53 protein-coding genes, 3 tRNA genes and 1 pseudogene (1 of these 57 cut by a window edge) are annotated in these 49,394 nt (G+C 67.6%); 27 read left to right on the top strand and 30 right to left on the bottom strand.

Translation table 11 applies throughout. The annotated features are described in order from the left end of the window. The first annotated feature begins 453 nt into the window (after window positions 1-453). From nadB to HHL10_RS21160, 4 genes are all read left to right on the top strand, one after another. Entirely contained in the window at window positions 454-2,061 is a 1,608-nt protein-coding gene (gene nadB, locus HHL10_RS21175) for an L-aspartate oxidase (protein WP_169162382.1), read from the top strand. A gap of 210 nt (window positions 2,062-2,271) precedes the next feature. After that, a complete protein-coding gene (locus HHL10_RS21170) occupies window positions 2,272-2,700 on the top strand; it encodes a hypothetical protein (RefSeq protein ID WP_169162381.1) in 429 nt (142 codons plus the stop codon). Between the two features lie 271 nt (window positions 2,701-2,971). Then, window positions 2,972-3,547, top strand: a complete 576-nt coding sequence (locus tag HHL10_RS21165) for an ATP-binding protein (protein WP_169162380.1) — start codon at window positions 2,972-2,974, stop codon at window positions 3,545-3,547. Between the two features lie 55 nt (window positions 3,548-3,602). Further along, window positions 3,603-3,899: a hypothetical protein gene (locus HHL10_RS21160; protein WP_169162379.1), complete on the top strand. Its 297-nt coding sequence runs from the start codon at window positions 3,603-3,605 to the stop codon at window positions 3,897-3,899. Window positions 3,900-4,036: 137 nt separating this feature from the next. Here the strand turns inward: HHL10_RS21160 and HHL10_RS21155 are convergent, their stop codons facing one another. Further along, complete coding sequence (locus HHL10_RS21155; RefSeq protein WP_169162378.1) at window positions 4,037-4,282, bottom strand: hypothetical protein; 246 nt, start codon at window positions 4,280-4,282, stop codon at window positions 4,037-4,039. Between the two features lie 106 nt (window positions 4,283-4,388). Between HHL10_RS21155 and HHL10_RS21150 the strand changes: the two genes are divergently transcribed. After that, on the top strand, window positions 4,389-5,081 hold the full coding sequence (locus tag HHL10_RS21150) for a PEP-CTERM sorting domain-containing protein (protein WP_169162377.1): 693 nt from the start codon (window positions 4,389-4,391) through the stop codon (window positions 5,079-5,081). A gap of 68 nt (window positions 5,082-5,149) precedes the next feature. On the opposite strand, the gene HHL10_RS21145 is transcribed toward HHL10_RS21150, so the two are convergent. From HHL10_RS21145 to nadA, 4 genes are all read right to left on the bottom strand, one after another. Next, entirely contained in the window at window positions 5,150-5,806 is a 657-nt protein-coding gene (locus HHL10_RS21145; protein WP_169162376.1) for a two pore domain potassium channel family protein, read from the bottom strand. A gap of 71 nt (window positions 5,807-5,877) precedes the next feature. Beyond that, window positions 5,878-6,300, bottom strand: a complete 423-nt coding sequence (locus HHL10_RS21140; RefSeq protein WP_169162375.1) for a type II toxin-antitoxin system VapC family toxin — start codon at window positions 6,298-6,300, stop codon at window positions 5,878-5,880. 5 nt (window positions 6,301-6,305) lie between these two features. After that, window positions 6,306-6,563 carry a type II toxin-antitoxin system Phd/YefM family antitoxin gene (locus tag HHL10_RS21135; RefSeq protein WP_169162374.1) on the bottom strand — a complete coding sequence of 86 codons (258 nt, stop codon included), beginning with the start codon at window positions 6,561-6,563 and terminating at the stop codon, window positions 6,306-6,308. Between the two features lie 142 nt (window positions 6,564-6,705). Beyond that, the gene (gene nadA, locus HHL10_RS21130; protein WP_169162373.1) at window positions 6,706-7,818 is read right to left on the bottom strand and encodes a quinolinate synthase NadA; all 1,113 of its coding nucleotides are present in this window, start codon (window positions 7,816-7,818) and stop codon (window positions 6,706-6,708) included. Between the two features lie 139 nt (window positions 7,819-7,957). On the opposite strand from nadA, the gene HHL10_RS21125 reads away from it, so the two are divergent. Together HHL10_RS21125 and HHL10_RS21120 are read left to right on the top strand one after the other, a co-directional pair. Continuing rightward, window positions 7,958-9,241 carry an MFS transporter gene (locus tag HHL10_RS21125; RefSeq protein WP_169162372.1) on the top strand — a complete coding sequence of 428 codons (1,284 nt, stop codon included), beginning with the start codon at window positions 7,958-7,960 and terminating at the stop codon, window positions 9,239-9,241. Further along, entirely contained in the window at window positions 9,238-10,965 is a 1,728-nt protein-coding gene (locus HHL10_RS21120; RefSeq protein ID WP_169162371.1) for a thiamine pyrophosphate-binding protein, read from the top strand. The genes HHL10_RS21125 and HHL10_RS21120 overlap by 4 nt, the downstream gene beginning before the upstream one ends. Before the next feature lie 256 nt (window positions 10,966-11,221). Here the strand turns inward: HHL10_RS21120 and HHL10_RS21115 are convergent, their stop codons facing one another. After that, window positions 11,222-11,680, bottom strand: a complete 459-nt coding sequence (locus tag HHL10_RS21115; RefSeq protein WP_169162370.1) for a hypothetical protein — start codon at window positions 11,678-11,680, stop codon at window positions 11,222-11,224. 168 nt (window positions 11,681-11,848) lie between these two features. Here HHL10_RS21115 and rraA point away from each other — a divergent pair, with 168 nt between their 5' ends. The 4 genes from rraA to soxZ all read left to right on the top strand — a co-directional run bounded on the left by rraA (window position 11,849) and on the right by soxZ (window position 13,378). After that, the gene (rraA, locus tag HHL10_RS21110) at window positions 11,849-12,355 is read left to right on the top strand and encodes a ribonuclease E activity regulator RraA (RefSeq protein WP_169162369.1); all 507 of its coding nucleotides are present in this window, start codon (window positions 11,849-11,851) and stop codon (window positions 12,353-12,355) included. A gap of 55 nt (window positions 12,356-12,410) precedes the next feature. Further along, window positions 12,411-12,487 (top strand) — tRNA-Pro (locus HHL10_RS21105). Between the two features lie 71 nt (window positions 12,488-12,558). After that, a complete protein-coding gene (locus HHL10_RS21100; protein WP_235971688.1) occupies window positions 12,559-13,053 on the top strand; it encodes a thiosulfate oxidation carrier protein SoxY in 495 nt (164 codons plus the stop codon). Between the two features lie 16 nt (window positions 13,054-13,069). Next, window positions 13,070-13,378, top strand: a complete 309-nt coding sequence (gene soxZ / locus HHL10_RS21095) for a thiosulfate oxidation carrier complex protein SoxZ (protein ID WP_169162368.1) — start codon at window positions 13,070-13,072, stop codon at window positions 13,376-13,378. A gap of 55 nt (window positions 13,379-13,433) precedes the next feature. Here soxZ and HHL10_RS21090 read toward each other — a convergent pair whose 3' ends face one another. The 3 genes from HHL10_RS21090 to HHL10_RS21080 all read right to left on the bottom strand — a co-directional run bounded on the left by HHL10_RS21090 (window position 13,434) and on the right by HHL10_RS21080 (window position 16,080). Beyond that, on the bottom strand, window positions 13,434-15,044 hold the full coding sequence (locus tag HHL10_RS21090) for an MFS transporter (protein WP_169162367.1): 1,611 nt from the start codon (window positions 15,042-15,044) through the stop codon (window positions 13,434-13,436). Window positions 15,045-15,197: 153 nt separating this feature from the next. Next, a tRNA-Arg gene (locus HHL10_RS21085) sits at window positions 15,198-15,274 on the bottom strand. A 113-nt stretch (window positions 15,275-15,387) separates the two neighbouring features. Continuing rightward, the gene (locus HHL10_RS21080; RefSeq protein WP_169162366.1) at window positions 15,388-16,080 is read right to left on the bottom strand and encodes a glutathione S-transferase N-terminal domain-containing protein; all 693 of its coding nucleotides are present in this window, start codon (window positions 16,078-16,080) and stop codon (window positions 15,388-15,390) included. A gap of 50 nt (window positions 16,081-16,130) precedes the next feature. Here HHL10_RS21080 and HHL10_RS21075 point away from each other — a divergent pair, with 50 nt between their 5' ends. Both HHL10_RS21075 and HHL10_RS21070 read left to right on the top strand, forming a co-directional pair. Further along, the gene (locus tag HHL10_RS21075) at window positions 16,131-16,859 is read left to right on the top strand and encodes a hypothetical protein (RefSeq protein WP_169162365.1); all 729 of its coding nucleotides are present in this window, start codon (window positions 16,131-16,133) and stop codon (window positions 16,857-16,859) included. Window positions 16,860-17,075: 216 nt separating this feature from the next. Then, window positions 17,076-17,981: a hypothetical protein gene (locus HHL10_RS21070; protein ID WP_169162364.1), complete on the top strand. Its 906-nt coding sequence runs from the start codon at window positions 17,076-17,078 to the stop codon at window positions 17,979-17,981. A gap of 64 nt (window positions 17,982-18,045) precedes the next feature. Here HHL10_RS21070 and HHL10_RS21065 read toward each other — a convergent pair whose 3' ends face one another. From HHL10_RS21065 to lptF, 5 genes are read right to left on the bottom strand one after another with little or no spacing between them, the layout of a single operon-like run. Next, entirely contained in the window at window positions 18,046-19,224 is a 1,179-nt protein-coding gene (locus HHL10_RS21065) for a pyridoxal phosphate-dependent aminotransferase (RefSeq protein WP_169162363.1), read from the bottom strand. A 32-nt stretch (window positions 19,225-19,256) separates the two neighbouring features. Continuing rightward, window positions 19,257-20,201, bottom strand: coding sequence for a CysB family HTH-type transcriptional regulator (locus HHL10_RS21060; RefSeq protein WP_169162362.1), 945 nt, complete (start codon window positions 20,199-20,201; stop codon window positions 19,257-19,259). Continuing rightward, window positions 20,198-20,599 (bottom strand): sirohydrochlorin chelatase, encoded by a 402-nt coding sequence (locus HHL10_RS21055; RefSeq protein WP_169162361.1) that lies wholly within the window; start codon window positions 20,597-20,599, stop codon window positions 20,198-20,200. The genes HHL10_RS21060 and HHL10_RS21055 overlap by 4 nt, the downstream gene beginning before the upstream one ends. Continuing rightward, window positions 20,596-21,711, bottom strand: coding sequence for an LPS export ABC transporter permease LptG (lptG, locus tag HHL10_RS21050; protein WP_169162360.1), 1,116 nt, complete (start codon window positions 21,709-21,711; stop codon window positions 20,596-20,598). The genes HHL10_RS21055 and lptG overlap by 4 nt, the downstream gene beginning before the upstream one ends. Next, entirely contained in the window at window positions 21,708-22,805 is a 1,098-nt protein-coding gene (gene lptF, locus HHL10_RS21045; protein ID WP_169162359.1) for an LPS export ABC transporter permease LptF, read from the bottom strand. The genes lptG and lptF overlap by 4 nt, the downstream gene beginning before the upstream one ends. Before the next feature lie 27 nt (window positions 22,806-22,832). On the opposite strand from lptF, the gene HHL10_RS21040 reads away from it, so the two are divergent. The 4 genes from HHL10_RS21040 to HHL10_RS21025 all read left to right on the top strand — a co-directional run bounded on the left by HHL10_RS21040 (window position 22,833) and on the right by HHL10_RS21025 (window position 26,550). Further along, entirely contained in the window at window positions 22,833-24,308 is a 1,476-nt protein-coding gene (locus tag HHL10_RS21040) for a leucyl aminopeptidase (protein WP_169162358.1), read from the top strand. 74 nt (window positions 24,309-24,382) lie between these two features. After that, a complete protein-coding gene (locus tag HHL10_RS21035) occupies window positions 24,383-24,823 on the top strand; it encodes a DNA polymerase III subunit chi (protein WP_235971687.1) in 441 nt (146 codons plus the stop codon). Between the two features lie 131 nt (window positions 24,824-24,954). After that, a complete protein-coding gene (locus HHL10_RS21030; RefSeq protein WP_169162357.1) occupies window positions 24,955-26,097 on the top strand; it encodes a branched-chain amino acid ABC transporter substrate-binding protein in 1,143 nt (380 codons plus the stop codon). Between the two features lie 138 nt (window positions 26,098-26,235). After that, on the top strand, window positions 26,236-26,550 hold the full coding sequence (locus HHL10_RS21025) for a hypothetical protein (RefSeq protein ID WP_169162356.1): 315 nt from the start codon (window positions 26,236-26,238) through the stop codon (window positions 26,548-26,550). A 724-nt stretch (window positions 26,551-27,274) separates the two neighbouring features. On the opposite strand, the gene HHL10_RS21020 is transcribed toward HHL10_RS21025, so the two are convergent. From HHL10_RS21020 to HHL10_RS21005, 4 genes are all read right to left on the bottom strand, one after another. Further along, window positions 27,275-27,445 carry a hypothetical protein gene (locus HHL10_RS21020; RefSeq protein WP_169162355.1) on the bottom strand — a complete coding sequence of 57 codons (171 nt, stop codon included), beginning with the start codon at window positions 27,443-27,445 and terminating at the stop codon, window positions 27,275-27,277. A gap of 36 nt (window positions 27,446-27,481) precedes the next feature. Beyond that, on the bottom strand, window positions 27,482-27,637 hold the full coding sequence (locus tag HHL10_RS21015; protein ID WP_169162354.1) for a hypothetical protein: 156 nt from the start codon (window positions 27,635-27,637) through the stop codon (window positions 27,482-27,484). After that, window positions 27,637-27,924 carry a hypothetical protein gene (locus HHL10_RS21010; RefSeq protein ID WP_169162353.1) on the bottom strand — a complete coding sequence of 96 codons (288 nt, stop codon included), beginning with the start codon at window positions 27,922-27,924 and terminating at the stop codon, window positions 27,637-27,639. The genes HHL10_RS21015 and HHL10_RS21010 overlap by 1 nt, the downstream gene beginning before the upstream one ends. 418 nt (window positions 27,925-28,342) lie before the next feature. Next, window positions 28,343-28,855, bottom strand: a complete 513-nt coding sequence (locus tag HHL10_RS21005) for a hypothetical protein (RefSeq protein WP_169162352.1) — start codon at window positions 28,853-28,855, stop codon at window positions 28,343-28,345. A 200-nt stretch (window positions 28,856-29,055) separates the two neighbouring features. Between HHL10_RS21005 and HHL10_RS21000 the strand changes: the two genes are divergently transcribed. Together HHL10_RS21000 and HHL10_RS20995 are read left to right on the top strand one after the other, a co-directional pair. Next, on the top strand, window positions 29,056-29,934 hold the full coding sequence (locus HHL10_RS21000) for a sensor histidine kinase (RefSeq protein WP_169162351.1): 879 nt from the start codon (window positions 29,056-29,058) through the stop codon (window positions 29,932-29,934). Window positions 29,935-30,254: 320 nt separating this feature from the next. After that, window positions 30,255-30,479: a CrpP-related protein gene (locus tag HHL10_RS20995; RefSeq protein WP_169162350.1), complete on the top strand. Its 225-nt coding sequence runs from the start codon at window positions 30,255-30,257 to the stop codon at window positions 30,477-30,479. A 29-nt stretch (window positions 30,480-30,508) separates the two neighbouring features. Here the strand turns inward: HHL10_RS20995 and HHL10_RS20990 are convergent, their stop codons facing one another. After that, the gene (locus HHL10_RS20990; protein ID WP_169162349.1) at window positions 30,509-30,745 is read right to left on the bottom strand and encodes a hypothetical protein; all 237 of its coding nucleotides are present in this window, start codon (window positions 30,743-30,745) and stop codon (window positions 30,509-30,511) included. 271 nt (window positions 30,746-31,016) lie between these two features. Here HHL10_RS20990 and HHL10_RS20985 point away from each other — a divergent pair, with 271 nt between their 5' ends. Next, window positions 31,017-32,600, top strand: a complete 1,584-nt coding sequence (locus tag HHL10_RS20985) for a hypothetical protein (protein WP_169162348.1) — start codon at window positions 31,017-31,019, stop codon at window positions 32,598-32,600. Between the two features lie 92 nt (window positions 32,601-32,692). Here the strand turns inward: HHL10_RS20985 and HHL10_RS20980 are convergent, their stop codons facing one another. Further along, on the bottom strand, window positions 32,693-33,265 hold the full coding sequence (locus HHL10_RS20980; protein ID WP_375138970.1) for a trypsin-like peptidase domain-containing protein: 573 nt from the start codon (window positions 33,263-33,265) through the stop codon (window positions 32,693-32,695). A gap of 486 nt (window positions 33,266-33,751) precedes the next feature. Here HHL10_RS20980 and HHL10_RS20975 point away from each other — a divergent pair, with 486 nt between their 5' ends. Continuing rightward, window positions 33,752-34,219 carry a hypothetical protein gene (locus HHL10_RS20975; protein ID WP_169162347.1) on the top strand — a complete coding sequence of 156 codons (468 nt, stop codon included), beginning with the start codon at window positions 33,752-33,754 and terminating at the stop codon, window positions 34,217-34,219. A gap of 140 nt (window positions 34,220-34,359) precedes the next feature. Here HHL10_RS20975 and HHL10_RS20970 read toward each other — a convergent pair whose 3' ends face one another. The 6 genes from HHL10_RS20970 to HHL10_RS20945 all read right to left on the bottom strand — a co-directional run bounded on the left by HHL10_RS20970 (window position 34,360) and on the right by HHL10_RS20945 (window position 38,564). Beyond that, on the bottom strand, window positions 34,360-34,590 hold the full coding sequence (locus tag HHL10_RS20970) for a hypothetical protein (RefSeq protein ID WP_169162346.1): 231 nt from the start codon (window positions 34,588-34,590) through the stop codon (window positions 34,360-34,362). A 76-nt stretch (window positions 34,591-34,666) separates the two neighbouring features. Beyond that, a complete protein-coding gene (locus HHL10_RS20965; protein WP_169162345.1) occupies window positions 34,667-34,876 on the bottom strand; it encodes a cold-shock protein in 210 nt (69 codons plus the stop codon). 44 nt (window positions 34,877-34,920) lie between these two features. After that, on the bottom strand, window positions 34,921-35,130 hold the full coding sequence (cspE, locus tag HHL10_RS20960) for a transcription antiterminator/RNA stability regulator CspE (RefSeq protein WP_169162390.1): 210 nt from the start codon (window positions 35,128-35,130) through the stop codon (window positions 34,921-34,923). Window positions 35,131-35,252: 122 nt separating this feature from the next. Next, entirely contained in the window at window positions 35,253-35,513 is a 261-nt protein-coding gene (gene infA, locus HHL10_RS20955; RefSeq protein WP_169162344.1) for a translation initiation factor IF-1, read from the bottom strand. 725 nt (window positions 35,514-36,238) lie between these two features. Next, window positions 36,239-37,954 (bottom strand): hybrid sensor histidine kinase/response regulator, encoded by a 1,716-nt coding sequence (locus HHL10_RS20950; protein WP_169162343.1) that lies wholly within the window; start codon window positions 37,952-37,954, stop codon window positions 36,239-36,241. Further along, window positions 37,923-38,564, bottom strand: coding sequence for an MEDS domain-containing protein (locus HHL10_RS20945; protein ID WP_169162342.1), 642 nt, complete (start codon window positions 38,562-38,564; stop codon window positions 37,923-37,925). The genes HHL10_RS20950 and HHL10_RS20945 overlap by 32 nt, the downstream gene beginning before the upstream one ends. 197 nt (window positions 38,565-38,761) lie before the next feature. Here HHL10_RS20945 and HHL10_RS20940 point away from each other — a divergent pair, with 197 nt between their 5' ends. The 3 genes and pseudogenes from HHL10_RS20940 to HHL10_RS31405 form a co-directional block, all read left to right on the top strand. Further along, complete coding sequence (locus HHL10_RS20940; protein WP_169162341.1) at window positions 38,762-39,895, top strand: PAS domain-containing sensor histidine kinase; 1,134 nt, start codon at window positions 38,762-38,764, stop codon at window positions 39,893-39,895. Between the two features lie 344 nt (window positions 39,896-40,239). Further along, window positions 40,240-42,135 (top strand): PAS domain-containing hybrid sensor histidine kinase/response regulator, encoded by a 1,896-nt coding sequence (locus HHL10_RS20935; protein ID WP_310734643.1) that lies wholly within the window; start codon window positions 40,240-40,242, stop codon window positions 42,133-42,135. A 1,339-nt stretch (window positions 42,136-43,474) separates the two neighbouring features. Further along, window positions 43,475-43,705 (top strand): annotated as a pseudogene (locus tag HHL10_RS31405) (PAS domain S-box protein); the annotation flags it as partial. A gap of 155 nt (window positions 43,706-43,860) precedes the next feature. Here HHL10_RS31405 and HHL10_RS30665 read toward each other — a convergent pair. Next, window positions 43,861-44,157 carry a glutathione S-transferase N-terminal domain-containing protein gene (locus HHL10_RS30665; RefSeq protein ID WP_235971686.1) on the bottom strand — a complete coding sequence of 99 codons (297 nt, stop codon included), beginning with the start codon at window positions 44,155-44,157 and terminating at the stop codon, window positions 43,861-43,863. A 311-nt stretch (window positions 44,158-44,468) separates the two neighbouring features. On the opposite strand from HHL10_RS30665, the gene HHL10_RS20925 reads away from it, so the two are divergent. Further along, the gene (locus HHL10_RS20925) at window positions 44,469-44,642 is read left to right on the top strand and encodes a hypothetical protein (protein WP_169162338.1); all 174 of its coding nucleotides are present in this window, start codon (window positions 44,469-44,471) and stop codon (window positions 44,640-44,642) included. 55 nt (window positions 44,643-44,697) lie between these two features. Here the strand turns inward: HHL10_RS20925 and HHL10_RS31240 are convergent, their stop codons facing one another. Both HHL10_RS31240 and HHL10_RS20915 read right to left on the bottom strand, forming a co-directional pair. After that, complete coding sequence (locus tag HHL10_RS31240) at window positions 44,698-45,045, bottom strand: phage integrase central domain-containing protein (RefSeq protein WP_310734642.1); 348 nt, start codon at window positions 45,043-45,045, stop codon at window positions 44,698-44,700. 461 nt (window positions 45,046-45,506) lie between these two features. Next, window positions 45,507-45,597, bottom strand: a tRNA-Ser gene (locus HHL10_RS20915). Between the two features lie 394 nt (window positions 45,598-45,991). On the opposite strand from HHL10_RS20915, the gene HHL10_RS20910 reads away from it, so the two are divergent. Then, window positions 45,992-48,253, top strand: coding sequence for an arginine/lysine/ornithine decarboxylase (locus HHL10_RS20910; protein WP_169162337.1), 2,262 nt, complete (start codon window positions 45,992-45,994; stop codon window positions 48,251-48,253). A 106-nt stretch (window positions 48,254-48,359) separates the two neighbouring features. Here the strand turns inward: HHL10_RS20910 and fabI are convergent, their stop codons facing one another. Next, complete coding sequence (gene fabI / locus HHL10_RS20905; protein WP_169162336.1) at window positions 48,360-49,148, bottom strand: enoyl-ACP reductase FabI; 789 nt, start codon at window positions 49,146-49,148, stop codon at window positions 48,360-48,362. Between the two features lie 234 nt (window positions 49,149-49,382). On the opposite strand from fabI, the gene rimP reads away from it, so the two are divergent. Then, window positions 49,383-49,394, top strand: partial view of a ribosome maturation factor RimP gene (gene rimP / locus HHL10_RS20900; RefSeq protein ID WP_169162388.1) — the beginning only. Its footprint extends 663 nt past the window's final position; 12 of the gene's 675 nt are visible here — the first part of the coding sequence; it begins with the start codon at window positions 49,383-49,385; the stop codon falls past the right edge of the window.

Genomic DNA, 49,394 nt, shown 5'->3' with positions numbered 1-49,394 from the left:
CGTCTCCCAGGGCCAGGGCCCGCTTGCGTCTTGCTTCACCCATCGGGTGAGTCTGCAGGATCGGCTCAAGTGCTTGTCAGCATTGGCCCGCTGGCCGTCTCACGGGGTAGTAACTGCCGGATTTAGGGTCATTCCCGCGCAGGCGGGAATCCAGGCGGCCCCCAAGCAGCCGCCAGCTGACTGAGCGGCGCCCCGAGGGAGTGGAGGCGTGGTGCCTACGCTGTCTCTCGCGTTCCGATGTGGGGCCGCCTGGGTCCCCGCCTGCGCGGGCATGACGAAGTAGAAGGCGGTGCGTGGCAGCTTCCGGGCGGCATTGGTTTCCTGTCACAAGCGATCACCGCAAGCCCCCGCCCGCCGTTGCATCTGCACGGGCCGGATGCTGCGGCTTGTGCTAACGGACGCGCGTTGACGGGGTGCGAGAATTGACCCTCTTTGCAATACCCGCTTCGCGTGATGAACACCTCTTTCGATGCCCAGTCCGCTCCTGTCGTCATCGTGGGGGCCGGGCTGGCCGGCCTGGCGGTGGCCCTGCACGTGGCCGACACGCGGCCCGTGGTCGTGCTGGCCAAGCGCGAGCTGCACGAAGCCGCGACCGCCTGGGCGCAGGGCGGCATCGTGGGCGTGCTGGGCAAGGACGACAGCATCGAGAGCCACGTGCACGACACGCAGGAGGCGGGCGCCGGGCTGGTGGACGAGCACACCGCGCGCTTCATCGCCGAGAACAGCGCCCGCGCCGTCGAATGGCTGGTGGAGCAGGGCGTGCCCTTCTCGCCCGACCCCGAAGGCCCGCTGGGCCTGCACCTCACGCGCGAGGGCGGCCACGCGGTGCGGCGCATCGCGCACGCGGCTGACGCCACCGGGCAGGCCATCCACGACGCGCTGCTGGCGAAGGTGCGCGCGCACCCGCACATCACGCTGCGCGAGCGCTGGATGGCGCTGGACCTGATCACCTCGCGCCACCTCAGGCGCGACGAGCCCACACGCTGCTACGGCATCTACGCCCTGGACATCGATAACCAGCATGTGGAGACGCTGCCGGCCTCGGCGGTGGTGCTGGCCACCGGCGGCGTGGGCAAGGTCTACCGCTACACCAGCAACCCCGAGACGGCCACCGGTGACGGCATCGCCATGGCTTGGCGCGCGGGCTGCCGGGTGGGGAACATGGAGTTCATCCAGTTCCACCCGACCTGCCTGTACCACCCCAACGACCGCACCTTCCTGATCACGGAGGCGCTGCGCGGGGAGGGCGGGCATTTGAAACTGCCCGACGGCACGCGCTTCATGACCGCGCACGACCCGCGCCTGGAGCTGGCGCCGCGCGACGTGGTGGCGCGCGCCATCGACTTCGAGATGAAGAAGCACGGCCTGGACCACGTGTGGCTGGACGCGACGCACCTGGGCGCGGACTTCCTGCGCGAGCATTTCCCGACCATCTACGCGCGGCTGCTGAAGCTGGGCATCGACATCACGACGCAGCCCATCCCCGTGGTGCCGGCGGCGCACTACACCTGCGGCGGCGTGGTGACGGACCTGGACGGCCGCACCGACATCCCCGGCCTGTTCGCCGTGGGCGAAACCACCTACACGGGCCTGCACGGCGCCAACCGGCTGGCCAGCAACTCGCTGCTGGAGTGCGTGGTGGTGGGCCGCACCTGCGCCGAGCGCATCCAGACCGAGGCGCCGGAATTCCTGCCGGCGCTGCCGGCCTGGGACGAGAGCCAGGTGGAAAACGCCGACGAGCAGGTCGTGATCAGCCACAACTGGGATGAACTGCGGCTGGTGATGTGGAATTACGTGGGCATCGTGCGCACCAACAAACGCCTGGAGCGCGCGCTGCACCGCATCCACCTGCTGCGCTCGGAAATCGACGAGTACTACGCGCATTTCCGCGTCTCGCGCGATTTGCTGGAATTGCGCAATCTCGTGGAATGTGCCGAGCTGATCGTGCGCTCGGCGCTGAAACGGCATGAGTCACGCGGGCTGCATTTCTCGCGGGATTATCCGTATTCGCTGCCGGTGAGTTTTCCTACGGTGCTGATTGGGGATCATCGGAGGAGGTGATGCTCCACCAAGGAGATTGGGTGCGAAAAGTCGCGATGAAGACATCATGGCTCAGCGGCTGTGGATGGATCGGCCCCATCTCCTAGGCATGGAACCTCTCGCGGGCAAGAGCGAACAACGGGGACTGCCAACCCTGACGAATCTCTGAGTTTGCTTTTCAAATGGGCCTGCCAATCTACCGGTTGGTATTGCCTGGGTCAGCTGTTTCACATGCGCTTCCTGTTTCTTGTTGCTATTTTCTTTGTCGCCTTCACCACCCAAGCCCGCGAACCCCTCGCCGTAGACTTCCGCTGCCTCATTGGCGGTGACAAACAAAATATTCACCTGGAATGGCGTGTCTTCTCCGAGCCAGAAACCGGCTGGACCACCGCCTACGTCAAATACCACGGAGGTAGTAAACCGATCCCGCTGGTGCAGAAGTCCGAAGAGGCTACACAGAAGCCCGAAGGCCGGCCCTGGGAAATGACCTCGATATGGCTGGAGGTGATGGAAGGCAAAATCACCGGCGAGTACCGCGTCGTCACCCAGGGCGCCAACATCTACAGGTTTCAATACAAGAACCATCGCAACGGCAAGGAAATGGTGTTCGTGCAGGACTTGGCCGCGCAGTGGAACGACGGTTGTGAATGGAAAAGGTAAGCGTGGCGCCGGTGGCGCGCGATGAGTGAATTTCGGCGCTTTCAATCCAGGGCCGCCGGCTTGCCGGGTGTTGCGACCAGACATTGATCAATTCAGCGCATCGCGTCTTGGCCGGTTCGTGAACTATTCACGCCCATCGAGGGCAAGCCCTCAATGCGCCGTGTGTTTGGCCGAAATAGGAGGATTGCCTCGTCATCCGGCTGACCGGCCGCCGGCCCCGGTTTGCGGCGAGGCCCAGCAATCCGATCACAACAACTTCAGGTTCGCACGCATGAACATCCTCATCGGTGGCGCCATGAGAAGCGGCAAGACGCAAGTGGCCGAATCCCTCGCCAAGCGCCTCGGCTTCTCGTACCTGTCCAGCGACAGCCTGGTTCTCACCCTGCGCGACTGCTTCCCCGAAATCGCCCTCGGCGGCCAGGGCAAGAGCTACGACGAGCTGTGCGACGCCTTCCTGCCGGTGCTGGAAAAGCTGTTCTTCTACCTGGGCAAGAACAGCAGCATGAATTACGTGGTGGACGGCCATTTCATCCGGCCACGCGATATCCAGAAATTCGGTCTGTCCTGCAAGGCATTCTTCCTGGGCTTTCCCGGCATCGACCCGGAAATGCGCCTCAGCCAGCTGCGCGCCTACGGCAAGACCGCCGAGTGCTACACCAACAACATGGAAGACGCCGACCTGCTGGAGCGCGTGAACCGTTGGGTCGAATACAGCAAGTCGCTGCGCAAGGAATGCCTGGAATACGAGGTGCCGTTCCTCGACGTGATCGGACAGGACGGGCGCTTTGCCGGCGTGAGCGTGGACATGGCGCTGCGCACCCTGGGTTTCACCCACACCACGGCCTGATTTCAGCCTGAGCTTTGGGCCGGCCAAGGCTTGGCCCAAGCCTTCTGGAGTATTCGTGGAAATCCTGCTGGTCCTGATCCTGGGCGGCGCGTTCTTCCTGTTCGCGCGCCCGCTCAAGGATTGGTATGTCGTGGACATCCAGGACGCTTCGGGCACGAGCCTGGAACTGCAGATATTCACCGGCCTGGAAGCCGCGCAGCAGGCTTTCGACCACGTCGTTGCCACGAAGGCGCAGCCTTCCGCAAAAACCATCCACCTCCGGCACCTGGAAGCGCGCAGCCGCAAGGCGCTGCGCCAACTCATGGCGGACCAGGGGTCGAGCGCCGCGCCCTTGCGCAGCGTCACGCTCTGATTCGGCTTCTGGCTTCTGAGTGAAGTAATCCCGTTCGTCCTGAGGTATCGAAGGATGATGGCCCCTACCGTGGTGCCGCCATCGCCGCCTGTCGGATTCGTACTTCGATACCTCAGTACGAACGGGTCATTTCACGATCAAAGTGGAATCGGAATGAGACCCGGTGGACTCGCGCAGCAACAGTCGTGCGCTCCCCGCAAGTTGATCTGCATCAGCAGTGATTCAAAAACAGCCCGGACGGCTCCAGCCGTGCCGGGCTTTTTCGTTCCGATGCCGATTGCGCGTGCGAGCGCGCCTGAAAATAATGCATCTTCAGTATTTATGATTTCATCAATTGCGGCATTTTGAGTTGATTTACAAATAAATTGCGGCTGCGTTTCCATTCCAGAATCACCGGCATCGCTGCGGTTTGAGCGAGTAGGCGGTGGCCTGAAAGGTTGCCCGGTTCATCGCACCCCATGGTCCGGTGTCTGTTTCTCTGGAGTTGTCATGCTGAAAATGTTTTCCCGCAAGATCCTGGCGTTCTGCGCCGCGCTGGTACCCCTGTTTGCGCAGGCCGCCGTCATCGCCAATTCGGAGGCCGAGTTTTCCGGTGTCCAGGGTCAGGATGGCTGGTATTATGGATATTATGAGCTGGGCCGCCCGGGCATGCAGCTGATGAGCTATTACCAGGAAAATGGCCAGGATTCTGCCTGGTTCGTGAACAACCAGTATTTCAAGGCCTTCCTGACGGCCTGGGGCGGCCATCCGCAAATGGCGTCCAAGCCCAACGTCGGTGGGCGTACCGGTTCGGAATACTGGACCACGCGCCGCTGGGTGTCAGACTATGAAGGCGAGGTGACCATCAGCACGCAAATCTACAATATGTACGATTTCGGCAGCATGGTCGGCTATATCACGGTCAATAACCAGAGCACCCTGGCAGTGCTCGATGCGCGGGCCGAGGGTGTTTCGGGGCTCTGGCTCGACTACACGCTGACGCTGGCCAAGGGCGACTTCATTGATTTCATCATCAGCCCCAACGGCTCGGACGACTGGGATTACACGACTTTCAAGGCCGTGATTTCGACCACGGGATCGGCCGTGCCGGAGCCGTCCAGCGCCTCGCTGGCCCTGCTGGGGTTGGTTGCGGTGGCGGCACCGGCCGTGCGCAGGCGCGCCAAGAACGGCCGCCGAGCCTGAGCGCGGCCATGGCGGAATGAGAATGGCCCGGGTGGCTCAGGCCGTTCCGGGCGTTTTTCATGTGACGCCTATTTCCGCGGCTGGATCGTGAACCCGATCAGCCGCGCCACCACGGTGGCCAAATACATCAGCCCCGTCATCATCTCGACGCTGGCAATGGCCCGCGCATGGGCCGATACCGCCACCACGTTGCCCATGCCGGTGCTGGACAGCAGCGCGAAACTCAGGTGGTTCAATTCGGACCAGGTCTTGGGCACCGCAGCCGGATCGGTGGAAAAGGCGCCCGGCTGCAGCGCCTGCGCCAGCACGAACAGGTGCGTGAAGGCCCAGACGAACAAAGTGAATGTGGCCGCCGCCGCATACAGCTCGTCCGTGGTGGTGCGGTAATCCTCCATCATGTAGGCGATCAGGCTGCCGGCGGCGTAGAAATAGAAAATGGCTTCCAACCCCGAGGACCAGGGCAGCAGATGCGGCATGTCCCCGGTCATCTGCAATATCGAGAGTACGATTACCGGAAAGGCGATGAGAATGCTGACTCCCGTCCAGCCCGGCGTGCGCCGCACCATGTTGGTGGTCACGATCAGCACGAAGATGCCGAATATGTTGAAAATGGCGTGGCTGTAGCGGGTATTTTCGATGAAAGGGCCGAGCAGCACACCCAATATCTGCACGATCAGCAATATGGCGGAGGGGTGGCGGCGGGTGCGGACGAGGAAACGTTTCATCAACTATCGCTCCTCATTGAAGACTGGTGGCGAGGGCTCACGACTGCGATGCCCATGCTGGTTGGGTTTTTCTACGGCGTATGGCCGGACGCGCTCTGGAACGGGTTGAGCAGCGGCACGCCGAAAACGGAGAAATCGGCGACGTTGCGAGTGACCACCGTCAGGCCGTGAACTTGCGCGGTGGCCGCGATCATGGCGTCCTCGTACAGGGTGTCGGAGCGCCGGTGCATCAGCCGGGCCCAGGCGCGGAAGGCGGCACCGTCCATGGGCAGCACGTTGTAGGCGGCGGCGACGCGATCCAGCCAGGCCTCTATGGCCGCAGCCTTGGCCGGGTCCTGGGCACGGGTGATCTCGATGCCGGCCTGTATCTCACCCAGCGTGACGGCCGAAAGGTGCAGGTCGCTGTCGGCGGTGGCGCGCAGCCATGCCAGCACCGCCCCATGCGGCTTGGGCTTGCGCAACTCGGAGACGACGTTGGTGTCGAGCAGGTACATGGCCCTCACTCGGCCGGATCGACCTGCCGCCGGCGGGCGCCGCCCCGGGTGGGCAGCTCCAGATCGGCACGCGCCTCATCCGACAGCAGCAGTTCCTTCAACGAGGGGCGCGCCGCCGCCTGCAGCCGGCGCCATTCCTCGACCGGGACCAACACCGCCGCCTCGGCACCGCGCTTGGTCACCATCTGGGGCCCTTCCTCGATGCACGCTTCCAGGAACTCGCTGAAGCGCGCCTTGGCATCCTGAACCGGCCATGAGCGCATGGTTCTCTCCACCTGACCAGTGAGCTGACCAGTTTAGTGAGACGAGAACCGCCACTCCTGGCCTGGGTCAAGGCCACGATCCCAAGGCAGAACGCCCGGACCAGCCAAGCCGGTCCGGGCGTTCGTCAGTGAGGGCAGGGCGTCAGGCCGCGCCGATGTTCTTCACGAAGCCGCGCTGCGGCTGCGCCAGCGCGCCCGGGTTCTTCGCCACGAAGTCCAGCATGCGCTCGATGCAGCCCGCCGCCTGCGTGCGCACGGGCTCGGCCACGTTGATCTCGCCGTAGCCCTGCTCCAGGCAGTTGATCACGCCCTGCAGCGCGTTCATCGCCATCCACGGGCAGTGCGCGCAGCTCTTGCAGGTGGCGCTGTTGCCGGCGGTGGGGGCCTCCAGCAGCGTCTTGGTCGGCGCCAGCTGGCGCATGCGGTGCAGGATGCCGTTGTCGGTGGCGACGATGAAGGTCTGCTCCGGCCCGTCGATCACGGCCTTGAGCAACTGCGAGGTGGAACCGACCACGTCGGCCTGCGCCACCACGCTCCTGGGCGACTCGGGGTGCACCAGCACCAGCGCGTCGGGGTGCTCCTTGCGCATCAGCTCCAGCTCGATGCCCTTGAACTCGTCGTGGACGATGCACTCGCCCTTCCACATCAGCATGTCGGCGCCGGTCTGCTCCTGGATGTAGTGGCCCAGGTGGCGGTCCGGCGCCCACAGGATCTTCTCGCCCTGGCTCTTCAGGTGCTCGACGATGGCCAGCGCGCAGGAGCTGGTGACCATCCAGTCGGCGCGCGCCTTCACCGCGGCGCTGGTGTTGGCGTAGACCACGACCTTGCGGTCCGGGTGCGCGTCGCAGAAGCGGGCGAAGTCGTCGGGCGGGCAGCCCAGGTCCAGCGAGCAGGTGGCGTCCAGGTCGGGCATCAGCACGCGCTTGTCGGGCGACAGGATCTTGGCGCTCTCGCCCATGAAGCGCACGCCGGCCACGACCAGGGTCTTGCTGTGGTGGTCGCGGCCGAAGCGCGCCATCTCCAGCGAGTCGGCGACGCAGCCGCCGGTTTCCAGCGCCAGGTCCTGCAGGTCGCCGTCCACGTAGTAATGCGCCACCAGCACGGCGTCGTGCTGCTTGAGCAGCGCCGCGGCGCGCGCCTTGCGCTCTTCGCGCTGCGCCGGGGTCAGCGGCTCGGGAACCTTGGCCCAGGCATGGGCGACGCAGCTCGCGCCGCTGGCGTCCTGGCGGGTGTAGTCGAAAAGCACCTGGCTCATGGAGGGTGGCCGAGCGGGCGGCCCGGAGGTTGGGGATTGAAAAAAGGACAAGGATGTTAGCCCACGGATTGGGCTGAAGCCGCCGGGGCCGGCGGTACCCGCGACGATGCGGCTTCTTTTGCACCGATACGATGCACGGATGAATCCCAACCGCTCCGACACCCCGGCGGCCGGCGCGCCGCCGGCGGCGCGCCACAGTGACGCCCGCACCATCACGCTGGTCGGCCTGGCCCATGGCAGCTCCCACTTCTGCCACCTGCTGCTGCCGCCGCTGTTTCCCATCTTCATCCGCGACTTCGGCGTGACCTACGCCGAGCTGGGCCTGGCGGTGACGCTGTTCTTCGCGATCTCGGGCATCGGCCAGGCGCTGTCGGGCTTCATCGTGGACCGCATCGGCGCGCGGCCCATCCTGTTCGGTGCGCTGGGCTGTTTCATTGCCGCGGCGCTGACGGCGGCCATGGCGCACGGCTACGCCGGGCTGCTGCTCGCGTCGGCGCTGGCCGGGCTGGGCAACGCGCCGTTCCACCCGGTGGACTTCACCATCCTCAACAAGCGCGTGTCGTCGCCGCGGCTGGGCCATGCCTTCTCGGTGCACGGCATCAGCGGCAACCTGGGCTGGGCCGCGGCGCCGGTGTTCCTGCTGGGCCTGACCGAGCTCACCGGCTCCTGGCGCTGGGCCCAGCTGGGCGCGGCCGGCGTGGTCGGCGCGGTGCTGCTGCTGCTGTGGTGGCAGCGCGAGGCCATCGACGATCGCCTGGGCGCTTGGAGCCACGAGAAGGCTGCCAATAAACCGGGCGCGGCGCCCGTCAAGGAGGAGCACCCGCTGGCCTTCCTGAAGCTGTCCTCGGTGTGGCTGTGCTTCTCGTTCTTCTTCTTCTCGACCTGCGCGCTCAGCGCCATCCAGAGCTTCGCCAGCCCCGCGCTGCAGCAGATGACCGGGCTGCCGGTGGCCACGACCTCGCTGGTGGTGACGGGTTTCATGCTCTGCAGCGCGGCGGGCATGGTGGCGGGCGGCTTCCTGGTGGCGCGCGCGCAGCGGCTGGAAAAGACCATCGCCGTCTGCCTGGTGATCGCCGCGGCGCTGCTGCTGCTGGTGAGCTCGGGCGTGGTCGGCGGCATGGCGGCCCTGGTGCTGGTGTCGGCCGCGGGCGTGGGCGTGGGCGTGGCCGGCCCCTCGCGCGACATGCTGATCAAGCGCGCCTCGCCCCCGGGCGCCACCGGCCGCGTTTACGGCACGGTCTACTCCGGGCTGGACCTGGGCTTTGCCCTGGCCGCGCCGGCCTTCGGCTGGCTGATGGACCACGGCCATGACGCCGGCATCTTCCAGGGCTCGGCGCTGGCGCTGCTGGCGGGCGTGGTCTCGGCGGCGGCGGTGGGGCTGCGCGTCACGCCGCGGCGCACGGCCACCGGAGCGGCGGCATGAGCGCGTCGGACGCGGCAGCGGCCCGGCCCGGCGGCCACCTGCTGGTCGAGGCGCTGATCGCGCAGGGCGTAGACACGGTCTTCGGCGTGCCGGGCGAGAGTTTCCTGGCCGCGCTGGACGGCTTTCACCAGCACCGGGATGCGATCCGCTTCATCGCCTGCCGGCACGAGGGCGGGGCGAGCTTCATGGCGGAGGCGCAGGGCAAGCTCACCGGGCGGCCGGGCGTGTGCTTCGTGACGCGCGGCCCCGGCGCCACCAATGCCGCCATCGGCGTGCACACCGCCTTCCAGGACAGCACGCCGCTGCTGCTGCTGGTGGGCCAGGTGGCGCGCGAGCAGCGGGACCGCGAGGCCTTCCAGGAGCTGGACTACCGCCAGGTGTTCGGCCCCGGCACGCTGGGCCTGGCCAAGTGGGTGGCCGAGGTGGACGACGCCGAGCGGCTGCCCGAGTACCTGGCGCGCGCCTTTCATGTCGCGATGCAGGGGAGGCCCGGGCCGGTGGTGCTGGCGCTGCCGGAGGACGTGCTGAGCGGCCCGGCGTCCGCGCCGGTGCTGCCGCGGGTGGAGCCGGTGCAGGCCTGGCCGGCGCCGGGCGCGCTGCGCGAGCTGCGCACGTTGCTGCTGCAAGCCCAGCGTCCCTTCGTCATCGCCGGCGGCAGCGGCTGGACGGCCGAATCGGCGCAGGCGCTGCAGCGCTTCGCCGAGAACTGGAACCTGCCGGTGGGCTGCGGCTTCCGCTTCCAGGATTGCTTCGACAACCGGCATCCGAACTACGCCGGCGACGTGGGCATCGCCCTCAACCCGCGCCTGGCGCAGCGCGTGCGCGAGGCGGATCTGCTGATTGCCGTGGGCGTGCGCCTGGGCGAGATGACCACCGGCGGCTACACGCTCATCGAAGCGCCGCGGCCGCGGCAAAAACTCGTGCACCTGCACGCGGGCGCGGAGGAACTGGGCCGCGTCTATGCCGCCGACCTGCTGCTGCAGTGCTCGCTGGCCGCGGCCGGCAAGGCGCTGGAGACGCTCAGCGCGCCGCCCGAAGTCGCCTGGGGCGAGTGGACGGCCGCGGCGCGCGCCGACTACGAGGCCAACCGTGTGCCGCCGCCGGTGGCGCCGCTGGACATGGCGCAGGTGGTGCTGAGCATCGAGCGGCTGGCGCCGGCGGACAGCCTCTACACCAACGGCGCGGGCAACTACAGCGGCTGGCTGCACCGCTACCTGCGCTACCGCGGCCTGCAGCACCACGGCCGCACCCAGCTCGCGCCCACGGCCGGCGCCATGGGCTACGGCCTGCCGGCGGCAGTGGCGGCAAGCCTGCTCTATCCGGAGCGCAGCGCCATCAACCTGGCCGGCGACGGCGACTTCCTGATGACAGGCCAGGAGCTGGCCACCGCCATGGCCTACGGCGCCAACCGCGGCGCGGGGCGGCTCGTCAGCATCGTGGTGGACAACGGCACTTACGGGACGATCCGCATGCACCAGGAGCGGCATTACCCGGGGCGCGTCAGCGGCAGCGACCTGTTCAACCCCGACTTCGCCGCCCTGGCGCGCAGCTACGGCTGGCGCGCGGCGCGGGTGGAGCGCACCGAGGACTTCGAGCCGGCCTTCGTCGAGGCGCTGTCGGAGGGGGCGCCGATGCTGCTGCACCTCAAGCTCGACACCGAGGTCAGCACCAGCCGCAGCACGCTGACGCAGATCCGCGAGGCGGCATTGAAGGGGAAGGGCTGAGCGGAAGTGCCGGCCGGTCCAAGGAGGATTGTCCAGGTGCGCTGAACAGTCTCCCCAGTCAGTGGGAGCTTTGTTGGGCGGCGTTGGACAATTGGGGCCGGGCGCGGAAGGTGTCGCGTCTTGGGTTGACGTCTGAAGGCCTTGGCCTGCCGCATCCCGACGCAGGGAAGCACGACACCGCAGCAAGCAAAACGGCCGCCGCAGCGGCCGTTCCTGTTTCCGCGGGCGCCGACGCGGGCCGGCGCCCGGCGGAGCTTCACTCCTCGCGGCGTTGCTGTTGCTGGGAGCGGTCCTGTTGCGAGCCGGACTGCTGCCCGCGCTGGCTGGACTGATCCTGCTGACCTTGGCGCTGGCTGGACTGGTCCTGCTGGCCGCTGCGTTGGCCACCCTGGGTCTGGTCCTGCTGCCCGCCCTGGGTGGACTGGTCCATCTGGCCCTTGCCGCTTTGCTGCTGGCTGCCCTGGCCTTGCTGGCCCATGCCGCCGCTCTGGCTCTGCTGGCCGATGCCGCTCTGCGACGACTGGCCCTGCTGGCCCATGCCGCCGCCGCTCTGGCTCTGCTGCCCCATGCCGCTGCGCTGGGACTGGTCCTGCTGGCCCTGGCGCTGGCTGTCCTGGGTTTGCTGACCTTGACGCTGCTGGCCCTGCTGCCCTTGCTGGCCCTGCTGGCCACTTTGCTGGTTCTGCTGGCTCTGGTTGCGGTCTTGGTTCGTCATGGCGATTCCTCTGAAGTCATCGGCCGGCGGGATTGCCGACATGGCTCAAGCGGCAAGGGCAATGCCCGGGGTGCCCAGGGTAAATGCGTATGGCGCGGGCCGAAATGGGGGCGTCAGAGCCCCGTGCTAGGCTGCCGCGCGCCGAAATAACCTCCTGGAGGAAGACCCGTGAACAGCCCCGAAAAGACCTTCAACACCTGCGATTTGTGCGACGAGCGCAAGGGCCAGGCCGGCGACGCGCTGCGCGTGCTGCCGCCGGTGTTCCGCGACTTCGGCGCCCGCACGGCGTTCAGCGGAGAGGCCGTCACCGTGAAGTGCTTCGAGGACAACTCGCTGGTGAAGGCGGCCGTGGACAGCCCGGGGCAGGGCCGGGTGCTGGTGGTGGACGGCGGCGGCTCGCTGCGCCGCGCGCTGCTGGGCGGCAACCTTGGCCGCGCGGCCGAGAGGAACGGCTGGGCCGGCGTGGTGATCGACGGCTGCGTGCGCGACGTGGCCGAGCTGGCGACCTACGCCATCGGCATCCGCGCGCTGGCCTCCATGCCGCTGCCCACTGAAAAGCGCAACGAGGGCCAGCGCGACGTGCCGGTGACGATCCAGGGCGTGCCGGTGCGCCCGGGCGACTGGATCGTCGCCGACGCCGACGGCACGCTGGTGCTGTCGCAGCCGCCGCAGTGAACCCGGGTCTGCCGCAGGCGAAGAGGGCGCGCAAGGCGGCTACAATATCCCTCTTCGGGGTGTAGCGCAGCCTGGTAGCGCAACTGCTTTGGGAGCAGTGGGTCGGATGTTCGAATCATCTCACCCCGACCATTTTCACTTTGCACATCAATGCCTTGGCAAACTTTCAAAGAGTTTCCAAGGCAATTTTTTTGGGCTGCCGCATGGATCTGGCTTCCCCCAAAGGTGTGATGGCCCCGTCGCGGCGCCGCGCGCTGCGCGCCGGCGCGCGCACGCTGGGCCTGTTCGTGCTGGCTGGCGTGCTGCCTGAAGCCCAGGCGCAGGCCCAGCTCGACGCGTGGGCCGCGGCATTCGACAGCCGCGATTTCGCCAGCGCCTGGCGCGCACTGGATGGCGAGGGCGCGGCGGCGGACCCGCGGCTGCGGCTGGACGGCCCGGACGTGGCGGAGAACGGCGCCCTGGTGCCCTTCACCGTCAGCAGCACGCTGCCCGGGGTGTCGCAGGTGGCGCTGCTGGTGGAGCACAACCCCATCCCGCTCACGGCCGTGTTCGCGCTGGCGCCGGGCACCGAACCTTTCGTCGCCACGCGGCTGAAGATGGCCGAAAGCTCCACCGTGCACGCGCTGGTGCGCGCGCAGGACGGGCTGTTCCTGGCGCGGCGCGAGGTGCGCGTCATCCAGGGCGGCTGCGTGGCCTGAAGCGGAGAACGAACCGATGGGACAGCCCAGCCGCATGCGCGCGGTGGCAAAGGACGGCGTGGTCGAGCTGCGGCTGCTGATGAGCCATCCCATGGAGAACGGCCTGCGCCACGACGCCTCGGGCGCATTGATCCCGCTGCATCACATCGAGCGCGTGGACATCGAATGCGGCGGCCGCCCGGTGCTGCAGGCGCGGCTGGGGCCGGGCGTGTCGCGCGATCCCTTCCTGCAGCTGCGTTTTCGCGGCGCCCAGGGCGAGCGCGTGCTGGTGCGCTGGGTGGACAACCACGGCGACTCGCGCAGCGACGAGACCACCGTCGCCTGAGCGGATATCCCGTTCGCCCTGAGCCCTTCGACAAGCTCAGCCCGAACGGCATTTTTCAATCCGGCAGCGTCTCGCCCACGTAGCGCCGCACGCGCGGGGGCTCGCTGCCCTTGTGAAAGGCCAGGCGGCGCTGGCGCAGCTGCATGTCAGAGGCGGTGATGCGGTCGATGCGGCGCTGGTGCTCGACCCAGGACTCGTCCACGAAGTACTCCAGGTGACGGCGCGGGTCGGTGCTGTCGTGCAGCAGGCCCCAGCTCAGCGCACCCTGGCGCAGCCGCGCGCGGCGGCTGTCGCGCATCACGGCGGCGAACTCGGCGGCGTCGGCCTCGTCCACGAAGTACTCGATGGTCACCATCACCGGGCCGGCCTCGGGCGCGATCTCGAAGGCCGGCGGCGGGTCGATCTTCACCGGCTGCGGCGTGTGGTCCTCGGTGGGCACGGCCTCCAGGCGGTGCCGGCGCAGCAGCAGCACCAGCAGCACCGCCGTGGCCGCGGCGGCCAGCAAGCTGGTGCGCACGTCGGTGAGGCTGGCGATCTGGCCCCACAGGGCGGCGCCCACGGCGTTGCCCGCCATCAGCGCCATCTGGTAGATCGACATGCCGCGCGCGCGCACCCAGTTGGGCAGCGTCAGCTGCGCGGTGATGGTCAGCGAGTTGGCCACCGAGATCCACGCCGCGCCGCCCAGCACCATCAGCGGCGCGGCGGTCCAGACGTTGGGCGAGAGCGCCACGCCGGTCATGGCGGCGGCGTTGATCAGCGTGCCGTACTCGACCAGCTGGTCGCGGTCCCAGCGCGCACGCAGCTGCGGCAGCGCCAGCGCCGCGGCGATGGCCCCGGCGCCCATGCAGGCCAGCAGCAGCGTGAAGGTGCCCGCGCCGCCCCCCTGCAGCCGCTGCGCCTCGATGGGCAGCAGCGCGATCAGCGCCGTGGCCTGCAGGAAGAACACGAACACGCGCAGCAGCACGATGCGCATGCCGGGCGACTCGCGCACATGCTGCACGCCCACGCGCATGGCACCGACGAAGCGCTCGCCGGGCAGGGCGGAGTGGCGCGGCTCGTAGCGCCAGCGCCACACCAGGTAGCTCGCCATGACCGACAGCACCGCGTTGAGCGCGAAGACCCAGGCGCTGCCCAGGCTGGCGATGATGGCGCCCGCGGCGATCGGCCCGGCGATGCGCGAGGCGTTCATCGCCACGCCGTTGAGCGCCAGGGCCGCGCTGAGCTCGCGCTTGCCCACCAGCTCCGGCACGATGGCCGCGAACACCGGCCAGCGCATGGCCAGCCCGATGCCGTTGACGAACACCAGCGCCAGCAGCAGCGGCGCCGTCAGCAGCCCGGCCATCGACACCGCGGCCAGCACCACGCCCACGGCCGCGACCCAGAGCTGCGTGAACATGAACCAGCGCCGGCGGTTGACGATGTCGGCCAGCGCGCCGCTGGGCAATCCCAGCAGGAACACCGGCAGCGTGGAGGCGGTCTGCACCAGCGCCACCAGCGCCGGGTCGGTGCTGAGCGTGGTCATCACCCAGGCGGCCGCCACGTCGTTCATCCACAGGCACAGGTTGGCCGTGAGCCATGCGCTCCACAGCATGCGGAACACGGGAATGCGCAAGGGCGCGAGCGCGCCGGAAGGCGCGTCGGGGGCAGCGTCAGTGGCAGAGGGCATCGGCGAGGGGCAGGGGGCGATGCGGTTGGATCATCGCAACCCTGGCAGCTGAGGAGTGGACCGGAACACGCTGCGTCTCAGATCCTGGGACGGGATCATCGCGAGCGCGCGCTGCTGTGGGGCAAGGGCCGAGCCATTGATCACTGCGCCGAGTGGCCCGTCCGGCAGGACTCGAACCTGCAACCCCCGGCTTAGAAGGCCGGTGCACTATCCGGTTGTGCTACGGACGGATGGAGCGCTTCGCCGGAGATTCGACCCCTGTGCTGGAGCGGCTGCTTCAGGTTGGAAGTCGGACGAAACAGGTCAATTGTAAGCAGTGGCGAGGGCCGGCCCACCGGACCCGTCAGCGCTTGGCGTACTGCGTGGCGCCGAACAGCGTTTCGCGGGCCTTGTCGTCCATCTGCGGCTTGCGCCGGTCGGCCAGTACCTCCACGCCGCGCTGCACCGCGGGGCGGGCGGCGATCTCGTCGAACCAGCCCTTGAGGTGCGGATGGTCGTTCCAGTCGATGCCCTGGTTCTTCCAGGAGCGCAGCCAGGGAAAGATGGCGATGTCGGCGATGGTGTACTCGTCGCCGGCGATGTAGCGGTGGCGGGCGATCTGGCGGTCCATCACGCCGTACAGGCGCTTGGCCTCGTTGGTGTAGCGCTCGATGGCGTACTCGATCTTCTCGGGCGCGTAGATGCGGAAGTGGTGCGCCTGGCCCAGCATCGGGCCCACGCCGCCCATCTGGAACATCAGCCACTGCAGCGCCTCGTACTTGCCGCGCGTGTCCGCGGGCAGGAACTTGCCGGTCTTGCCGGCGAGGTAGAGCAGGATCGCGCCGGACTCGAACAGCGAGATCGGCTTCCCGTCCGGGCCGCCGGGATCGACGAGGGCGGGGATCTTGTTGTTGGGGCTGATCGCCAGGAATTCGGGGCTGAACTGCTCGCCCGCGCCGATGTCCACCGGGTGGGCGCGGTAGGGCAGCCCGCACTCTTCCAGCATGATGTGGACCTTGTGGCCGTTGGGCGTGGGCCACGAATACACTTCGATCATCTTCGCTGTCTCCTCGCGTCACACGGGCGCCTCATTGTGCGCCAGCCCTCATGCTCGACGCCTTCAAGCACTGGTTCTCTCGCCGCGCCGGCTTGCCGGGCGAGCGCGCGCTGGCCGAGTGGGCCCATGCGCAAGGCCACCACTTCAAGCGCAGCCGCGACGCCGACGGCTTCATCGTCGAGGCGCATGACGCCACCTGGCGGCTGGAATGGGGACCGTCGCAGCGGCGCTATATCCAGGGCCAGGAACTGCGGCTGCGTGCCCCGTTGCGCGGCGCCTCCGGGCTGCAATTGCTGGTGCTCAAGCGCAGCCTGCTCGACCTGCTGGAGAAGCAGGTGTTCGAGCAGTACACGCAGGGGCTGCAGACGCGCATCGACCTGGCCACGCCTGACGAGATGCGCTGGCTCGTGCTGCATCCCAAGCTGCCCGCGGCGGAGATGCAGGCGCTGCGCGGCCATTTCGGCGCGGTGGGCCAGCCGCTGCCGGCGCTGGCGGGCTGGGTGGGCGGCGCGCTGGGGACGGCGCTGGTCGAGCATGCCGCGGCCCGGAACTCGGACGACGCGCCGCTGCTGCTGATCGTGCAGCGCGAGCGGCTGACGCTGCGCATGGCCATGGCCCGGCCCGATCCGCAACCCATTGCCGAGCTGCTCAAGCTGTTCGAGGTCGCGCGCCGCGAGGCGCAGCGCGTGGCGGCGCAGTGGAGCACACCCAGCCAGGACGATCCCGCGTCGTCGTTGTGGCCGCATTCCGTGGACGGGCCCGACGCCCCTGCGCGCTGAAGGCCGACTGGCGACGCAGGCACCCCACCGGGGCCGGGGGGCGCGTGCTAGAGTGCCCCGGCTATATCGGTATGCCCGGAGGGAGGGATGTCCCGAAAATTGCTGTTCTCCAGCCTTGCCGCCGCTGCCTGTGTAGCCGCGGCGCCTTTGTCCAGCGCCGCACCCGACGCTGACATTCCCAGCGAATCCAAGCGCGTGGCCGCAATGCCGGCTCCCATGGACAAGCTCCAGCAGCAGCTGCGCGTGCTGGAGGAGAGAGTGGAACAGCTGCAGCAACAGTCGCAGCGCGATCAGGAAGCCCTGGAGCAAGGGCGCCGCCGGCAGGCCGAGCTCGAGGTCGCCTCCCATGCCATGCCCTGGCTGCTGGGCGTGCTGGTGGGACTGGCGGCCGTTGCAGTCGGCTTGGCCTGGCGTGTCCAGGCGTTGAGCCAGCGCCGGCGCGATGCCTGGTGGGACACCTCCGCGCCGCTGGACCTGGAAGCCGAAGCGCCGCGCGACGAAGCGCCCAACACCGCGGCGGTCGTCTTCAACGAGCCGGCGCCGCAGGACTCGCCAACCCACCCGCCCGCGATGGCACCGGCGTCGGCGGTGCTGCCGGTGAGCGAGCAGATCGCGCTGTCGCAGCAGGTTGCACTGCTGTGCGCGCTGGGCCAGGACGACAAGGCCGTCGAGCTGCTGCAGTCGCGGCTGGAGGCGGGGCCGCGCACGCCGTGGCTGCTGCTCAAGCTGCTGGCGCTCTACCAGCGCACCGGCCAGCGCACGCTCTTCGACAAGCTGGCGCGGCAGGTGGCGGTGCGTTTCGGCTGTACCTTGCCGGCCTGGGAGGCGCTGCCGCATGGCGGGCTCGAAGCCGAACCCGCCTTGCTGTACGCGCTGCAGCAGTCCTGGGAGGCGCCGGTGGACGCGCTGCAGGCCCTGGCCAAGCTGCTGCTGCAGCCGCAATCGCTGCCGTCGCTGGCGGCTTGCGAGGACATGCTGCTGCTGTACCGCGTGGCCCACGAGCGCCACTGCCAGGACCTCGCCGGCGAGATCGACCTGCCGCTGCCGCTGTCCCAGGACGACGTCAAGGCCGCACCGGCCTTTGCGCTGTCGCCGGGCATCGCCCTGCAGCCCGCGCCTTGAAGGTGCTGCAGCCCGCTCCAGAGTCAGGAAACGCCGCGCCCGCCGCGGCGTTGTTGTTTTTGGCCTACAGCCGTGCCAGCCGTTGCAGCGCCAGCTGCAGCGTCTCGTCCTTCTTGGCGAAGCAAAAGCGCACCACGCGCTGCTCGAAGCCCTCGGCGTAGAAAGCCGACAACGGGATGGCCGCCACGCCGATCTCCGCGGTGAGGAAGCGGCAGAACTCGGCCTCGGGCAGGTCGCTCAGGGCCGAGTAGTCCACACACTGGAAGTAGCTGCCTTCGCTGGGCAGCGGGCTCAGCCGCGTGGCCTGCAGGCCCTGTCGGAAGAGGTCGCGCTTGCGCTGGTAGAACGCGCCCAGCTCCAGGTACGGCGCCGGGTCGGCCATGTAGCGCGCCAGGCCATGCTGCATCGGCGTGTTGACCGTGAAGACATTGAACTGGTGCACCTTGCGGAACTCGGCGCTCAGCGGCGCCGGCGCGGCCACATAGCCCACCTTCCAGCCCGTGACGTGGTAGGTCTTGCCGAAGCTGGAGACGATGAAGGCGCGGGCCGCGAGCTCGGGCACGCTGGCGGCGCTCACATGCGGGCGGCCGTCGTAGACCATGTGCTCGTACACCTCGTCGCTGAGCAGCAGCACGTCGGTGGGGCGCAGCAGCTCGGCCAGCTGCTGCATCTCCTGGCGCGTCCAGACGCTGGCGCCGGGGTTGTGCGGCGTGTTGATGATCAGCAGCCGCGTGCGCGGCGTGATGGCCGCCGCGATGCGCGCCAGATCGGGCCGGAAACTGCCCGGCGTCAACGGCACGCGCACCACGGTCCCGCCGGCAAGCTCGATGTTGGGGCCGTAACTGTCGTAGCAGGGCTCCAGCACGATCACCTCGTCGCCCGGGTGCACGCAGCACAGGACGGCAGTGAGGATGGCCTGCGTGGCCCCGGCGGTCACGGTGACTTCGGTGTCCGCGTCGTAGCGGTGGCCGTACAGCGCCTCGACCTTGGCCGCGATGGCCGCGCGCAATGCCGGCACGCCGGCCATGGGCGGGTACTGGTTGAGCCCGGCACGCATGGCGTCGTTGACAGCGTCGATTAGCCGCACGTCGCCGTCGAAGTCCGGGAAGCCCTGGCCGAGGTTGACGGCGTCATGCTGCTGGGCCAGCGCCGACATCACGGTGAAAACGGTGGTGCCGACCTGCGGTAGCCGGCTGCGCAGCGCCGGCGTACGCGGCGCCACGGGAACGGTGGGTGTCTGCATGGGAAGGCTTCCGCTCGGTAGCGCCGGGGCGCTCAGAGGTCGTAATCCTCGCTACTGCCGGCCATGGCGCGCGTGATGAGGCTGCGCGTGAGCCGGTCCGACAGCAGCTCGGCGAAGGTGTAGACGAAGTTGCGCAGGTAAGCACCACGCTTGAAGGCCACGCGCGAGACGTTCATGCCGAAGAGGTAGCCCGCCGGGCGCGCCACCAGGTCACTGCCCGGCGGATCGTCACGCACCGCCATCTCCGCCAGGATGCCCACGCCCAGGCCCAGCCGCACGTAGGTCTTGATGACGTCGGAGTCGATGGCCTCCAGCACGATCTCGGGCTGCAGCCGGCGCTGGGCGAAGGCCTGGTCGATGCGCTTGCGCCCGGTGAAGGCGGGCTGGTAGGACACCAGCGGCTCGCGCGCGAGCTGCTCCAGCGTCGGGCGCTCCACACCGGCCAGCGGGTGCCCGGTGGGCACCACGATGACGTGCTGCCACTCGTAGCAGGGCAGCGTCACCAGGTCGCCGTACTCGGACAGCGACTCCGTGGCCAGTCCGATGTCGGCGCTGTCATCCAGCAGCATCTGCGCCACCTGCTCGGGCGTGCCCTGGTGCAGGCTGACGCTGACCTTGGGATGGCGCTTGCGCAGCAGCGCCACCGGCTCGGGCAACACATAGCGGGCCTGGGTGTGCGTGGTGGCGATGGACAGCCGTCCCGTGTCCTGCTTGCCGAACTCCTCGCCGATGCGTTTGAGATTGCCGACCTCGCGCAGGATGATGTCCACCGACTGCAGCACCTGGTGCCCGGGCTCCGTGATGCGCTTGAGCCGCTTGCCGTGGCGGGCAAAGATGTCCACCCCCAGCTCCTCCTCCAGCTCCAGGATGGCCTTGCTGATGCCGGGCTGCGAGGTATGCAGCGCCTTGGCGGTCTCGGTGAGGTTGAGGCCGCGACGAACGGCCTCCTGGACGAAGCGGAACTGGTGCAGGTTCACGGCTGATTCGCCTCCTTGGTCGCCAGCAGGCTCAGCGCCGCGCCGGCCATGGCCTGCACCACCGTGGGCAGCTCGCCCACGGCCGGGTGCAGCTCGAAGTGCACGCCCGGGTGCGTGGCACGCAGCCCATCGAGCAGTTGCGGCAGGTCCTTGCGCACATGGCCGCCGGCGCCGAGGAACAGCGGCAGCACCTCCACGCGCCTGCAGCCCGCGGCCACCAGGGCCGCTGTGGCCTGGGCCATGTCGGGCTGCATGAACTCCAGGTAGGCCAGCGCCACCGGCGTGCCGGGACGTTGCGCGCGCACGGATTGCGCAACGGCCTCGAAAGGCCGGGCCCAGTCGGGGTCGCGCGCGCCATGCGCGAACAGCAGCAGGCCGCGGGAGTGGGCGTCGTTCATCGGTACCGTACCAGCCAGGTGAAGGCTGCCAGCGACAGCAGCAGGTAGAAAATGCTGGGCGCCGCGGCGGTCAGCCAGGGCGTCCACTCGCGCAGCAGCCCCAGGTGGCCGGCGACGTTGTTGAGCAGCACGAAGCTGATGCCCAGCATGATGCCGCCGAAGACCTTGTAGCTCAGTCCGCCGGCGCGCGCGTGCAGATAGGCAAAGGGCAGGGCCAGCGCCACCATCACCAAGCAGGCGAAGGGATAGACCGCCTTGCGCCAGAAGCGGATGGCATGGCGCTGCGCCGCCTGCTCCTGGTTGGAGAGGTGGGCCGCGTAGCGCCACAGCTCCAACGTGCTCATGGTGTCGATGGGCAGCACCGCGGCGGCCACCACGTCGGCGCCAAGGCTGCTCTGCCAGCGCAGCTGGTCGAGTCGTTGCACCTGGACCTGCGTGGGCGCTTGCGCTGCGTCGGCCGCGGGCCAGGCGGTGCGCTGTGCGTCCTGCAGCGTCCAGACCTGCGCGTCGTCGATGCGCGCGCGGGCCGCGGCGATGCGCTCCAGCAGCCGGCCCTGCTCGTCGAACTCGAAGATGCGCACGTTTTCGAGCGTGCCGTCGGGTGCCAGGCGTTGCACGTTGAGCGACACCTGGCGCACGCCCTGCGGGGTGCTGTGCCGTTCGCGCAGCCAGGCGCCGGTGCTGCCGAGGTCGCGTCCACCGGAGGCCAATGTCTTGATGCGCACCGCCTCGCGCTCGCTGGCCGGCACCACGAAGTCGCCGACCACGAAGGTGATCACGGCGAAGACCACGCCCAGCACGGCCAGCAGCGACAGCGCCCGCCCGGGCCCCAGCCCGCCGGTGCGCAGGATGGTGTATTCGCTGGACTGCGCCATGCGCGCCATCGAGTAGATGGTGCCGATGAGCACCGCAATGGGCATGAGCTCGTAGAGATGGCCCGGCACCTCCAGCAGGCTCGACAGCAGCGCCATGGGCAGCGTGTAGCCGCGCCGTCCCACGTCTTCGAGCTCATCGACGAAATCGATGAAGAAGAACAGCGACAGGAACGCCAGCGCCACGAAGAACACCGCACTGGCGATGTCGCGGTACAGCAGCCGCCGTACCGTCTTCATGCCCGCCCCCCGAACAGTCGCAGCTGCCGTGCCGCCGCGCCTTGCTCACGCCAGCGCAGCAGCGTCAGTGCCAGCACCAGCGCCGCGCCGTGCAGGCCCAGCAGCGCGCCGGCCAGGCCCAGACGCCCGCTGCTGACCCAGGCCTGGGTGAGATTGATGAGGTTGTAGTACACAACGAAGCCCAGAAGCGCGAACAGCAGGTTCCAGTTACTGGCGCGGCGCGGGTTGGTGGCCGACAGGCCGATGCCCAGCAGCAGCAGGTTGGCCGCACCCAGCAACAGCCCGAAGCGCCAGGCCAGCTCGGCCAGCATGCGCGGGCCGGGCTCCCGCATCAGTTCCAGGGTGGGGAGGGTCTTGGGCGAGCGTTCCTGGGCGGTGCGCGCCTGGTGCTCATCCACCACCAGCCGGTAGGTCTCGAAGCGCGAGAGCGTGAGCTCGCCGGTGCTGCGGTCGGTGTCGTTGCGCTGGCCGTCCTCCAGCACCAGCACGCGGTGCTGCTCGGTGTTCTCGATGTGGCCGCCGTGCGCGGACACCACGGACTCCCGCTCCGGCTCGTTGGACAGCACGAAGACGTTGCGCGCGCGCGAGCTGTCGTTGTCGCCGTCACGTTCAACGAAGAAGACCCGGTTGCCGTCGCGCGACACCTGGAACACCCCGGGCGCGACGCGCGAAAGGTCGCTGCGCTGCTGGTAGCGCTCGCGCAGCTCCGCGCTCATGCGGTTGCCCCAGGGCCACACCAGCAGCACCAGCAGGCCGATCACCAGCAGCACCGGCCAGCTCATCTGCAGCACCGGGCGCACGAAGCGCGACAGGCCCACGCCGCTGGCGAACCAGATGGCCATCTCGCTGTCGCGGTACATGCGCCCCAGCGTGGCCACCACGGCGATGAACAGCGACAGCGCCAGCATGGTGGGCAGGTGACCCAGCGCCGTGTAGCCCAGCAGCAGCACCACGTCCTGCGGTGCCACCGAACCCCCCGCGGCTAGGCCCAGGGTGCGGATCAGCATCATCGTCAGCACGATGGTCAGGATGACGACCAGCGTGGCGCCGAAGCTGCGCGCCAGCTCTCGGCGCACGGTGGTATGGAATAACATCAGGCGATCAACGAACTTGGCGTCATTATGGACTTGCGTTCCCTCGTTCCCGGCACGACCGGGTTGGCCGGTGTAGCCGCCGATGCGCTGGTGCTGGTGGTGGCCGGCAGCGAGGCGCCGACACTGGAGTCGCCGCTGGCGGCCCTGTTGTCGGAGAGCTTGAAGGCGGGCGATTTCGAGCTGAAGCCGGCCCGCACTTTGTACCTGCACCGGCCCGTGGGCCTGAAGGCGCCGCGCCTGGTGCTGGCGGCGGCAGCCGATGCGTCGCCCAAGGCTTTCAAGGCCGCGCTGGCCGCGGCGCTGTCGGCGCTCAAGCCGCTGGGCGTGCGCCACGCGGCCGTGGCGCTGGCCGCCAAGGCGCCTCAAGAGGGTGCCGCCCTCATCGACGAGCGCCACGCCGAGGCGCTGGCCACGGTCGTTGCCGAGGCGACTTATCTCTACAGACAGACCAAGCCCAGCGCGCCCGAAGGTTCCAAGCTGCAGAAAGTGTCGCTGGTGTGCGACAAGACGGCGGGCAACGTGGTCAAGAAGGGGCTGGTGCGGGGCCAGGCCATCGCTGCGGGTGTGACCCTGGCACGCGAATGCGCCAATTTGCCGGGCAACCATTGCACGCCGACCTACCTGGGCGAGCAGGCGCAGGCGCTGGCGGCGCAGTACGGCTTCAAGGTCGAGGTGCTGGGCCGCAAGGAAGTCGAGAAGCTCGGCATGGGCGCCTTCGTGGCCGTGGCCAAGGGCTCGGAAGAGCCGCTGCGCTTCATCGTGCTGCGTTACGAGGGCGCGCCGCGAACCTCGGCGCCGCTGGTGCTGGTGGGCAAGGGCATCACCTTCGACAGCGGCGGCATCTCCATCAAGCCGGCGGCCGAGATGGACGAGATGAAGTACGACATGTCCGGCGCCGCCAGCGTGCTGGGCACCTTCCGCGCCCTGGGCGAGCTCGCGCCCAAGGTCAATGTGGTGGGCCTCATTGCCGCCTGCGAGAACCTGCCCGGCGGCCGTGCCAACAAGCCCGGCGACGTGCTGCGCTCGATGTCGGGCCAGACCATCGAGGTGCTCAATACCGATGCCGAGGGGCGGCTGGTGCTGTGCGACGCGCTCACCTACGCCGAGCGTTTCAAGCCCGCGGCGGTGGTGGACATCGCCACGCTCACCGGTGCCTGCGTGATCGCGCTGGGGGCTCAGCGCTCGGGGCTGTTCTGTCCTGATGAGGACTTGGCCGCGCGGCTGCTGCAGGCTGGCGATGCCGCGCTCGACCCCGCCTGGCGCATGCCGATGGACGAGGAGTACGACGAGGCGCTCAAGAGCAACTTCGCCGACATGGCCAACGTCGGTCCGCGCGGTGGCGGCGCCATCACGGCCGCCATGTTCCTCAAGCGCTTCACCAAGGCCTACCGCTGGGCGCATCTGGACATCGCCGGCACCGCCTGGAAGGGGGGTGCGGCTAAGGGCGCGACGGGACGTCCGGTGCCGCTGCTGACGCATTTCGTGCTGGCGCACGCACGTTGAATTCAGAAATCCTCGGCATGGCTCCCGTGCGCCGGGTCGCGGGGCGTGCCGACGCGGCAGGGCAGAGCAAAGCGATGACGTTGTCGGAAGTGGCCTTCCATACCGGCGTGGGAGACAAGATCGGCTACTGCTGCCGCTTGCTGCGCAAGGGTTACCGGCAGCAGGTGCGCATGGTCGTGGCGGGCAGCGCCGATGTGCTGGCGCGCCTGGACCAAGCTCTGTGGCTCTTTGACGTCCAGTCCTTCATCCCGCACCGGCGGCTCAAGGCGGGCGAGGCCGTGCCGCCGGCGCTGTGGCGCACGCCGATCTGGCTCATCGAGCCCGGGGCCGAGCCGCCGCAGCAGGGCGTGTTGCTGAACCTGGGGCCCGCCGTGGTGCCGGGCTTCGAGCGCTTCGAGCGCCTCATCGAAGTGGTGGGGCTGGACGAGGAGGACCGCATGGCCGCGCGCCAGCGCTGGCGTGCTTACGAGACGCAAGGTCTGCGCATCACGCACCACGCGCAAAACGGACATTGACCTACTGCAATCCGGACATTTACGCATAAGAACGGATTGCGTTTTCGTCAACCGGTATCCCGCTTATTTGCGTTATCGTTCTTTTTGCTGAAACTGTTACCAGTTTCTTCTCTTCAACCCGGAGGTACCGAATGCGATTCCAGTTCAACGCCGTTCTTGCCGCTGCCGCGGTGCTGCTGGCCGGTGGTGCCAGCGCCCAGGAGGTGGTGGTCAAGATCGGCCACGTGGCCCCGACCAGCGGTCCGATCGCCCACCTGGGCAAGGACAATGAGATGGGTGCCCGTCTGGCCGTGGACGAACTCAATGCCAAGGGCGTGACGATCGGCGGCAAGAAGGCCCGCTTCGAACTGCTCGCCGAGGACGACGCTGCCGACCCGAAGCAGGGCACGGCCGCAGCGCAGAAGCTGGTGGACAGCAAGGTCAATGGCGTGGTGGGCCACCTGAACTCGGGCACCACCATTCCGGCCTCCAAGATCTACAGCGACGCCGGCATTCCGCAGATCAGCCCCTCGGCTACCAACCCCAAGTACACGCGCCAGGGCTTCAAGACGGCCTTCCGCGTGGTGGCCAACGACGAGCACCTGGGCGGCACGCTGGGCAAGTACGCGGTGACGCAGCTCAAGGGCAAGGCCATCGCCGTCATTGACGACCGCACCGCGTACGGCCAGGGCGTGGCTGACGAGTTCGAGAAGGGCGTCAAGTCCGCTGGCGGCAAGACCGTCGGTCGTGAATTCACCAACGACAAGGCCACCGACTTCACCGCCATCCTGACCAGCATCAAGGCCAAGAAGCCGGACATCGTCTTCTTCGGCGGCATGGACGCCGTGGCGGGACCGATGCTGCGCCAGATGAAGCAGTTGGGCATCAACGCCAAGCTCATGGGCGGCGACGGCATCTGCACGGGCGAACTGCCCAAGCTGGCCGCTGGCGCGATGGCCGACGAGCAGGTGGTGTGCGCCGAGGCGGGTGGTGTCGAAGGTGAACAGAAAGCGGGCATGGAAGACTTCAAGGCCCGCTTCAAGAAGAAGTTCAACGCCGACGTCCAGATCTACGCGCCCTACGTGTACGACGCGGTGATGGTGATGGCCGATGCCATGGTCAAGGCGGGCTCGCCCGAGCCGGCCAAGTACCTGCCGGTGCTGGCCAAGACCGAGGGCTTCAAGGGCGTGACGGGCACCATCAGCTTCGACAACAAGGGCGACATCAAGAACGGCGCGCTGACCATGTACACCTACAAGGGTGGCAACCGCCAGCAGATCGCCGTGGTGCGCTGAGCCTCCTGGGCTTTTCGAGCCTGAAAGAGCGCCCGCCGTCCGCGGGCGCTTTTTTTGGCACGGGCCTTGCCGGCGGATGCTTGCAGGCCGCCGCTCACCGTGGAAGCATGGGGTGCTGCCGACGGCCAGGGGGGATCCATGGCATTGCGCACCTTGCTCTACCGCTATTTCTTCTTTGGCTGGCTGTTCCGTGATGCCAGCACCGGTACCGCGCTGGAACGCGCGGCGGCTTGGCGCCACAACCGCAGTCAGGCGCGATGGCTGCCGACCTACATGCGGCGCTGGATGTGCTGCGGCCTGCTGCTCTATCTGATGGGCGTGCTGGTGGAAAGCGTCTTCAGCGCGCCGCTGCTGTCCACGCTGTTCTATGTCACGGGATTGATGAGCGTGCCGGGCAACGCCGTCATGGCCGTGGCCTGGATCGGTTTCAAGGCGCTGTCGGGGCCGTTCTAGGGACTGCTGCAGCGTATTCAGGCCTGCGCGGCCGTGCATCGGGTTTTTTTGGGGACTTTTGTATTGGCAAGGCGGCCGGCTGCAATGACAGAGTCCCATCAGGAAACGCGGCAGCAAGCCGGCCCGACTTTCGCGATCGCCACTCCTGATCCGACGGAAGCTCGGTGGCGAATATTCAATGTCGTTCTAACCAAATGAATATGGCGTTTCCTCTAATCAGGCGGGAGTAATCTCAGGGCTGTTTCTGAAGGGGTAATCTTTTCATTCTTGATCATGCGTGAGATGGCTCGGTAGATAGGTGTCGGGCAGCCCATGGTTTTGGTATTTCTCGGGCAAGGTATTTCTATCCGAATATTTCGCTGCTCACGGTATTGATCATGGGATGCGATAGCAGTGGTGCGGGCTATTTTTCGGTGGTGAATAATCCTTTGCCATGTGATCCGCTTCTGATGGCTCCTGATCCTCGTTGTATGGCACGGCGTTGCAAGTCAGGCCACGCACACCGCCTCCCCGGAGTGTGTATCAGGCGGCGTTGGTATGCCGGAGTTCCTTCTTTGGATAACGAATCTGGCGCCGAGTTGGTTCGGTTATTTGCATCGAGCTGATTGTCATGTTGGACTGTCAGGGTTTTTGCTGCTGCGCATGAATGCGGCCGTTATCGTTTGAAACTTGTGACTCCAAGTGGTCCTGTGGTTTCAGGATCACCCCTTTCAAGGTGCGTTGATCAGTCAAGGCGTCCACGGGCCAGTACACGCGCTGTGGCGACATGGCACGCGGCTATGGCCGGCTGCAGCACCGCGAGCACGTTGTACGCCAGTACCGCCACGCCAAAGGCCAGCAGTGCCGCGCGCGGCTGCCCCAGGCTGGCGACTTCGCTATGCAGCACCGCCTCCAAGCGTTGGAACAGCTGTTCAATGGCCCAGCGCCGCCGCTACAGCCGTGCGATCGTGCACGCGTCCATGGCCTCGGGCGCCAGGTTGGTCAGCAGCCGCACCACCGTGTCGCCGTCCTCGGTGGGTACGTCCAGCGCCAGCTCTATGCGCCGCAGCGGCTGCGGCTCACCGCTGCCGCCCTTGGGCGGGGGCATCACCACGGGCTGCTCCGACACCATCCCCGTGTCGATGCGCCCACACGGGCGCAGCGGGCCGCACGGCGTGGGGTGCGGGTTGGCGCGCCGTGCTCGCGCACGATGAAGCACGCCCCTTGTGCGACCGAGCCGCCCAGGATCGCGCGGGTGCTGAAGTTGCAGTCGGCGATCCACAACTCGCCGCGCTGCGCCTGCTGCAGCAGCGGCTGCACGAGCAAGTGCTCCTGCACCTGCGCGTCCTGCGCGGGCACCATGTCGCTGAGCAAGGCCGTATCGGGGTCGAACACCACACCAGCGACTGCCCCGGCAGGGCCGCACCGCGGTAGCCGCGCAGCGGCTTGATGCGCCGCTCGCTGCCCGCCAAGTGGCTGCCGTCGAGGATGCGCACACGCCAGCCCGGGGCCAATGCCGGCTTGCCGCGCTGCAGCACCGCCATCACCGGCGCCAGGCGCCGGGCGCTGCCGGCCACGAGCGCGCGCACCAGGGCCGGCTCGGTGCCGTTGACCTTGTCGTACAGCGCCGTGATCGACACCGGCAGCGCCGCACCGGCAGCCGGCGCCGCCGCGTGCAGCGACGGGCGCAGCCCTACGGCCATCAGGCCCATGAGCTCCACCGTGGTCGAAAACAGCACCTGCGCATCGAAGCGCCCGAGCGGGTTGCGGATGCGCGCCCAGCGCAGGGGCAGCACGGCTGCCCGTCTTGGGTCTACACGGCGCAGCCCGAGGCGATGTCCACCGTGCGCACCGTCATGCCGTACCACTGCGGCGCCAGCACGCGCTGCCAGCACCTGAGCGGGTCATGCAGCACTTGCGCCAGGGCCGCCAGGCGCAGCCTCTTCTTGGCTGCACGCCCACGCTGGCCCGGCGTCATGGGCGCTGCTGCGGCGTACAGCCGCGCATCCAGCGCAGCCGCGGGATGCACGTCATGCGCGGCGCCAGCGCGCACAGCAGCCGCAGCGCCGAGAAGCTGGCGTGGGCCCACGAGGACCAACTCGCGCTCGTGCAGCCAGCGCACGATCTGGCGCAGCAGGCCGCGTGCGCGTTCGGTAAGCGACTTGTGGCAGCGCCCGCACTCGCGCTCGTAGCGCTCGGAGGGTGCCAGTGCGGTGAGCACGGGCAGCGCCCACACCCGCTGCGCCCACGGCACAGGCGCCGGCAGCATCACGCACAGCCAGCGCAGCCCACCGACCTTGACGAAGTGCCCGCGCGAGGAGCGCACGGCTGAGCACGCGATGGGAGTTCACAAAGTGCGCCTCGCTCGCCAGCCCAAGCACGCTGCGCGATCACGCCGAGCAGATCCTGCAGGCCGTTGCCGAGGATCTCAGGACGCCGCAAAGCCGCCAGGAGCAGGCGGCCAAGTCCAAGGGACAGGCCAGCGGCCTGCCTCTCCAGGGCAGGACAGCCGCGCAGACGCATGCCGTGCTGCGCGCCGCCAGCGGATTCTCGATGCAGCAGATGGTGGCCGAGTACCGCGCGCTGCGCGCGAGCGTGCTGCGCCTGTGGTTCGACGCCGTGCCACCGGGGCGGGAGGCCGTGGAGGACATCGGTCGCTTCAACGAGGCCATCGACCAAGCCGTCGCGGAGTCGGTCGATTTCTTCTCCAAGGAGGTGGACCGCTGGCGCAACGTGTTCCTGGGGGTGCTGGGCCATGACCTGCGCGGCCCGCTCAACGCCATCTTGCTGACATCGCAGCTCATCTCCAAGCTCGGCGACGGCACGCCGGTGAGCGAGCCCACCGCGCGGCTGATCCGCAGCGGCGAGCGTATGAAGGAGTTGCTCGACGACCTGCTCGACTACAGCCGCACTTCCCTGGACCTGGGGCTGCCTGTGTCGCCGGCGCCTTGTGACCTGGCCGCGGTGTGTCAGGAGGAGGTGGAGGTGCAAAGAGCCGCGCTGCCCGCCTGCCGCATCGAGTACGCGGTGGACGGCGCGACGCAGGGCACCTGGGATGCGTCGCGCATCAGGCAAGTTGTCGGCAACCTGGTCACGAACGCCGCCCGCTACGGCCATGCGGCCAGCCCGGTGGCGGTGAGGCTGCGTGGCAGCGAGACCGACGTCCACCTGTCCGTGGAGAACGAGGGCCCCACGATCCCGCGCGAAACCATCGAGCTCCTGTTCGAGCCGCTGCGCCGGGCCGCAGAGGGCAACGCCAAGGCCGAGCGCACCAGCATGGGACTGGGCCTGTTCATCGTGCGGCAGGTGGCACAGGCCCACGGCGGCACGGTGAGCGTGGACTCGGCCGACGGCCGCACGGTATTCACGGTCGTGCTGCCCAGGGCGTCGCGCCAGGCGGCTTGAGGGCGCGCCACCACCGCCGCGGCAGTCACGAGAGGTGTGTTGGGCGCACGGGCGCCAGCCAGCACAGCCGGCAGCGCCCAGGCAGCCGTCTTCCTGGGCATCTTGCTGACCTGCTCATCTCGCCTTGCCTGCGGGAGGGAGCCTGCGAAGTGGTAGAAGTGGCGCACCGACTTCTTCCCGATGAGGAATGGTCGCGAACGGCGGGAGTATTCCTTGACCATGCAACTTGATTCCCATGGAGTCCTTGTCCACGCCCGGCGTCCCGGATATGGAGCGGTACGCCGCGAGGTTCCAGGCCGTGTGGCTGCAGGAGCGGCGCCATGAAGCCGGGCGAGCGAGCCGAGTTAGAACGACAGGGCGCCAAAGCGGCGACACGCGGCGATGCCGCCGCGTCAAATCCGATGCTGCTGTTGCAGAACATGCCCGCTGCCACGGGCGAGACGATGCAGGAATGGGCCGTGCGTTACGACGCCTGGCGTGCGGGCTACGAGCATCAAGCCCTGAAGCCTGCTTCCGGTGGCTGGACGACGCTGTTCAAGCGCTGAAGGCAAACTGTGCTTGAGGGTCTTGACCTTCACCGGCGGCGCAGCGGTCGCAGGCGCTGCCTCGCTTCGCGCGCCTGTTGGCGAGTCAGCACCTCGCACATGACATGCAACGTGCTTTCCAAGGACGCTAGCAGTGCCTGGGCCTCCACGGTATCGCGGCCTTGCCGGATCAACTGGGCCACCAGCGCTGCCTGACGGTCCACGCGCGTCTTGGTTTCGGCGACGTGGCGCTGGGCCATCTCCAGCAGCGTTTCGTGTTTGGCCATGCCTGTCCCGGGCTATCGCGGCGCGGCCTCAAGGAGGCGGCACAGGGCTTTCTCCAGCGACGTTTCGTACAAGCACATCGGTATCCCCGTCTGCCGGTTTTGCTGCAATGCAGCATGATGCTCCGATTCCAGGGAAAACACCACGTCCCCGGCGATCGCGCCGAGCCGGCGCGGCTGCGCGCACCGCTGGCCGTGGCGGCCGTGCTGCGACGGCAGCGCTGGGGCAAGCCCTACATTCGAGCTTTCCCCCGCCGCACCTGCTGGTTTCACGATGGTTGACGATCCGCAAGACAAGCGCGCGCCCAAGGCCCGCCGCCCCCGCACCACGGTCCCGGTGCTCTCCGTGGGGCTCGGCCGGCAGGCCAGCGCGCCGCGGGTTGAACCGTGGGGGCTCGTGGTCGAGCTGCGACGCCCCATCGCCGTGCCAGTGTTGTTGAGCCGCAGGCAAGCCGCCACGCTGGGCCGGGCGTTCGTGGAAACGCTGTATCCGGACCGGGCGCAGCGCGAAGCCCTGTCGCGGGCAGGCCATGTCCTGGCGTTGGCCGACGGGCTGATGGGCGCCCACACCTTCCTCACCGACGTGGACGTCCAGTCGGAATTGCAGGAGATCGCGGCGTACCTGGGGTGGGCGCTGCCCGCCGCGCCGCGCCCGGACGAGATCCGCACGCCGTGCCTGACACTGACGGACTGTTTTCATGCCACCGACCGGTCCGACGACATGGCGGCATTCGCCACGGGGCTTTACGACGAGGCGGATGCCCAGTCGCTGTGCCTGCCGTTCTTTCGCGCGCACTTTGAACATCAGGGACCCGAGGCTGACCCCTTCGCCGGCGTGTTCGCCGATGCCGCGTACCAGCCCCGCAGCAAGAAGCTCGACGCGGCGCTGGCCCGCGCGCTTGGCGTCGAGGGCGCCGACATCCGTGGGCTGCACCTGGTGGCGCTGCCGCGCAGCAACCTGGCGGCCGCGGCCGAGCCGGATGAGCCCGCCACCGCGCTCGACTTCCACAAGCCGGGGTACGAGGGCAGGCTGTTCGAGCTGGCGCTGCGGGACAAGCACGAGCTCGACGCCTGCGAGCCGGGCGAGGAACTGGTCCGGGCGCTGCAGGCGATGCGGGCCCAGGCGGCCGACGAGCAGGCGACGCAGTTCGGGTGGCGGCGCCATGTCCCGGTGGCGGTCCAGCCCGGCGGCGAGGTGCTGCTGGGATTCGCGACGGTGGACGAGCTGGGCGCGGCCGTGCGCGAGACCTCGGCAGGGCAGGACACGGCCGGCGAGCGGCTGGCCTTGCGCTGGCAGCACTGGCTGATGGGCCACTACATCCCGCTGCTGCAGGAATGCTTCGATGCGGGATGCCGTGCCCTGGCGTTCTCTGCGCCGGCCGCGGCGGCGTCATGGGACGAGGGTGCGGTCCCGTCCGGTGCGCGGCGCGAGCTGCCTGCGCTCGATGCCGTCGTCGTCGAACCCAGCCGCCATGTGCGGGGCGACGTCGCCACGGGCGTACGAGCGCAGGCGTGGCGCTGCCTGGCCCTGGCCAGCGGCGCCCCGGACGAGAAGATCGCCAAGGGTGCTGCCGGCCGCGGCAACGCCTTCCTGCTGTGCGCGATCCTGGCCGTACTGGACGGGGACGACCACCCGGTGCGGCAGCTGAACTTCTTCCACACGACACCGTTTGCCGCCGACACCCTCAAGGACAGCGTCGAGCACCACGCCGAACAGCTGCAGCTGCCGCTGGAGTGGCGCTACACCTTGCTGTACGTGAGCGACGACGAGCTGCGCCTTGACGTGCTGCAAGCGCACGAGCTCCAGGTCAACGCGCCGGACGGTGCCCGGCAGGCGTTGCACCGGCGCGATCACTGAGGCTCCGCTACAGGGCCCGGCCGCTGAGGAATCTCAGGCGGCAGGGCGTGGGCCGGTGAGCGTGAGCAGGATGTCGGCATACCAGGCGCAGTTCAGCCCCAGCGCCTCGTCCTGCACCAGGTCACGGCTGGCGATGTCCATGCGCGACGAGTGCACGCCCAGCAGTCTCCAGGCAGCGCACGGGTGGCTGCGGTGGGCGACGGATCGCGCATGAGCACCGGCGCGCCGCTGGTGCCGCGGTGGGTGCGGGCGTCCGTCAGGAAGTAGCCCTTGCCCTGGAAGCGCAGCCCGTAGGAAGAAGCGATGGCGGCCTGGCGCACCACCGGCAGGTGATGCAGCCCGTCGTGGAAGCCCAGCGGGAAGCCCACGACCAGCAGCGCATCGCCCACCTCGATGGCATCGTGCGCCGCGGGCAGGTGCGCCGGCGTGAAGGCCTGCAGCACGCACGGCTGCGGCAGCGCGGCGCGGTCGATCTCGATCACCGCGACGTCGATCTCGCCGCCGGTGTCAGTGCCGTCGCGCCACACGCTTTTCCCCTCGCAGTACAGCAGCATGGACAGCCCCGTGGAGCGCGTCAGGTTGCCCAGCTCGGTGTGCAGCTCGATCTTGATACGGTCGGGAAAGTGCTGGCTCGGCTCGTCGATGAGCACATGCCGGCTCGTCACCAGGAACAGCCGGTCCTCTCGCTCGAAGAAGAAGCCGCTGGCCCCGGTCAGCGGCCGTTGCCCGTCAAAGGTACTGATGCGCCGCTGTGAGCAGGATAGGCTCGGGCGGCTTCGAGGCAGTCTGGTGCATGGGCATGGGCGTGCTTTCCTGAAGAAGGTGCCAAAGGGAGCTGCCGCTTCAATACATGGAATTTCCGTGAGGGGCCACTGCCGGGCATCACGGCGCGCAAGACGCATTGATTGGCGCGGGCGGGGGCCAGAAGGCAAGCCCAGCAACGTCACTTTTGGTACGGTCGCTGCAACGCGACCGGTGCCGACAGCGCCCCGGCATGGCTTGACGCACGCGACTCGCATGGGTGGCAGCGACTGATGTGCTTGACCATACACACGCCGCAGTAAAAAGGTTGCATTGTCAATTTAATCAACGCATGAAATCCCTGCTGCCTGCCAAACGCCCGTGGCATGGCACATTACACGCACATGCATATGAACCAACCGCTGCAGCTGCCCGAGTCGCTGACTGCCATCTTCACCCGCTTCGCCAACAGCTACAGCAGCTCTGGCATCCGGTTTTCCGACTTTCCAGGCCGCTGGGTTGCCTTTCAGGCCACCGAGTTGGAGCGCGGTACAGAACGCCCCCTGCTCGATATCGAGCCACCCAAAGACGATGTTCTGGAGGCCAAGGACAAGTTTGACGCCGACGCAACGGCCGCTGCCGGTGCAGGCGTTGAGGTCATCACCGTCAGCATGTATCTGGCGCAGCAATCGATGGTGGTGTGCAGCGCCGACGAAACGGATGAGCCTGGGCCGTCAAATCCCATGCTGTCGATTTCCGTGAGCAGCAGCGAGCAGTCGCTGGGAGTGTCTGGCTACGTCGAGCTCGACAGCGAAGGCGCACCGGTACGGATTGGCCAGCTGTTGCCGCTGTTCAGCATCAGCAAGGACGCGCGGTAAGGAGAGCCAGCCAGGAACCGCCAAGCCGGTGCCTGGCTGCCCAACATGACTGTGAGCCCACCGGGCCCCATTGCGGCACGGCATCGGGGCAACGGGTGACGGCGCGCCGTACAGGACTATGAGAATGCCGCGTTGCTGCGTCAGCGCGCCTTGCAGCCACCAGCGCAGACCAGCTGGTTCTTCCCCAAAAACCGCTTGGACTGCAGTTCGGAGCGGGGACGGTGCATGCCGCACTTGAAGCAGGACATGCTTGCGAGATGCATGCCCGCGGTGGTTCCTGCACTGTAGGGCGATCCCTGCGACTTGCGCTTGTAGCGCAGGCCGTCGTCCTGGACCACCGATGTCGCCGCTTCCTCAGGTTTCTTCGTCATCGCGTGCCTTTGCCGGGATGCAAGTCCGGGGAGGCGTCGCAGCGCCCAGAGGCACAGCGTGACGCATCCATGCTGATCACAACGGCCGAATGCTGGAAGCCTGCGGCCCCTTCCTGCCCTGCGTGATTTCGAACTCCACGCGCTGGTTTTCGGCAAGCGTCTTGAAGCCACCGCCCGTGATCTCGCTGAAGTGGGCAAACAAGTCGCTGCCACCGTTGTCGGGCTTGATGAAACCGAAGCCCTTGGGTTCGTCAAACCATTTGACGGTGCCGGTCTGGGTAGTCATGTTGTCAACCTTGTCGAAGCGGATTGGGGGACGCCGGTGCTGAATTACAGCGCCCGGATGGTGGAAGCCTGAGGCCCCTTCTTGCCTTGCGTGACCTGGAATTCCACGCGCTGGTTTTCGGCCAGGGTCTTGAAGCCGCTGCCCTGGATTTCGCTGACGTGGGCAAACAGGTCCTTGCCGCCGTTGTCAGGCGTGATGAAGCCAAAGCCCTTGGTTTCGTTGAACCATTTGACGGTGCCGGTTTCGGTGGTCATGTCGTCGTTCCTTGTCGTGACGGTGGTGGGAAAAGTGGGAATGCTCCAGCTCAGGCTGGTGCGTTGGACCAGCTTCCTGCCAAGGAAGCCGAAGTCGTGAGGTATTGCGGTGCGCGGGGTCATCAACGCCTGCGCTGTTGGGCCGACGCAGAAGGCCCCCGCCGCTCCAGATGCCGGAACGTGATGCGCCCCTTGCTGAGGTCGTAGGGCGAGAGCTCCAGCGAGACGTTGTCGCCGGCCAGGATGCGGATGTGGTGCTTCTTCATGCGCCCGGCGGTGTAGGCCACCAACTCATGGCCGTTTTCCAGCTTCACGCGAAAGCGCGAGTCCGGGAGGAGCTCGCCGACCACGCCCTGCATTTCGATCAGTTCTTCCTTGGCCATGGGGTCACTCCGAAGTATGCGAGAGATGGGAAACGGGGGCAGGGCATGCCGGGGCTTGGTCGGCAGCGGTGCGGCCGATCCAGTCCAGTCCTTGAGCGGTGGCGTAGTGCAGCGCGGCTTCGCCGGAGTCGAATTCCGGCGTGAAGCGCAGGACGCAGTCGTGGGTAGCGCTGCCGCGTCCGCTGCGAATGGAGACGGAGGCGGCGTAGCGGTCCTGCCCGAGAGCTCGGGTCAGAGGGGAGACAAGGTACTTGCCTACCCGAATGGATGTATCGATGGAGTGCTTTCTGCGGCGCGGCCCTTGGTCGGGGCTGGCCGGGTCTGACTGAAGTGGCGTGCGAGGCGCACGCACAGGCGGCGGATGAACTCGGTCCGGGCGCAGGGCTGGCAGGGGTATTCGCTGCGAGCCAGGGGCATCCAGAACATCGAGATCGCTGCAAGCAATCAGTAGCCCTGGGGAAGGAAGGAGATCAACTCGTGATCTTGGCGCTGGCTTCGGAAATGATCTTTGGCAAGGTCATCTGCTGCAAGCGCCAATGAATCAATATACCACCTTCGGGTCCGGTGCGTTTGGCCCGGTGCCTGCGGGCCTTTTCTGGCCGTTCGGTGCGCTACCAATATTGGGACACAGTACCAACGATTGCAGGCAAGCAAGGTCGGGCCCTCTTTGATTGCTGGCGGTCTCGAGGCTGCGCGCAGCGGTCGGCAACACCCGCCAGGGTCGATCACGGCAGCTCGCGTCGGCGGGCGCCCGTGGGGGCTGGAGGCTGCCTGGGAGGACACAGCGCCTCGATGGCGGCAACCAACGCGGCCGTATGGACAGGTTTCACGAAGTGGGTTTGGAACCCGGCAGCAGTTGCCCGCGCACGATCCTTGGGCTGACCGTATCCCGTCAGGGCAATGAGCCTGGGCTTGTCGCTGACCCCGCTGACTTGACGCAGCTTGTGCGCGAGCTCGTAGCCGTCCATCACCGGCAAGCCGATGTCGAGTATGGCCACGTCGGGGTCGAAGCCGGCAGACAACTTCAATGCCTCAACCGGGTCCGGTGCGGTGACCACTTCGAAGCCGTGCGCGACCAGTGCATCGTGCATCAGCTGCACGGCATCGGCGTTGTCATCGACAAGCATCAGGCGCAGCCTGCGACCGCTTCGCGCTGCCTCTATGACCGGGCTGTCTGCCGGCAGCGGCGGCGCGACGTCCTCGTGCAGCGGCAGTCTCACGGTGAAGGTCGATCCGCAACCGGTTCCATCGCTGCGAACCGTCACCGAGCCATGGTGCAGGTCCACGAGATTCCTGACGATGGCCAGCCCGATCCCCAGACCACCGCGCGAACGCTCGATGGTGGTGGTGCCCTGCTCGAACAGGTTGAACACGAGCGGCAGCAGCTTCGGCTCGATCCCGATGCCGTTGTCCTGGATGGCGACCTCCACGGCGTGCGAGCTGCAGGTCAGCCGAACCCCGATCTGGCCGCCGGCATCGGTGTACTTGGCGGCGTTGGTGAGGAGGTTGACGAACACCTGCCGCAACCGCGCAGGGTCGCCCATGACCCTGGCCGGCGTCTGCGGGGCTTCCAGTGCCAGCTGGTGCCGGCGCTGTTCTATCAACGGGCTCACGCTCTCGAAGGCCTCGGCCAGGACGGCTTGCATCTCCACCGCTTGCGGCTGCAATTCCACCCGCCCACGCGTGATGCGGGTGACGTCCATGAGATCGTCAACCAGGCGCGTCAGGTGGCTGACCTGGCGCTCGATGATTTCCTGTTCCCGCGAGGGCGGCTGATCGCTGCGCCGCCGCATCAGCTGCAAGGCCGTGACGATGGGCGCCAGCGGGTTCCTAAGCTCGTGTCCGAGCATGGCCAGGAACTCGTCCTTGGCGCGGCTGGCCTGCTCGCGCTCGTGGTTCAGCCGCGCGGTGTGCAACCCGGTCGTGGCCAGCGACACCGCGGCGCGCAGGACGGCACCGTGGGCCAGCGACGGGAAACCCTCGTCACGCGAGGCGAACCAGATGCTGCCGCCGCGCGACCCCGAGCCCAGGTACAACCGGATCACGCGCAGCGGACCCAGCGGGGTGTCCTGCAGCATCGACTTGTCCGTGTGGTGCGCCATGCCGTTGCAGGCCTGCACGAAAGGCTCCCACGCGAGGGTCTGTGCATCGTCCAGGGTGCGCCCGTTGACCCGCAGCACTCTCGTGGGCAGCTGCGACGGCAGGATGGGAACCTGCACGCAGGACACCGTCAGCGGCACGATGCGCTCGACCGCCTGGGTCATGAGCTCCAGGATCGTTTCGCCGTCCCTGCCCGCCCACAGCGCCGGCAGGGCCAGCAGGCCCATCAGGTCGCGCAGCACCTCCTGGGACGGTGCAGGTCCGCCACGATGCTCAGGAACGTCCGACCGGCCGTGCTGCCGCCCGCCTTCAGGCGGCAGCGGATGGGGCGGATTGCTCACGGGCGCGCAGTTCCCGCAGCATCTGGGCGGGAGGGGTGTAGAACGGGTTCTCCTGCACGACGCCGCCGATGATCGTCAACGGATGGGTGCGAAGCAGGTCCATCATCATCGCGCCGCTGAGCTTGGCCACGTCGTACACACACACGGCCGGCTGACGGTTGCGCGACAGCACGTCATTGACCTCGGCTTCGTACTCGATGAGCTTCTCGGGCGAGGCGGCGGCGCCGTGAAGCGCCCAGGCCATGTTGCCCATGATCCGCAACCGCTTGAAAGTCCCGTCGGGAACCGAAGTGGTCATCGCATCCAGCGTGGCCAGCATGCGGTCCTTGTCGAAGACGCCCTGCTCGTCCAGGTAGGCCTTGCGCCAGGGCAGGATTTCAAGCAGCCCGCAGGCCTCGCACTGGGAGGTATCGATTCCAGCAGCCGACAGCCGCGCACGGTGTTCGTCCATCAGGCAGGGGTCGACGATGTGGACGTTCTTCTCGCCCTGCTGCACCCCTTCTGCAAAGAAGGGCGCGAGCACGTCGTACTCCTCGTCGCGGCTGTTGAAGAACGCGCAGACATGGAAGTATTCCAATGCCGTTCCGGCAATGGAGAGTTGATCACTCACGGCAACCCTTCGAAAGGCAGCAGTTTGCCGCAAGGTGAGCGCCCAGGCTCGGATAGGGGCAGTGCTGTACAGGTCGCTGATCCAGACAGGCTGCTGCCGGGCCGAACGGCTCACCGAGGACGCCGCGCAGGACTGCAGGCGGCTTGCCGCTTCTTCGCATGTGGCTTGCCCTCTCCACAGCCAAGGAGCGACAAGCAATGGCCCCCACTGAAAACGCGCGAGTGCTCGACCGGTGGCTCCACCAGAACGCCGACCACGCCGTCATCGTCATCGGGCTCGACGGCCGGATCCAGCAATGGCTGGGAGCCTGCGAGCGCCTCTTCGGCTACAGCGCTGCACAGGCGGTTGGCCAGCCTGGCGCCGTTCTCTTCACGGAAGAGGATCGCCAGCGTGGCTTGCCCGAGCTGGAACTGCAGGAGGCCCTGCACAGTCCGCGCTCGGAGGACGACCGCTGGCATGTGCGCCGGGACGGCTCGCGGGTCTATGTGATCGGCTCTGCCGTTGCGGTGCGCGACGAGCACGGGCAGCCCATGGGTTTCGTGAAGATGCTGCTGGATCGCACCGACAAGCGCAGCTACCTCGAAGCGCTGGAGAACCGCCTTCGCGAGCAGGCCAACACCAAGGCCTACAAGGAAGTCGCGGTCACGACGCTGGCGCACGAGTTGCGCAACCCGCTGGCGCCGCTGTCCAACGCCGTGCAACTGATCCGGCTGACTCCCGGCGCCCAGAACATCGAGCTGCCGCTGGGCATCATCGAGCGGCAGCTCGATGCACTGCGGCGCCTGGTGGACGACCTCAGTGATGCGGGCAGGGTTTCCAGCCACAAGATGAGCCTGCACCGGGAGCAGACTGACCTCGCTGCCCTGCTGCGCGAACTGGCCAGCGGCATGAGCTCAGAGTTCCAGGGCCGCCAGTTGACGTTGACCGTTCTCCTGCCACCCACACCCATCCTGCTGGAGTTGGACCGCGGGCGGCTCCAGCAGGCGGTGATGAACCTGCTGAGCAACGCACTGCGCTACACGCCCGCAGGCGGGCAGGTCTGGCTCAAGGGCACGGTCGAGGTCGACCATGCCGTGATCCGGGTTTCGGACACGGGAATCGGCCTGGCGCCTGAGACGCTGCCCCACATCTTCGAGCTGTTCACGCGGGCGCCGTCCGCCGAAAGCCTGGCCCCGAGCGGCATGGGCATCGGCCTGGCCCTGGTGAAGCAGATCGCTGAACTGCACGGGGGTGCGGTGGAGGTGCGCAGCGACGGGCCTGGCAAGGGATGCGAGTTCAGCTTGCGATTGCCGTCACATCGACATCGCCTCGGTCCGGATCGAACGACATGACGCGCGGGAGCCCAGCCGCACCTGGCTGCCCAGTGCCGGCCAGGCAACTCCTGGGGCGGCCCGTGATCTTCCCGGTCCGGCTGTGCCGGTCCTGGGGCTGCCAATTGCTGCCGGTCGGAATTCGAAGCACCTTGGGGTCAGGGGCGGCCTGGCAGACCAACGCAGACTCGCAGAAAGTCCAGGAAGCAGCGCCGGTGGCAATCGACGACCATCCGGGGTGCCCTGGCGGCTTCATCCAGCGCCGCGCTGCTGCCCACAACCTGGGGCGGCGAACATGGCTGACGTACGCACGCCATGTGCGGTGCTCCACATGCCAGCCCACCGGTACCCCACCTCTTTGCCCCGTGACTCTTCCCCCTACCACCCCGCCGGACGACCGCTTCCGGCTGCTCGTCGAGAGCGTGCAGGACTACGCGATCTTCATGCTCGACACGAGCGGACGCGTGCAGAGCTGGAACCTCGGCGCGCAGCGCCTCAAGGGCTATGAGGCTGCGGAGATCATCGGCCGCTCCTTCGAGGTCTTCTATCCGCGCGAGGTCGTCGAACGCGGCTGGCCCCGGGAAGAGCTGGAGCGCGCCGCGGCACTGGGCCGCTTCGAGGACGAGGGCTGGCGCGTGCGCAAGGACGGCAGCACCTTCTGGGCCAGCGTCGTCATCACCGCGCTGCGCGACGAGCAGGGACGGCTCACGGGCTTTGGCAAGGTCACGCGCGACCTCACCGAGCGCAAGCGCCAGGAAGAGACGCTGCGCCGCAGCGAGGAGCAGTTCCGGCTGTTGATGCAGTCGGTCAAGGACTACGCCATCTTCATGCTGGACCCCGAGGGCAGGGTGCTGACCTGGAACGCGGGCGCGCGGGCCATCAAGGGCTATGCGGCCGACGAAGTGATCGGGCGGCACTGCTCGATGTTCTTCACCGTCCAGGACATCGAGGCGGACGTGCCCCGGCGCGAGCTGGAGAGCGCACTGCGCAGCGGCCATGCGGAGGCTGAGGGCTGGCGCGTGCGCAAGGACGGCACGCTGTTCTGGGCCAACGTCGTGATCACGCCGGTGCATGACGATGCGGGCGTGCTGCACGGCTTCGCCAAGGTCACGCGCGACCTCACCGAGCAGCGCCGCATGCAGGAGCTGGAGCACTCGAGCCGGCGCATGCACGAGTTCCTGGCCATGCTCGCGCACGAGCTGCGCAACCCGCTCGCGCCCATCCGCAACGCCAGCGAGATCATGCAGCGCATGCCCGAGCTGCCCGCGCCGCTGGTGCGCGTGCGCCAGATCATCGACCGCCAGCTGCGCCACCTCACGCGGCTGATCGACGACCTGCTGGACGTGGCGCGCATCGTCAACGGCAAGATCGTGCTCAGGCCCGAGCTGCTCGACTACCGCGACGTCGTCGGTGCCAGCGCCGATGCCGTCCGCCCGGTGGTGGCCTCACGCAGCCAGCGGCTGGAAGTGGACCTGCCGGCCGCGGCGCTCACGATGAGGGCCGATGCCACCCGCATCGCGCAATCGCTGCAGAACCTGCTGGGCAACGCCTCGCGCTACACGCCCGAAGGCGGCGAGATCCGGGTGGCCGTGCGCGTAGAGGGCTTGGCGTGCCTGACCACGGTCACGGACACCGGGTGCGGCATCGCGCCCGAGGCGCTGGAGCGCATCTTCGGGCTCTTCGAGCAGGCAGACACGCCGCAGCAGCACGCCGAAGGCGGGCTGGGCATCGGACTGTCCCTGGCGCGCAAGCTCGTGGAGCTGCATGGCGGAACGCTGTACGCGTCCAGCCAGGGGCCTGGGCAGGGCAGCATTTTCACCATGCTGTTGCCGCTGGAGCCGCGCGACGCGCTCCAGCCACCGCCCCGCCAGCGGCCTGAAGGCGCCAGCCCGACCGCGAGCTGCCGCGTGCTGGTGGTGGACGACAACCGCGACTCGGCCGACACCATGGTGTCGCTGCTGCAGCTGCTGGGCCACGAGGCGCACGCCGTGTACGGGGCGCGGGACGCAACAGGTGCCGCCCGGCGCTTCCAGCCTCAAGTGGTGCTGCTGGACCTCAACATGCCCGACGGCGACGGCTTCTCGGTGCTGCAGCGGCTGCGTGAGACCGGGCACGGGACGGTGTTCGTGGCAGCGATGACGGGCTACGGCCAGGAGGCGGACCGGCGGCGCACCGCGCAGGCGGGTTTCCAGGCGCATCTGACCAAGCCGGTCAGCATCGACGAATTACAGCGCCTGCTGCGCACAGCCGTCACTGCGTAGCCTTACAGCAACGCCACCAGTTGCGGCCCAGGCACCTCGCGGGCGGCATGGCGTCCTGCAGGGCAAGGTGCCTGCTTCTGGTACCGGTGTTCCGGAGGACCCCTCCCGTACCATGCGAGCCCCGTCCTTCGCCTGTTCGACGGGAGTTTGGGCATGAAGGAACAACCCATGCCCGAAGCCCTCGCCAGCGCGGTGGTGCCCGGGAGACGGCGTACTTCACCTTCTCGCTGGGCCCGCTGCGCAGCGTCAACCCGGCAGCGCGCCTGATGCAGACCGACGACCTGGGCATTGCGCGCGGCACGCCGCCGGTGCAGGAACTGGTGGAGTTCTACAACCATCGCCGCTGGCTGGGCTGGGACCTTGCTGTGCGGCATGGTGGACCGCTCGCACCCGCTGTGGAGCTACCTGCTGGACAACGGCGCACAGCCCCAGGACCTGAGCTGGTTCCAGCACCAGGCCTGCCTGCCCGACGTCATCGGCGTCAACCACTACATCACCAGCGATCGCTGGGTGAATCACCGCGTCGAGCACCAGTCCGATCAAATCCCCGTCGCCTTCACAAGTGCTCTTGCAGCTTGCTGGCACAGGCGTAGATTGAAAACGTCATCCGAGAAGCGGCGCCGAGCCCGAACGGGACGCCCAAAGGCCAGCCAAGTACCGCTCCCGCCTCAACCTTGAGGGTGACTGGCAGCCCGTCATGCGGCCACTACCGCTGGCGGGTTGCTTCATTTCAGCTTCCAAACGCGCCACTGGCGCAGCTTGGCAACCGCTCGATCCCGTACCTTGGCGTCCTGTGACAGCGGGTGATCCCGGTGGGGCAAGCCTTCACGCTTGAGCATGCCCTGCGTCCAGCCGTCCTCCCAAGCGTCTGCCTGAGGCGAGTGATGAACGAACGGGCACCGGCAGTTCAGCATCCGCTGCCCGGTCTCAAAGCCCGCGAGCCAGATCTGGTACGAGATTGTTTGTTCCACCGCTGGACCCCTTTGCACGGCGCCGGCAAACCCAGGGCCTACCGGGCGTCCTCGGGGTCCCTCGCGGCGTCGGCAGCGCTACCGCTGCACGCCGTGGCGGGGGGTAACCGCCCCGGCCAGACTCTCATGCGCTGGCGGCTCGGCACGCAGGTTGGAACAACGACGGTAGTACGCCAGGTTTCCATGAGCCGGGCCGCCTTCGTGAGCGTGTCGCTGGGCAAGGCGGTGCGCACACCCCGGGTCATGGCCTGGAAAGCCTGTGTTCTGACGCGCTCCTTCAGTGCAGACCGGGGCGTTGGCATGGCAAGCGCTGTTCCCCGCTGGATGCTTTGCAGCTTGCACAGCGAAACGCCGGCACCTTGCACCGGGTGCTTTCGATCCAGACCGTGGGCGTGCTTTTCTTCGGGCTCGACGGCCGCGTCCACGACGCCAACGCCGCATCCGAACGCATGACCGGCTATGCCGTGAGGGAGCTCAGGAGCGGCTCGCACTGGAACGCCCTGACCCCGCCGGAGTTCTGGGACGTGACGGCCCAGGCGGCCTCGGAGCTGGCGCAGCGCGGCGGGACGGTGCCCCACGAGAAGCAGCTCATCCGCAAGGACGGCTCGCGCTTATCACGGCATTCCGGGGTCGCTGGCCTCGCAGCTGGTGCTGGGCCTGGGCATCGGCGAGCTCAAGCTGATGACCAGGGTCGCCAGGATCGGCGTCGCGGTGACCGATACGCCACCGGCGGACGCAGTGACCGCATGGGATCTCAACGAGGTCCTGGACCAATCCGCGGCAACTCACTGAATCCCGGCGCGGAACCCGTCGGCGCCGACAGCTCAGCACCCGCGCTCAGCACCACATCGTCATCCTCGATCACCGGCACTTGCTGGAACGGGCTGAGGCGGCCGAATTCTTCGCGCTTGAGTTCGCCCGCGAGCAGGTCCAAGCCGCGCACCCGGTAGGGCAAATCAACTTCCTCCAGCGCCCACTGCACGCGCAGATCGCGGGTGTGGCCCATTGCCAGCTCGGGCAGGCGGTGAGCGAAGCCATGGAGCGTGATCATGGTGGGTTCCTTGGCCGAGCCCCATGCCCGGCACCATGCGTGTCGGCAAGGGATGTTCCGGACAGCGCCGGCTGGGGCTTTCACGGCGGAAAGAGACGACCCTGGCGCCTAGGGGAGCCTTGCGGGGGCGATTCGAGGCCGGCCAGCGCTGCGCGTTTATTCGCACAAGGACCGTTCGAGGCGGTTTTTCCCTCGGGTTGACGACCCGGCCGGCGGCCTCTGGTTCCGCGCCGGTCGATAAGGGCTCCCGCCGCGGGCCTCGCCGTGGCCCGCAGGGCGCGCTGCTGTACTACGCGGCCACGCACGGCCGCATGGGCACGATCGCGCACGAGCAGAGCCTGATCATCGACCCCGGCGCCCGCATCTTCGACTGGCTCGTGGCGCGGGGCATGCGGCTCGTGCTCAAGACCAGCGACTCGGTGTCGCGCGGCGTGAGCGACATCCTGCGCGTCATCGCCAAGGACAGCCCACCGCTGCAGGAGTGAGGGTGTGGGGCTGCCGAGAGGGCAGGCAACGGATCCGCCCCGGGTGGCCGGCGGCTCAGGTGGCGGACAGGTTGCCGGCTGCGGCCGGCCGGTCCAGGAAGGCGGCCCAGTCGTCCATGAGCCGGCGCCGCTTCTCGAACAGGTCGCCGCGCCGGTAGGCCGCCTCCACCTTGTCGCCGATGGCATGCGCCAGCGCCATCTCGGCCACCTCGCGCGGGAACTGCGTGCGCTCGGCAGCCCAGTCGCGGAAGGTGGAGCGGAAGCCGTGCGCCGCGGCCCAGTCCAGCACCTGCTCGATGTGGCCGCGCACCCGGCTCGCCGTCTCGGTCTTGGCCTGCCAGATCGGCTCCAGCACGGCCAGGACATGCTGCAGCTGCACGTCGCGCACCAGCAGCGTGCCCATGACCGGATGCGCCTAGGTCTCCAGGGAGTTCGCCCATTGCTGGGCGTGCTTGGCGTTGCGCCAGCCCGGGGCATGCGACCTGATGAACCGGGCCGCGCAGTCCCGGAAGGTCAGGGCCGTGGCACGCTCGGCCTGCAGCCGCGATCGGGCAGCGAGGCTCTCCTCGATGGGGTCCACGGCCGCGCGCCCGTGGGCTTGACCTGCAAGGCCAGGCCGGCCACGCCGCCGACGAAGTGGAGCCCGGCTCGACGAGGCGGGAAACCGCGAGCGCGCTGAGTTCGACTGCGACCCGACCCATGCCGAACCTCCGGATGCCTGACGGTCTTGCGACCCGTCATGCTACCCATCAAATCTGGAGCGATTGGGTGCGCCGTGGTGGCACGTCGTGGGTGGGGACTTCGACCTTTTTCCTGCGGGACAGGGACTTGCAGGAGGCCGTGAAACACCTCGGGAGCCCAAGGTGGCGGAGGGAGCGGGATTCGAACCCGCGGTGGGCTATTAACCCACACACGCTTTCCAGGCGTGCGACTTAAACCACTCATCCATCCCTCCGCGGATGGTTTCGGTTGTGAGCACCGAAGCCGCTTATTCTAACTCACAAATTTGCCACTTTGAACAGTGCGAACTGATTTTGTTGGGAGCCACCGCCTGTCCGGAGCAAGTGCCACAGCTCACCGTGGCAGCGCCCACCAGCGCGGTGGCCATCAGTTGGGGCACGGACTTCGGGCTCAGCATGCGCGGCCCATGCGCCAGCCATGGCGTCCAGGGCCTCCTGGCCAGCTCGGACAGCACCAGCGCGCTGGCAGCCAATCACCACGGGACCGCGTCGCGCAGGTCCATGCCTTGCTCCGATGTCAGTGGGGATATCGCATGGACGGCACTGTCGTCACCAGCGCCTACACTTCGCGGTTTTCTTGAAGGACCAACGCCCGGGAGGGCTGCCCGCATGCTGCGTTACCGTTTCCCCATTTTCATCATCGACGAGGACTTCCGCTCGGAGAACACGTCCGGCCTGGGCATCCGGGCGCTGGCGCAGGCGATCGAGAAGGAAGGCTTCGAAGTGCTGGGCGTCACCAGCTATGGTGACCTGAGCCAGTTCGCGCAGCAGCAAAGCCGCGCCAGCGCCTTCATCCTGTCCATCGACGATGAGGAATTCACCGCCGCCGAGGACGAGGAAGACGCGGCGGTGCAAAACCTGCGCAAGTTCATCGCCGAGATCCGCTTCCGCAACACCGACATCCCGATCTACCTGTACGGCGAGACGCGCACCTCGCAGCACATTCCCAACGACATCCTGCGCGAGCTCCACGGCTTCATCCACATGTTCGAGGACACGCCGGAGTTCGTGGCCCGCCACATCATCCGCGAGGCCAAGAGCTATCTCGACTCGCTGGCGCCGCCGTTCTTCCGCGCGCTGGTGGATTACGCCCAGGATGGCTCCTACTCCTGGCACTGTCCGGGTCACTCGGGCGGCGTGGCGTTCCTCAAGAGCCCGGTGGGGCAGATGTTCCACCAGTTCTTTGGCGAGAACATGCTGCGCGCGGATGTGTGCAACGCCGTGGATGAGCTGGGCCAGCTGCTGGACCACACCGGCCCCGTGGCGGCCAGCGAGCGCAATGCGGCGCGCATCTTCAACGCCGACCACTGCTTCTTCGTCACCAACGGCACCAGCACCTCCAACAAGATGGTGTGGCACCACACGGTGGCGCCGGGCGACGTGGTCGTTGTGGACCGCAACTGCCACAAGAGCATCCTGCACTCGATCATCATGACGGGCGCGGTGCCGGTGTTCCTGACGCCCACGCGCAACCATTACGGGATCATCGGTCCGATCCCGCAAAGCGAGTTCAGCCGCGAGTCGATCCAGAAAAAGATTGCCGCCAACCCGCTGCTCGAGGGCATCGACCCTGCGAGCGTGCGCCCGCGCATCCTCACGCTGACGCAGAGCACCTACGACGGCGTCCTCTACAACACCGAAACCATCAAGGGGATGCTCGACGGCTGGATCGACACCATCCACTTCGACGAGGCTTGGCTGCCGCACGCGGCCTTCCATGGCTTCTACGGCTCCTACCACGCCATGGGCAAGAAGCGCGGGCGCCCGAAGAGCTCGATGGTTTACGCCACCCAGAGCACGCACAAGCTGTTGGCCGGCTTGTCGCAAGCCTCGCAGGTGCTGGTGCAGGACTCGCAGACCCAGAAGCTCGACCGCCACCTCTTCAACGAGGCTTACCTGATGCATACCTCGACCTCGCCGCAGTACGCGATCATCGCGTCGTGCGACGTGGCGGCCGCCATGATGGAGCCGCCGGGAGGCACGGCGCTGGTGGAGGAGAGCCTGCGCGAGGCGCTGGACTTCCGCCGTGCCATGCGCAAGGTGGACAAGGACTTTGGCCACGACTGGTGGTTCAAGGTCTGGGGGCCGGAGCTCGAGCTGGCCGCCGACGGCATCGGCCAGAGTGCGGACTGGATGCTCCACGCCAACGAGGACTGGCATGGCTTTGGCAACCTGGCGCCGGGCTTCAACATGCTCGACCCGATCAAGAGCACGGTCATCACGCCGGGGCTGGATGTCAGCGGCGAGTTCGACACCACCGGCATCCCGGCCTCAATCGTGACCAAGTTCCTGGCCGAGCATGGCGTGGTGGTGGAAAAGACGGGCCTGTACTCGTTCTTCATCATGTTCACCATCGGCATCACCAAGGGCCGCTGGAACACACTGCTGACGGCGCTGCAGCAGTTCAAGGACGATTACGACCGCAACCAGCCACTCTGGCGCATCCTGCCCGAGTTCTGTGCGGCGCATCCGCGCTACGAGCGCATGGGGCTGCGCGACCTGTGCCAGGCCATCCACAAGGAGTACCGCCAGCACGACGTCGCGCGGCTGACCACGGAGATGTACCTGTCGGACCTGCAGCCGGCGATGAAACCCGCCGATGCCTATGCGCGCATCGCGCATCGCGACACCGAGCGGGTCGAGGTGGACGCGCTGGAAGGACGCATCACTACCTCGCTGGTGACGCCGTACCCGCCGGGTATTCCGCTGCTGATCCCGGGCGAGCGCTTCAACCGCAAGATCGTGGATTACCTGCGCTTCGTGCGTGCCTTCAACGAGAAATTCCCGGGCTTTGCCACCGACGTGCACGGCTTGGTGGAAGAGGAAGTCGACGGCCAGCGGCGCTACTACGTGGACTGTGTGCGTGCCTGACGCGCCCGGGCCCACCAATTGACCCATGAAGAACGGCGCCCGAGGGCGCCGTTTCTTTGTCGTCTGCACCGGCCACATCCGGGCGGTGCGCTCCATGGAAAGAGGCTTACTGGGGCGAGCGCTCGCCGCCCATCACTTGGCTGAAGCCGCCGTCGACATACGTGATTTCGGCGCTGATGCCCGAGGCCAGGTCCGACAGCAGGAAGGCTGCGGCATTGCCCACGTCGTCGATGGTGATGTTGCGGCGCAACGGCGCGTTGGTTTCAACGATGTCCAAAATCTTGCCGAAACCCTTGATGCCCGAGGCTGCGAGCGTCTTGATCGGACCGGCGGAGATGCCGTTGACGCGCACGCCACGGGGGCCCAGGCTGGCGGCCAGGTAGCGCACGCTGGCTTCCAGGGAAGCCTTGGCCAGGCCCATGGTGTTGTACGAAGGCACGTAGCGCACCGCGCCCAAGTAGCTCAGGGTCAGCAGTGCGCTGTTGGGACGCAGCATCGGTGCGGCGGCCTTGGCCATGGCGGGGAAGCTGTAGGAGGAGATGTCGTGCGCGATGCGGAAGGCCTCACGCGAGAAGCCGTCGAGGAAGTCACCTGCGATGGCTTCGCGCGGGGCAAAGCCGATGGAGTGCACGAAGCCGTCGAACTGCGGCCAGTGCTCGGAAAGATCCGCAAAGAGCTTGGCGATCTGCGCGTCGTCAGCCACGTCGCAGTCGAAGACCAAGTCGGAGTCGAACTCTTGCGCGAACTCGGTAATCCGGTCCTTGAAGCGCTCGCCGACATAGCTGAAAGCGAGTTCCGCGCCTTCGCGCCGGCAGGCGCGGGCGATGCCGTAGGCAATCGAGCGGTTGGACAGCAATCCCGTGATCAACAGTCGCTTGCCGGCGAGAAATCCCATAGTGGCTCCGAGAGGTCAAAAAATTGGCCGGGATTCTCGCACGCGGCTTGCTCTACACCGGTCGGAGAAGCCGATCACTTGCCGGTACAGCTCTTGCAGGGTACAATCCGCTTCTCGCTGAATACCTGAATGGGCGGATCTTCCAGCCCTTTTTTTTTGCTTGATCGAATCTCGCTTCCCTCACCGTTGCAACCACAGGAGACCGCAGACGGCCACGGCCGCGCGCGGGAAGGCATGAACTGGCAG

This window comes from Azohydromonas caseinilytica (assembly GCF_012927045.1).
Taxonomy (GTDB): Bacteria; Pseudomonadota; Gammaproteobacteria; order Burkholderiales; family Burkholderiaceae_C; genus Azohydromonas; species Azohydromonas caseinilytica.
This window is presented reverse-complemented; position numbering and strand designations above follow the sequence as displayed.

What these genes read in the sequence shown, in the direction of transcription:
- nadB (WP_169162382.1), top strand. Translation starts at nt 454, where the DNA reads ATGAACACCTCTTTCGATGCCCAGTCCGCTCCTGTCGTCATCGTGGGG.
- HHL10_RS21170 (WP_169162381.1), top strand. Translation starts at nt 2,272, where the DNA reads ATGCGCTTCCTGTTTCTTGTTGCTATTTTCTTTGTCGCCTTCACCACC.
- HHL10_RS21165 (WP_169162380.1), top strand. Translation starts at nt 2,972, where the DNA reads ATGAACATCCTCATCGGTGGCGCCATGAGAAGCGGCAAGACGCAAGTG.
- HHL10_RS21155 (WP_169162378.1), bottom strand. Translation starts at nt 4,282, where the DNA reads ATGGAAACGCAGCCGCAATTTATTTGTAAATCAACTCAAAATGCCGCA.
- HHL10_RS21150 (WP_169162377.1), top strand. Translation starts at nt 4,389, where the DNA reads ATGCTGAAAATGTTTTCCCGCAAGATCCTGGCGTTCTGCGCCGCGCTG.
- HHL10_RS21145 (WP_169162376.1), bottom strand. Translation starts at nt 5,806, where the DNA reads ATGAAACGTTTCCTCGTCCGCACCCGCCGCCACCCCTCCGCCATATTG.
- HHL10_RS21140 (WP_169162375.1), bottom strand. Translation starts at nt 6,300, where the DNA reads ATGTACCTGCTCGACACCAACGTCGTCTCCGAGTTGCGCAAGCCCAAG.
- HHL10_RS21135 (WP_169162374.1), bottom strand. Translation starts at nt 6,563, where the DNA reads ATGCGCTCATGGCCGGTTCAGGATGCCAAGGCGCGCTTCAGCGAGTTC.
- nadA (WP_169162373.1), bottom strand. Translation starts at nt 7,818, where the DNA reads ATGAGCCAGGTGCTTTTCGACTACACCCGCCAGGACGCCAGCGGCGCG.
- HHL10_RS21125 (WP_169162372.1), top strand. Translation starts at nt 7,958, where the DNA reads ATGAATCCCAACCGCTCCGACACCCCGGCGGCCGGCGCGCCGCCGGCG.
- HHL10_RS21120 (WP_169162371.1), top strand. Translation starts at nt 9,238, where the DNA reads ATGAGCGCGTCGGACGCGGCAGCGGCCCGGCCCGGCGGCCACCTGCTG.
- HHL10_RS21115 (WP_169162370.1), bottom strand. Translation starts at nt 11,680, where the DNA reads ATGACGAACCAAGACCGCAACCAGAGCCAGCAGAACCAGCAAAGTGGC.
- HHL10_RS21100 (WP_235971688.1), top strand. Translation starts at nt 12,559, where the DNA reads ATGGATCTGGCTTCCCCCAAAGGTGTGATGGCCCCGTCGCGGCGCCGC.
- soxZ (WP_169162368.1), top strand. Translation starts at nt 13,070, where the DNA reads ATGGGACAGCCCAGCCGCATGCGCGCGGTGGCAAAGGACGGCGTGGTC.
- HHL10_RS21090 (WP_169162367.1), bottom strand. Translation starts at nt 15,044, where the DNA reads ATGCCCTCTGCCACTGACGCTGCCCCCGACGCGCCTTCCGGCGCGCTC.
- HHL10_RS21080 (WP_169162366.1), bottom strand. Translation starts at nt 16,080, where the DNA reads ATGATCGAAGTGTATTCGTGGCCCACGCCCAACGGCCACAAGGTCCAC.
- HHL10_RS21075 (WP_169162365.1), top strand. Translation starts at nt 16,131, where the DNA reads ATGCTCGACGCCTTCAAGCACTGGTTCTCTCGCCGCGCCGGCTTGCCG.
- HHL10_RS21070 (WP_169162364.1), top strand. Translation starts at nt 17,076, where the DNA reads ATGGACAAGCTCCAGCAGCAGCTGCGCGTGCTGGAGGAGAGAGTGGAA.
- HHL10_RS21065 (WP_169162363.1), bottom strand. Translation starts at nt 19,224, where the DNA reads ATGCAGACACCCACCGTTCCCGTGGCGCCGCGTACGCCGGCGCTGCGC.
- HHL10_RS21055 (WP_169162361.1), bottom strand. Translation starts at nt 20,599, where the DNA reads ATGAACGACGCCCACTCCCGCGGCCTGCTGCTGTTCGCGCATGGCGCG.
- lptG (WP_169162360.1), bottom strand. Translation starts at nt 21,711, where the DNA reads ATGAAGACGGTACGGCGGCTGCTGTACCGCGACATCGCCAGTGCGGTG.
- lptF (WP_169162359.1), bottom strand. Translation starts at nt 22,805, where the DNA reads ATGTTATTCCATACCACCGTGCGCCGAGAGCTGGCGCGCAGCTTCGGC.
- HHL10_RS21040 (WP_169162358.1), top strand. Translation starts at nt 22,833, where the DNA reads ATGGACTTGCGTTCCCTCGTTCCCGGCACGACCGGGTTGGCCGGTGTA.
- HHL10_RS21035 (WP_235971687.1), top strand. Translation starts at nt 24,383, where the DNA reads ATGACGTTGTCGGAAGTGGCCTTCCATACCGGCGTGGGAGACAAGATC.
- HHL10_RS21030 (WP_169162357.1), top strand. Translation starts at nt 24,955, where the DNA reads ATGCGATTCCAGTTCAACGCCGTTCTTGCCGCTGCCGCGGTGCTGCTG.
- HHL10_RS21025 (WP_169162356.1), top strand. Translation starts at nt 26,236, where the DNA reads ATGGCATTGCGCACCTTGCTCTACCGCTATTTCTTCTTTGGCTGGCTG.
- HHL10_RS21015 (WP_169162354.1), bottom strand. Translation starts at nt 27,637, where the DNA reads ATGCCCCCGCCCAAGGGCGGCAGCGGTGAGCCGCAGCCGCTGCGGCGC.
- HHL10_RS20995 (WP_169162350.1), top strand. Translation starts at nt 30,255, where the DNA reads ATGAAGCCGGGCGAGCGAGCCGAGTTAGAACGACAGGGCGCCAAAGCG.
- HHL10_RS20990 (WP_169162349.1), bottom strand. Translation starts at nt 30,745, where the DNA reads ATGGCCAAACACGAAACGCTGCTGGAGATGGCCCAGCGCCACGTCGCC.
- HHL10_RS20985 (WP_169162348.1), top strand. Translation starts at nt 31,017, where the DNA reads ATGGTTGACGATCCGCAAGACAAGCGCGCGCCCAAGGCCCGCCGCCCC.
- HHL10_RS20975 (WP_169162347.1), top strand. Translation starts at nt 33,752, where the DNA reads ATGAACCAACCGCTGCAGCTGCCCGAGTCGCTGACTGCCATCTTCACC.
- HHL10_RS20970 (WP_169162346.1), bottom strand. Translation starts at nt 34,590, where the DNA reads ATGACGAAGAAACCTGAGGAAGCGGCGACATCGGTGGTCCAGGACGAC.
- HHL10_RS20965 (WP_169162345.1), bottom strand. Translation starts at nt 34,876, where the DNA reads ATGACTACCCAGACCGGCACCGTCAAATGGTTTGACGAACCCAAGGGC.
- cspE (WP_169162390.1), bottom strand. Translation starts at nt 35,130, where the DNA reads ATGACCACCGAAACCGGCACCGTCAAATGGTTCAACGAAACCAAGGGC.
- infA (WP_169162344.1), bottom strand. Translation starts at nt 35,513, where the DNA reads ATGGCCAAGGAAGAACTGATCGAAATGCAGGGCGTGGTCGGCGAGCTC.
- HHL10_RS20940 (WP_169162341.1), top strand. Translation starts at nt 38,762, where the DNA reads ATGGCCCCCACTGAAAACGCGCGAGTGCTCGACCGGTGGCTCCACCAG.
- HHL10_RS30665 (WP_235971686.1), bottom strand. Translation starts at nt 44,157, where the DNA reads ATGATCACGCTCCATGGCTTCGCTCACCGCCTGCCCGAGCTGGCAATG.
- HHL10_RS20925 (WP_169162338.1), top strand. Translation starts at nt 44,469, where the DNA reads ATGGGCACGATCGCGCACGAGCAGAGCCTGATCATCGACCCCGGCGCC.
- HHL10_RS31240 (WP_310734642.1), bottom strand. Translation starts at nt 45,045, where the DNA reads ATGGGCACGCTGCTGGTGCGCGACGTGCAGCTGCAGCATGTCCTGGCC.
- HHL10_RS20910 (WP_169162337.1), top strand. Translation starts at nt 45,992, where the DNA reads ATGCTGCGTTACCGTTTCCCCATTTTCATCATCGACGAGGACTTCCGC.
- fabI (WP_169162336.1), bottom strand. Translation starts at nt 49,148, where the DNA reads ATGGGATTTCTCGCCGGCAAGCGACTGTTGATCACGGGATTGCTGTCC.